67 protein-coding genes and 1 pseudogene (2 of these 68 cut by a window edge) are annotated in these 51,488 nt (G+C 66.8%); 41 read left to right on the top strand and 27 right to left on the bottom strand.

What is annotated here, in order from left to right:
* The 4 genes in view from ASE76_RS18545 to ASE76_RS18540 are tightly spaced (at most 13 nt apart) and all read right to left on the bottom strand, a layout consistent with a single transcriptional unit that may run on beyond the window.
* A protein-coding gene (locus tag ASE76_RS18545; RefSeq protein WP_055843021.1) for a hypothetical protein crosses the window boundary here: on the bottom strand, positions 1-270 show its 5' portion. Its footprint begins 114 nt before the window's first position; only the first 270 of its 384 coding nucleotides appear in the window; its start codon is at positions 268-270; the stop codon falls past the left edge of the window.
* A gap of 13 nt (positions 271-283) precedes the next feature.
* Complete coding sequence (locus tag ASE76_RS20755) at positions 284-433, bottom strand: hypothetical protein (RefSeq protein WP_156362901.1); 150 nt, start codon at positions 431-433, stop codon at positions 284-286.
* Positions 423-578 (bottom strand): hypothetical protein, encoded by a 156-nt coding sequence (locus tag ASE76_RS20750; protein WP_156362899.1) that lies wholly within the window; start codon positions 576-578, stop codon positions 423-425. The genes ASE76_RS20755 and ASE76_RS20750 overlap by 11 nt, the downstream gene beginning before the upstream one ends.
* Positions 575-913 (bottom strand): molybdopterin-guanine dinucleotide biosynthesis protein MobB, encoded by a 339-nt coding sequence (locus ASE76_RS18540; protein WP_055843018.1) that lies wholly within the window; start codon positions 911-913, stop codon positions 575-577. The genes ASE76_RS20750 and ASE76_RS18540 overlap by 4 nt, the downstream gene beginning before the upstream one ends.
* On the opposite strand from ASE76_RS18540, the gene ASE76_RS18535 reads away from it, so the two are divergent.
* A complete protein-coding gene (locus tag ASE76_RS18535; protein ID WP_055843016.1) occupies positions 912-1,226 on the top strand; it encodes a hypothetical protein in 315 nt (104 codons plus the stop codon). The two genes, ASE76_RS18540 and ASE76_RS18535, sit on opposite strands and share 2 nt — an antisense overlap.
* Before the next feature lie 13 nt (positions 1,227-1,239).
* Here the strand turns inward: ASE76_RS18535 and ASE76_RS18530 are convergent, their stop codons facing one another.
* The 4 genes from ASE76_RS18530 to ASE76_RS18515 all read right to left on the bottom strand — a co-directional run bounded on the left by ASE76_RS18530 (position 1,240) and on the right by ASE76_RS18515 (position 2,924).
* The gene (locus ASE76_RS18530; protein ID WP_055843014.1) at positions 1,240-1,608 is read right to left on the bottom strand and encodes a hypothetical protein; all 369 of its coding nucleotides are present in this window, start codon (positions 1,606-1,608) and stop codon (positions 1,240-1,242) included.
* Positions 1,605-1,907, bottom strand: a complete 303-nt coding sequence (locus tag ASE76_RS18525) for a hypothetical protein (RefSeq protein WP_055843012.1) — start codon at positions 1,905-1,907, stop codon at positions 1,605-1,607. Before ASE76_RS18525 ends, ASE76_RS18530 begins: the two co-directional genes overlap by 4 nt.
* Before the next feature lie 8 nt (positions 1,908-1,915).
* Positions 1,916-2,113 carry a hypothetical protein gene (locus tag ASE76_RS18520; protein WP_055843011.1) on the bottom strand — a complete coding sequence of 66 codons (198 nt, stop codon included), beginning with the start codon at positions 2,111-2,113 and terminating at the stop codon, positions 1,916-1,918.
* A gap of 94 nt (positions 2,114-2,207) precedes the next feature.
* Positions 2,208-2,924 carry a S24 family peptidase gene (locus ASE76_RS18515; RefSeq protein WP_082448723.1) on the bottom strand — a complete coding sequence of 239 codons (717 nt, stop codon included), beginning with the start codon at positions 2,922-2,924 and terminating at the stop codon, positions 2,208-2,210.
* Positions 2,925-3,488: 564 nt separating this feature from the next.
* Here ASE76_RS18515 and ASE76_RS18510 point away from each other — a divergent pair.
* The 5 genes from ASE76_RS18510 (at position 3,489) to ASE76_RS18490 (ending at position 7,973) form a co-directional block, all read left to right on the top strand.
* Entirely contained in the window at positions 3,489-3,974 is a 486-nt protein-coding gene (locus ASE76_RS18510) for a phage regulatory CII family protein (RefSeq protein WP_082448731.1), read from the top strand.
* The gene (locus ASE76_RS18505; RefSeq protein WP_055843005.1) at positions 3,971-4,213 is read left to right on the top strand and encodes a hypothetical protein; all 243 of its coding nucleotides are present in this window, start codon (positions 3,971-3,973) and stop codon (positions 4,211-4,213) included. The genes ASE76_RS18510 and ASE76_RS18505 overlap by 4 nt, the downstream gene beginning before the upstream one ends.
* A 111-nt stretch (positions 4,214-4,324) precedes the next feature.
* Positions 4,325-6,895: a VapE domain-containing protein gene (locus ASE76_RS18500; protein WP_168389274.1), complete on the top strand. Its 2,571-nt coding sequence runs from the start codon at positions 4,325-4,327 to the stop codon at positions 6,893-6,895.
* A gap of 351 nt (positions 6,896-7,246) precedes the next feature.
* Complete coding sequence (locus ASE76_RS18495; RefSeq protein WP_156362897.1) at positions 7,247-7,555, top strand: hypothetical protein; 309 nt, start codon at positions 7,247-7,249, stop codon at positions 7,553-7,555.
* Positions 7,542-7,973 carry an antiterminator Q family protein gene (locus ASE76_RS18490; RefSeq protein ID WP_055842999.1) on the top strand — a complete coding sequence of 144 codons (432 nt, stop codon included), beginning with the start codon at positions 7,542-7,544 and terminating at the stop codon, positions 7,971-7,973. Before ASE76_RS18495 ends, ASE76_RS18490 begins: the two co-directional genes overlap by 14 nt.
* Here ASE76_RS18490 and ASE76_RS21340 read toward each other — a convergent pair.
* Complete coding sequence (locus ASE76_RS21340; protein ID WP_255357295.1) at positions 7,970-8,251, bottom strand: IPTL-CTERM sorting domain-containing protein; 282 nt, start codon at positions 8,249-8,251, stop codon at positions 7,970-7,972. The two genes, ASE76_RS18490 and ASE76_RS21340, sit on opposite strands and share 4 nt — an antisense overlap.
* 502 nt (positions 8,252-8,753) lie before the next feature.
* On the opposite strand from ASE76_RS21340, the gene ASE76_RS18485 reads away from it, so the two are divergent.
* From ASE76_RS18485 to ASE76_RS18365, 29 genes and pseudogenes are all read left to right on the top strand, one after another.
* Positions 8,754-9,164: an HNH endonuclease signature motif containing protein gene (locus tag ASE76_RS18485; RefSeq protein WP_055842997.1), complete on the top strand. Its 411-nt coding sequence runs from the start codon at positions 8,754-8,756 to the stop codon at positions 9,162-9,164.
* A gap of 148 nt (positions 9,165-9,312) precedes the next feature.
* Positions 9,313-9,834, top strand: a complete 522-nt coding sequence (locus ASE76_RS18480) for a phage terminase small subunit P27 family (RefSeq protein WP_082448719.1) — start codon at positions 9,313-9,315, stop codon at positions 9,832-9,834.
* Positions 9,835-9,837: 3 nt separating this feature from the next.
* Positions 9,838-11,523 (top strand): terminase large subunit, encoded by a 1,686-nt coding sequence (locus tag ASE76_RS18475; RefSeq protein WP_055842994.1) that lies wholly within the window; start codon positions 9,838-9,840, stop codon positions 11,521-11,523.
* Positions 11,520-12,755 carry a phage portal protein gene (locus ASE76_RS18470; RefSeq protein ID WP_055842992.1) on the top strand — a complete coding sequence of 412 codons (1,236 nt, stop codon included), beginning with the start codon at positions 11,520-11,522 and terminating at the stop codon, positions 12,753-12,755. Before ASE76_RS18475 ends, ASE76_RS18470 begins: the two co-directional genes overlap by 4 nt.
* Positions 12,755-13,390, top strand: coding sequence for an HK97 family phage prohead protease (locus tag ASE76_RS18465; protein WP_082448718.1), 636 nt, complete (start codon positions 12,755-12,757; stop codon positions 13,388-13,390). Before ASE76_RS18470 ends, ASE76_RS18465 begins: the two co-directional genes overlap by 1 nt.
* 4 nt (positions 13,391-13,394) lie before the next feature.
* Positions 13,395-14,789, top strand: a complete 1,395-nt coding sequence (locus ASE76_RS18460; RefSeq protein ID WP_055842987.1) for a phage major capsid protein — start codon at positions 13,395-13,397, stop codon at positions 14,787-14,789.
* A 65-nt stretch (positions 14,790-14,854) separates the two neighbouring features.
* Complete coding sequence (locus ASE76_RS18455; RefSeq protein WP_156362895.1) at positions 14,855-15,301, top strand: hypothetical protein; 447 nt, start codon at positions 14,855-14,857, stop codon at positions 15,299-15,301.
* 2 nt (positions 15,302-15,303) lie between these two features.
* The gene (locus ASE76_RS18450) at positions 15,304-15,618 is read left to right on the top strand and encodes a hypothetical protein (RefSeq protein ID WP_055842983.1); all 315 of its coding nucleotides are present in this window, start codon (positions 15,304-15,306) and stop codon (positions 15,616-15,618) included.
* A gap of 1 nt (position 15,619) precedes the next feature.
* Complete coding sequence (locus tag ASE76_RS18445) at positions 15,620-15,970, top strand: phage head closure protein (RefSeq protein WP_055842982.1); 351 nt, start codon at positions 15,620-15,622, stop codon at positions 15,968-15,970.
* Positions 15,963-16,451, top strand: coding sequence for an HK97-gp10 family putative phage morphogenesis protein (locus ASE76_RS18440; protein ID WP_156362893.1), 489 nt, complete (start codon positions 15,963-15,965; stop codon positions 16,449-16,451). Before ASE76_RS18445 ends, ASE76_RS18440 begins: the two co-directional genes overlap by 8 nt.
* A complete protein-coding gene (locus ASE76_RS18435; RefSeq protein WP_055842978.1) occupies positions 16,448-16,816 on the top strand; it encodes a hypothetical protein in 369 nt (122 codons plus the stop codon). Before ASE76_RS18440 ends, ASE76_RS18435 begins: the two co-directional genes overlap by 4 nt.
* 26 nt (positions 16,817-16,842) lie before the next feature.
* Positions 16,843-17,097, top strand: a complete 255-nt coding sequence (locus ASE76_RS20745) for a hypothetical protein (protein WP_156362891.1) — start codon at positions 16,843-16,845, stop codon at positions 17,095-17,097.
* Positions 17,098-17,214: 117 nt separating this feature from the next.
* Complete coding sequence (locus tag ASE76_RS18430) at positions 17,215-18,141, top strand: hypothetical protein (protein ID WP_236698523.1); 927 nt, start codon at positions 17,215-17,217, stop codon at positions 18,139-18,141.
* A 106-nt stretch (positions 18,142-18,247) separates the two neighbouring features.
* Positions 18,248-18,571, top strand: coding sequence for a hypothetical protein (locus ASE76_RS18425; RefSeq protein WP_055842974.1), 324 nt, complete (start codon positions 18,248-18,250; stop codon positions 18,569-18,571).
* Between the two features lie 80 nt (positions 18,572-18,651).
* Positions 18,652-18,917, top strand: a pseudogene (locus ASE76_RS21485) (DUF1799 domain-containing protein); the annotation flags it as partial.
* 12 nt (positions 18,918-18,929) lie between these two features.
* A complete protein-coding gene (locus ASE76_RS21480) occupies positions 18,930-19,130 on the top strand; it encodes a DUF1799 domain-containing protein (RefSeq protein WP_156362887.1) in 201 nt (66 codons plus the stop codon).
* A gap of 3 nt (positions 19,131-19,133) precedes the next feature.
* Positions 19,134-24,221 (top strand): phage tail tape measure protein, encoded by a 5,088-nt coding sequence (locus tag ASE76_RS18420; RefSeq protein WP_055842972.1) that lies wholly within the window; start codon positions 19,134-19,136, stop codon positions 24,219-24,221.
* Positions 24,218-25,162: a hypothetical protein gene (locus ASE76_RS18415; protein WP_055842970.1), complete on the top strand. Its 945-nt coding sequence runs from the start codon at positions 24,218-24,220 to the stop codon at positions 25,160-25,162. The genes ASE76_RS18420 and ASE76_RS18415 overlap by 4 nt, the downstream gene beginning before the upstream one ends.
* 99 nt (positions 25,163-25,261) lie before the next feature.
* Entirely contained in the window at positions 25,262-25,942 is a 681-nt protein-coding gene (locus ASE76_RS18410; RefSeq protein WP_055842968.1) for a hypothetical protein, read from the top strand.
* Positions 25,942-26,769, top strand: a complete 828-nt coding sequence (locus ASE76_RS20740) for a glycine-rich domain-containing protein (protein WP_156362885.1) — start codon at positions 25,942-25,944, stop codon at positions 26,767-26,769. Before ASE76_RS18410 ends, ASE76_RS20740 begins: the two co-directional genes overlap by 1 nt.
* Before the next feature lie 2 nt (positions 26,770-26,771).
* Entirely contained in the window at positions 26,772-27,314 is a 543-nt protein-coding gene (locus tag ASE76_RS18405) for a hypothetical protein (RefSeq protein WP_055842967.1), read from the top strand.
* A gap of 449 nt (positions 27,315-27,763) precedes the next feature.
* The gene (locus ASE76_RS18400) at positions 27,764-28,180 is read left to right on the top strand and encodes a structural protein P5 (protein ID WP_055842964.1); all 417 of its coding nucleotides are present in this window, start codon (positions 27,764-27,766) and stop codon (positions 28,178-28,180) included.
* Positions 28,181-28,185: 5 nt separating this feature from the next.
* Complete coding sequence (locus ASE76_RS18395) at positions 28,186-28,566, top strand: hypothetical protein (RefSeq protein WP_156362881.1); 381 nt, start codon at positions 28,186-28,188, stop codon at positions 28,564-28,566.
* An 86-nt stretch (positions 28,567-28,652) separates the two neighbouring features.
* Positions 28,653-29,063, top strand: a complete 411-nt coding sequence (locus ASE76_RS18390; RefSeq protein ID WP_082448715.1) for a hypothetical protein — start codon at positions 28,653-28,655, stop codon at positions 29,061-29,063.
* Entirely contained in the window at positions 29,060-29,326 is a 267-nt protein-coding gene (locus ASE76_RS18385) for a hypothetical protein (RefSeq protein WP_156362879.1), read from the top strand. The genes ASE76_RS18390 and ASE76_RS18385 overlap by 4 nt, the downstream gene beginning before the upstream one ends.
* Positions 29,323-30,174 carry a hypothetical protein gene (locus tag ASE76_RS18380; protein ID WP_156362877.1) on the top strand — a complete coding sequence of 284 codons (852 nt, stop codon included), beginning with the start codon at positions 29,323-29,325 and terminating at the stop codon, positions 30,172-30,174. Before ASE76_RS18385 ends, ASE76_RS18380 begins: the two co-directional genes overlap by 4 nt.
* Complete coding sequence (locus ASE76_RS18375; RefSeq protein ID WP_055842954.1) at positions 30,171-30,515, top strand: hypothetical protein; 345 nt, start codon at positions 30,171-30,173, stop codon at positions 30,513-30,515. Before ASE76_RS18380 ends, ASE76_RS18375 begins: the two co-directional genes overlap by 4 nt.
* Entirely contained in the window at positions 30,512-30,808 is a 297-nt protein-coding gene (locus ASE76_RS18370; RefSeq protein WP_055842952.1) for a hypothetical protein, read from the top strand. The genes ASE76_RS18375 and ASE76_RS18370 overlap by 4 nt, the downstream gene beginning before the upstream one ends.
* Before the next feature lie 151 nt (positions 30,809-30,959).
* A complete protein-coding gene (locus tag ASE76_RS18365; protein ID WP_055842950.1) occupies positions 30,960-31,751 on the top strand; it encodes a DNA adenine methylase in 792 nt (263 codons plus the stop codon).
* Positions 31,752-31,780: 29 nt separating this feature from the next.
* Here ASE76_RS18365 and ASE76_RS20220 read toward each other — a convergent pair whose 3' ends face one another.
* The 5 genes from ASE76_RS20220 to ASE76_RS21335 all read right to left on the bottom strand — a co-directional run bounded on the left by ASE76_RS20220 (position 31,781) and on the right by ASE76_RS21335 (position 34,974).
* Complete coding sequence (locus ASE76_RS20220; protein WP_168389272.1) at positions 31,781-32,641, bottom strand: DUF4238 domain-containing protein; 861 nt, start codon at positions 32,639-32,641, stop codon at positions 31,781-31,783.
* A 3-nt stretch (positions 32,642-32,644) separates the two neighbouring features.
* Positions 32,645-33,073, bottom strand: coding sequence for a type II toxin-antitoxin system HicB family antitoxin (locus ASE76_RS18360; RefSeq protein ID WP_055842948.1), 429 nt, complete (start codon positions 33,071-33,073; stop codon positions 32,645-32,647).
* Between the two features lie 84 nt (positions 33,074-33,157).
* Positions 33,158-33,346, bottom strand: coding sequence for a type II toxin-antitoxin system HicA family toxin (locus tag ASE76_RS18355; protein WP_369793420.1), 189 nt, complete (start codon positions 33,344-33,346; stop codon positions 33,158-33,160).
* Positions 33,347-33,748: 402 nt separating this feature from the next.
* Positions 33,749-34,363, bottom strand: coding sequence for an IPTL-CTERM sorting domain-containing protein (locus ASE76_RS20215; RefSeq protein WP_082448713.1), 615 nt, complete (start codon positions 34,361-34,363; stop codon positions 33,749-33,751).
* Between the two features lie 14 nt (positions 34,364-34,377).
* Positions 34,378-34,974: an IPTL-CTERM sorting domain-containing protein gene (locus tag ASE76_RS21335; protein ID WP_255357294.1), complete on the bottom strand. Its 597-nt coding sequence runs from the start codon at positions 34,972-34,974 to the stop codon at positions 34,378-34,380.
* A 155-nt stretch (positions 34,975-35,129) separates the two neighbouring features.
* Here ASE76_RS21335 and ASE76_RS18350 point away from each other — a divergent pair, with 155 nt between their 5' ends.
* Positions 35,130-35,411, top strand: coding sequence for a hypothetical protein (locus ASE76_RS18350; protein ID WP_055842946.1), 282 nt, complete (start codon positions 35,130-35,132; stop codon positions 35,409-35,411).
* 81 nt (positions 35,412-35,492) lie between these two features.
* Here ASE76_RS18350 and ASE76_RS18345 read toward each other — a convergent pair whose 3' ends face one another.
* Positions 35,493-35,720: a hypothetical protein gene (locus ASE76_RS18345; protein WP_055842944.1), complete on the bottom strand. Its 228-nt coding sequence runs from the start codon at positions 35,718-35,720 to the stop codon at positions 35,493-35,495.
* A 50-nt stretch (positions 35,721-35,770) separates the two neighbouring features.
* Positions 35,771-36,184, bottom strand: a complete 414-nt coding sequence (locus ASE76_RS20730) for a hypothetical protein (RefSeq protein WP_156362875.1) — start codon at positions 36,182-36,184, stop codon at positions 35,771-35,773.
* 474 nt (positions 36,185-36,658) lie between these two features.
* Between ASE76_RS20730 and ASE76_RS18340 the strand changes: the two genes are divergently transcribed.
* On the top strand, positions 36,659-37,357 hold the full coding sequence (locus ASE76_RS18340) for a hypothetical protein (RefSeq protein WP_236698522.1): 699 nt from the start codon (positions 36,659-36,661) through the stop codon (positions 37,355-37,357).
* 45 nt (positions 37,358-37,402) lie between these two features.
* Here the strand turns inward: ASE76_RS18340 and ASE76_RS18335 are convergent, their stop codons facing one another.
* The 3 genes from ASE76_RS18335 to ASE76_RS18325 are packed head-to-tail and all read right to left on the bottom strand — an operon-like array spanning position 37,403 to position 39,967.
* Positions 37,403-38,059 (bottom strand): methionine ABC transporter permease, encoded by a 657-nt coding sequence (locus ASE76_RS18335; RefSeq protein WP_055842942.1) that lies wholly within the window; start codon positions 38,057-38,059, stop codon positions 37,403-37,405.
* Positions 38,040-39,140: a methionine ABC transporter ATP-binding protein gene (locus tag ASE76_RS18330; protein ID WP_055842941.1), complete on the bottom strand. Its 1,101-nt coding sequence runs from the start codon at positions 39,138-39,140 to the stop codon at positions 38,040-38,042. Before ASE76_RS18330 ends, ASE76_RS18335 begins: the two co-directional genes overlap by 20 nt.
* A complete protein-coding gene (locus ASE76_RS18325; protein ID WP_055842939.1) occupies positions 39,140-39,967 on the bottom strand; it encodes a MetQ/NlpA family ABC transporter substrate-binding protein in 828 nt (275 codons plus the stop codon). The genes ASE76_RS18330 and ASE76_RS18325 overlap by 1 nt, the downstream gene beginning before the upstream one ends.
* Positions 39,968-40,119: 152 nt before the next feature.
* Here ASE76_RS18325 and ASE76_RS18320 point away from each other — a divergent pair, with 152 nt between their 5' ends.
* Entirely contained in the window at positions 40,120-40,482 is a 363-nt protein-coding gene (locus ASE76_RS18320; RefSeq protein ID WP_055842936.1) for a FlxA-like family protein, read from the top strand.
* Positions 40,483-40,723: 241 nt separating this feature from the next.
* On the opposite strand, the gene ASE76_RS18315 is transcribed toward ASE76_RS18320, so the two are convergent.
* From ASE76_RS18315 to ASE76_RS18295, 5 genes are all read right to left on the bottom strand, one after another.
* Complete coding sequence (locus ASE76_RS18315; protein WP_055842934.1) at positions 40,724-41,077, bottom strand: hypothetical protein; 354 nt, start codon at positions 41,075-41,077, stop codon at positions 40,724-40,726.
* An 89-nt stretch (positions 41,078-41,166) separates the two neighbouring features.
* Positions 41,167-41,616: a helix-turn-helix domain-containing protein gene (locus tag ASE76_RS18310; RefSeq protein WP_156362873.1), complete on the bottom strand. Its 450-nt coding sequence runs from the start codon at positions 41,614-41,616 to the stop codon at positions 41,167-41,169.
* A gap of 194 nt (positions 41,617-41,810) precedes the next feature.
* Positions 41,811-42,959, bottom strand: coding sequence for a mechanosensitive ion channel family protein (locus ASE76_RS18305; protein WP_055843106.1), 1,149 nt, complete (start codon positions 42,957-42,959; stop codon positions 41,811-41,813).
* A 93-nt stretch (positions 42,960-43,052) separates the two neighbouring features.
* Positions 43,053-45,314, bottom strand: coding sequence for an FUSC family membrane protein (locus ASE76_RS18300; protein ID WP_055842930.1), 2,262 nt, complete (start codon positions 45,312-45,314; stop codon positions 43,053-43,055).
* A 16-nt stretch (positions 45,315-45,330) separates the two neighbouring features.
* Positions 45,331-46,350, bottom strand: coding sequence for an inositol monophosphatase family protein (locus ASE76_RS18295; protein WP_055842928.1), 1,020 nt, complete (start codon positions 46,348-46,350; stop codon positions 45,331-45,333).
* A 158-nt stretch (positions 46,351-46,508) separates the two neighbouring features.
* Between ASE76_RS18295 and ASE76_RS18290 the strand changes: the two genes are divergently transcribed.
* Both ASE76_RS18290 and cysE read left to right on the top strand, forming a co-directional pair.
* On the top strand, positions 46,509-47,255 hold the full coding sequence (locus tag ASE76_RS18290; protein ID WP_055842925.1) for an RNA methyltransferase: 747 nt from the start codon (positions 46,509-46,511) through the stop codon (positions 47,253-47,255).
* Between the two features lie 33 nt (positions 47,256-47,288).
* Entirely contained in the window at positions 47,289-48,065 is a 777-nt protein-coding gene (cysE, locus tag ASE76_RS18285; RefSeq protein WP_055842922.1) for a serine O-acetyltransferase, read from the top strand.
* 69 nt (positions 48,066-48,134) lie between these two features.
* Here cysE and mog read toward each other — a convergent pair whose 3' ends face one another.
* Together mog and yjgA are read right to left on the bottom strand one after the other, a co-directional pair.
* Complete coding sequence (gene mog, locus ASE76_RS18280) at positions 48,135-48,752, bottom strand: molybdopterin adenylyltransferase (protein WP_055842919.1); 618 nt, start codon at positions 48,750-48,752, stop codon at positions 48,135-48,137.
* Entirely contained in the window at positions 48,745-49,404 is a 660-nt protein-coding gene (gene yjgA, locus ASE76_RS18275) for a ribosome biogenesis factor YjgA (RefSeq protein WP_055842917.1), read from the bottom strand. Before yjgA ends, mog begins: the two co-directional genes overlap by 8 nt.
* Before the next feature lie 145 nt (positions 49,405-49,549).
* On the opposite strand from yjgA, the gene pmbA reads away from it, so the two are divergent.
* The gene (gene pmbA / locus ASE76_RS18270) at positions 49,550-50,923 is read left to right on the top strand and encodes a metalloprotease PmbA (RefSeq protein WP_055842914.1); all 1,374 of its coding nucleotides are present in this window, start codon (positions 49,550-49,552) and stop codon (positions 50,921-50,923) included.
* 30 nt (positions 50,924-50,953) lie between these two features.
* On the opposite strand, the gene ASE76_RS18265 is transcribed toward pmbA, so the two are convergent.
* Positions 50,954-51,488, bottom strand: partial view of a 3-hydroxyacyl-CoA dehydrogenase gene (locus ASE76_RS18265; protein WP_055842911.1) — the 3' portion only. It continues 224 nt past the right edge of the window; 535 of the gene's 759 nt are visible here — the last part of the coding sequence; its start codon lies beyond the right edge, outside the window — the gene reads right to left on this strand; the stop codon is at positions 50,954-50,956.

The raw sequence follows: 51,488 nt of genomic DNA, 5'->3' as shown, positions 1-51,488 counted from the left end.
ATCGGCCGCCGCCCGGTGGGTGAGGGGAAACACCTCCTCGACGTGCACCGTGTGTCCGCCAGGGCCCTCGTACAGCAGGTCGACCGACACCACGGCTGCCGTCTTGTGGTCGGGGCCGGTGCCCTGGATCTGCACCTTGGCGTCGGCGATCACGCGGCCGCGCAGCACGACGACTGCCGCCGTCATGTCTGGAAGGTTGGCCGGGTCCATGCCGAACAGATCCGGCTCGGGGGTGTGTGCAGACGTCTGCACGAGGGGGGTCGCAGGCATGGGTGGCCTCCGGTCAGTAGGGAAGGGGGGCGGCCATGCTCACCACCACCCCGCACACCAGAATGGCGACGACCAGCAGGTAGGCGATGGCGTGCACGGCCAGGCGCCGGCGGGGGCGGTGGGGGCCGTCGAGCTCGACGTAGGGGCGGGTGTCAATGCGCATGGCGCTCTCCAGCCCGCCGCAGCGGCGTGACCTGGGCTGCCCAGGCCCCCGGGTGCAGCCGGTCGGCATCCAGCGCGGCCTGGGCCTGGCTGGAGGCGATGGCGATGTACTGCAGGCCCGCCACGGTTATGCGGTAGGCGTTCATGCGGGCACCCTGCCCATCCGCTGCAGGATCATCTGCACGGCATGCGGCACCAGCGCCACGGAGTCGTAGTGCGTAGGGCCTGCGGGAATGCGCAAGTCGCTGCGCTGGCTATCCGGCGCGATGGTGTCCGGGGAGCTGTGCTCGATCAGCACTGCGTCCTGGCCGGCATGCATGGCCCGAACGTGCTCCGCGCTGCACCGGTGGAAATGGTGATGCTGCTCCTCTTCCAGCACCACCGTGCGCAGGCCTTGCCCTGCCAACTGCTGGACGATTTGAAGGCACAACGTAGACTTGCCGCATCCCTGTGGCCCGACGATATGGACGATTTGAACCATGGCTGAGCTCTCCTACATCGACAAGATGGAACTGCCGTACACGCTGCTGCTGGACCCGGTGAAGCGCCGCGCAGCGGCGTACAACGGGCGGCACATGCGCATCACGGAGACGGCCAGCGAGCAGCTGGTGGCATACGGGTTGGCCAACACGGTCAAGCGCGTGGCATACGACCCGGACATCCGCCGCTTAGCACCCGACAGGCACCCGGTGCCGGCCTGGGCCACGCCGGAGGTGCTGGCGCGTGCGGAATTGCTGTGGATCAGGACTGGCGGGCTGACGGACGCGGAGTGGCTGGCCATCCCAGACCGCTGATGGTGAGCGCGGCTCATGGACGCACCTCGAACAGCGTGCCGAAGTCGTCGGGGCGCATAGGGCGACGGCGGGTCGTCCATTCCTTGCCTTGCTGGTCGGTCGCTGCCTCGGCCACCAGCCAACAGCCGGCGCAGGAACCGTCGTGGTACAGAAACATGTCGATCTCGCGCGACTTGTCGTCTGACTCCATGGCGATGTAGCTATCGCTGGCTCGGACCATCTTCAACGGCCCGCCCGGCAGCACGATGGCATTCGCCGGCACCCGCTCCAGATGCGCCAGCAGCTCCGCGTGCATTTCGTTGGAGACCTTGACGGCCTCCTTACGGCCCTGCTCGACCAAGGCGGCGACCTGGGCCGCTGTGAAGGTGACAGCGCGCGTCATGGCCGCTCTCCCGCAGCGGTCAGGGCGTTTTGCGCGTCGATGACTAAGCGCGCAAGCGTCCCGCCTCCCACCCATCCCGCCTGGAGATCGAGGTCGGCCACATGGCGGGCCAGGTCGAGAAGCTGGCTGGCCGCAGACGCGGCGCGCTTCTTGTCGATCAGATAGCGCAGGTTGGCCAACTGGTCATCTACGCCGGGCTGGCTGGTGTCGCCCTCGAAGCCGAGCATGAAGCCCTCGGCGCGTCGGAGGATCTCCAGTTCGGTGTCCGCGCTATCGGCGGTGTGTGCAGACGTCTGCATCACGTGCCTCAGGCCTCGATGCGCTCGATGGAGTGCACGGGCAGGCCACTTTCCTTGTGCGCGGCAACCATGGCCGACGCGCCGTCAGTGGACTTGAGGTTGATCGATTCCAGACCGCCGACAGCGGCCAGGGTCTCGATGTTTTCCGGCAGGACGCCGGCGGGGATCAGGTGTGCGCGATAGGTGCGCGTTTGGCTAGACAACATTGCTTCTCCACCACGCCATAAGTGGCGCGTGGTGCAATGTTAAGCCGGCTAACTAAGTAGCGTCAAGTGCACTAACAGAATAAAGATTAGAGCGCTAAAGCCCCCCGTGTCCTGCTCTCTCTCGGACGCGCCCGATCACGGCGATCTGCTCTTGGACCAGTGCTGCGGGCAGCTCCTCATCCTGGGGCCGGTGGTCGGGGTTGTCGCTATGCAAAATCAAGCCGCCATCAAGGCGCTTGTAAACGCGCTTCATCTTGAGTTCGTCCCCGTAGCGAATCGCATACACACGGCCATCAATGATCTCGGTCTCGCCCATGTCGACCAGGGCCCTGTCGCCGTCGAACAAGGTAGGCGACATGCTGTTCCCCTTCACCTCGAATCGGCGGACCCTCGATGGATTCATGCCCTGCCCTGAGAACCAGGACAGGCGATAGGCAGCTGGCGGGGCGTCGTCTTGCACATCGTCCTCGATAAAGAATTGACCATCGCCAGCTGAGAAGCGGACTTTTGACTGGGGGATCAGCACCATCCCGTCAGGCAGCTCACCGTCTTCGTCAAAGGCTACGACAGCTTCGCCGCCCATCTCAGGCGACGCGGCGCGCGCAGGAGGTTGCCCTGTCGACCACCATGCGGCTCTATAGCCGGTCGCGGCTTCCAGATGGGCTGCGGTATCGGCCTTCAAGGTCTTCACGGCGCCACTGGCCCATTGGCTTGCGGCGCTGCTGGAAACGCGCGCTGCACGCGCAATGGCTGCCATGGACAGGTTCTGTTCCTGCATCACCTTGGCGATGCGATCTTTAAGCGTACTCATTAAGTGTATTTAATCACTTAGCGTAGTTAGTGCACTTGTCGAACGACATTAAGCCGGCTAACATGGCGCCATGGATAAAAAAGTCGCTATTGGTTTGCTTGGTGGTAGCGCTACAGCCGCTGCCGATTCCGTTGGCATTTCCCCGTCCGCGGTGTCTCTTTGGCCTGAGGTTCTTCCTCGCCGAATTGAAGACCGAGTGGTCGCGGCATGGGCGCGGAAGCAATACCCGGCGCAGCTGGCAGACGCGCTGCAACAAGTGCCGCTCACCGCCAAGGCGACAGCTCATGGCTAAGCCGGCAGAACCAATCGCGTGGCGCGCACCAGGATGTGCGGGCAGACACCCTTTCCCCCGCACTGCCGTCATATCCGGCGCACCTGTTTGAGATCTCGGTCCTCCTCCGTGGGCGTCGTGCGGGCAGGCACGGCGTTTTGGGTGCGCAGGGGCAGTGCGGGCTTTCTTTTCGGCAGTTTCTTTTTTCATCGGACCTCTTCCTCTTCTGACTGCAGTGTCGTTTGCAGGGTTGGGCAGGTCCATAACAACAGCGCCTGGGGGCAGTGATGGTGATGAGCGTTCTGGACGCCGCGTACAACGTTGGCGAGGACTACAAAGATGGCGGCACGGCCGGCCTGGCGCGGCGTATGGACCGCAACCCGACGACGTTGTCGCACGAGCTGCGCCGCACAGGCACCGCCAAGCTGGGCCTGCAGGACGCGGTCAAGATGACCGTGATGTCGGGCGACCTGCGCATCCTGCATGCGTTCGCCGGCAAGTGCGGCCAGATGTGCGTGCCGCTGCCGGAGGGGGCCGACATGGACGCCGACGACTGCATGCGCCGGCTAAGCGCCGCCAACTCCGCGTTCGGCAGGGTGGCGGCCGAGACCTGCGACGCCCTGGCAGACGGCACCATCACCGCGAACGAGGCGGCCCGGTACCGCCGGGGCATGGGTGAGCTGGTCACTGCCATGCATGCGCTCGACGCGGCGCTACATGCCCGCCAGGTGGCCAGCTCGGCCGCCGCCGGCTTTCCCGAGATCGGCGGTGCCGCATGAGGCCGGCCGGTGAAGTGCGCCAGGCGCTGCTGCAGGCAGCGGGCAGGCTGGCCACCGAGGAGCGCGCGCCTACCTTGGCCGAGTTGGCGGCAGAGGCAACGGTCGGCTACGAGGCCGCCATGAATACCGTGAAGAACATGGTGCGCGCCGGCGTGCTGCGGATCGCCCGCCAGCGCCCGGTCGATTACCGCAACCGGCCCGTGGCCGAGTACGTGCCGGCGGCATTCGCAGGGGCATGACCATCGCAACGCATCAAGCACCGGCGCTGCGGCCGGTATGCGCGGCTGTGCCCGCCAGGAGGCAACATGGCAGATAGTCGGCCTCCACTTCCACCCTTGGACTTCCGGGCCTTGGCCGAGGCCCTCTTGCCTCATGCCGAGACGCTGGTGCCCCAGTGGCTGCCCGGCGGCAAGACAACGGCCGGCGAGTACCGGGTCAGCAGCATCTGGCGGTCAGAGAACACGCCCAGCCTCAGCGTAAGGGTGTCCGGCGTCAATGCAGGCAAGTGGGCGGACTTCGGCGGAGACCAGAAGGGCAATGACCTGGTCAGCCTGTACGCGGCCATCCACGGCCTGGACAACGGCAAGGCGGCGCTGGAGCTCGCCCGGCAGCATGGCTTGGAATCGGTCGCCGGCGTGAAGAGCACGCCAGGCCCGGCCAGCGCGCCCCGCCCGCCGCCTGCACCCCTGCCGCCCGCACCGCCCTCGGCCACCCAGCACGACGGCGAGAAGTGGAACGTGATCACGCCGGTGCCGGCCCACGCGCCCGAACCCACCTTCTGGCACTTCTCCCGCAAAGAGACGCCGGCGCACATCGCTGCGTACCGGCGCGACGGCGACCTGTTCGGCTACGTGGTGCGCTTCATCAAGAGCGACGGCGGTAAAGAGACGCTGCCCCACACCTGGTGCACCAGCTCGCGTGACAACGGGAGCAAGTGGCATTGGAAGGTATGGGACGAGCCGCGGCCGCTGTACCTGCCCGGTGGTACGTCGCCCGGCACGCGCACGGTCGTCCTGGTCGAGGGCGAGGTCAAGGCCGACGTGCTGCAGGCCCTGCTCGATGCCGGCGCACCAGGCGTCTACGCGGTGGTCAGCTGGTCGGGCGGCTGCAAGGCCTGGAAGAAAGCCGAATGGTCCTGGCTGACAGGCTGCACCGTGCTGCTCTGGCCCGACTGCGACGGAAAGCGCGAGAAGCTGACCAAGGCAGAGGAGGCTGCCTGCCTGGATACGGAAGCGCTGGCGGTGGCCCGCGCTGCCAAGCCGCTGCTGCCCGCCGAGAAGCAGGGCGGCATGGCCGCGATGCTGGGCATCGGCGCAGTGCTGCGCGACACGCATGCCTGCAACGTGCAGCTGCTCCCGATCCCGCAGCCGCTCGAGGTGCCGGACGGCTGGGACTGCCGCGACGCGATAGAGACAGACGGCTGGGACTTCGACCGCGTGCTGCAGCTCTTCGCCGGCGCACGCGCGCTGCTGGGCACGGTCGCCGCGGCAGTACCGCCGCTGGCCGCCTCGTCTAAAAAAATCGAGGGTCCCGCTACCGCTGCAGACGGTGATGTCGCCGGCGACGAGCGCATGCCCTGGTGGCTGGCGCCGTACTGGGACGATAAGAAATCACGGTGGCACACCTCGCGCAAGCTGGTGATCACGGCCTTGACGCACGACATAGCGCTCGACGGCGTGCTGGGCTTGAACCAGCTGAGCAACAACATCGAGGCCCGCCGCCCCTGGCCCTGGCTGCACGGCAAGGCCGGCCCCATCACCAGCATCGTCGACCTGAAGCTGGGCGAGTACCTGAGCAAGACCTATGGGCTGCCCAGCATCCCGCGCGTGGCCCTGTCTGAGGCGATCGAGACGGTCGCGCACCGCAACCACTTCCACCCGGTGCAGGAGTATCTGCAGCGGCTGGCGCACGACGGGCGCACGCGTATCGATGACTGGCTGGTCTACGTCCTGGGCGAGACGCCGGACTCACTCGCGGCGCCGGTGCGTGAGTACCTGTCGCTGGTCGGCCGCTACCTGCTGCTTGGCATGGTCAAGCGGGTCATGGAGCCGGGCTGTAAGTTCGACTACTGCCCGGTGCTGGAAGGCCCGGGCGGCCTGGGCAAGAGCACGTTCGTGGAGACGCTGGCCGGCTCGGCGTTCTTTAGCGACACGCCATTCGATCCTGGCCGCGGCAAAGAGGGCCAGGAACAGGTGCAGGGCCTGTGGGTCTACGAGATCGCCGAGCTGGCCCACTTCGGCAAGGCTGAGATCGGGCTGATCAAGGCCTTCATCACCACCAAGGTCGACCGCTACCGGCCGAGCTACGGCCGCACGGTCGAGGCCTTCGAGCGGCAGTGCGTGCTGATGGGCACGACGAACGAGAAGACTTACCTGCGCGACCGCACCGGCAACCGCCGCTTCTGGCCGATCCCGGTGCGCAACCGCCTGAACATTCCGTGGTTGATCGAGCGCCGCGACCAGCTCTTCGCCGAGGCCTACGCGCTGTATGAGGCAGGTGAGGCGTACACGCCCACCCACCAGGACGAGCTGCGGCTCTTCGTGCCCATGCAGGAAAGCCGGCTGGTCGAGACGGCCGTGCTGAGCGAGATCCAGCACCTGCTAACCCGGCCGCCCGCGGGCACGCCGGAGACGATGACCGCCAAGGTCAACCAGCTCACCGAGTTCATCACGATCGCCCAGCTGGTGGCCGCACTCGGCACCGACGCCGCCAAGAGCAATGCGGGCCTGGAGTCCCAGGTGCGCAGCTGGATGGACCAGGAAGGCTGGCCGCGTGCCAAGCGCCAGATCCACGGCGTGCGGGCTTGGGGCTACGAGCGCCCGAAGGACTGGCCGCCGCAGGATGCGGCCGACCAGGTCGAGAAGATGGCCGGCACGCTGCCGGCCGCAGACACAGAGGAAGCCGACGATGCACCGTTCTGACCGCCAGGTCACGGTGCAGCAAACGCGCCGTGCTGCAGACACCGCCAGACGCAAGATTGGCAGCGGTGTGCCCGAAGGGCTGGAGGGTGCGCTGCGCCCCCATTGCGGCGCGGTAGCGGGGAAGTCAGCCCATGCGCCTATGACCTGAGTGTCCAAGTGTCCACCGTGTCCACGGCTCGCCATAGAGCTCTAAGGACACCTCTTCTCCCCAGTTTCTGGGGTTGAAGCTGCTGCATTGCCCATCGCGGTTCTAACCAAGGCGGGCGTGCACACACAGCGGCGGGTGCAAGCGCGCTCGCGCTCGCGAACACACCTTCTCCCGTTATCTCTCTCTTAGAAAGGATGGACAGCATGGACACCAGGACACCAGCAATCGACGTCGCAGCAGCCATAAACGACATCCGGTCCAACATGCCCGAGACCTACCAGGCCATCAAGGCGAAGGCCGACCAGATCGGATCAGAGGCCTATGCCCTGGTACGGCGTGGCATCAAGGGCGAACCCAATTGCTTCTACGCGATGGAAGGTGGCCGCGTGGTCGGCCATCCGTTCAACCTGCCAGGCCTGCCCGGCAACATCGCATCGCTGGTGCTGCAGTTCGGGTGCCGGCACATGGTGTGGTGGCGGCTGCCGAAGGAGGTTGCCGATGGCGCGCATTGAGTGGGTCAAGTCGAGGCTCGACAACTGGGCGTTGTGGTGCGACCGTAACCGGTGCGGCGCGCTGGGCTTCGCATCGCAGGCAGCATTCCTGCACGAGTCGGTGGACGAGTCGTCGCGCGAATCGCGGATACCGGTGGACGAGATCGACGCGGGAATTACGGATCAGGCGGTGTCGTCGCTGAAGCTGAGCCATCCACACGTGCATAGGACGTTGCGGCACATGTATGTCGAAGGGATTGGGGCTATCGAGACAGCTCGACGGATTGGCCGGGCTCGCTCAACAGTGCTGAATCACCTGGAGCAAGCCGACCGATTGCTGTCTGTTTGGTTCATCGAGCGGAAGGCGCGCAATGAGCAAATGGTGCGTGACCGCGAGTCTGGCAGCGCTGGCAGCGTTGAGTCTCTAAGGTTCGATTAGCTCTGGCGTCGGCGCAGGTGCCTGAATCCGAACATTGCCATCAACGACGCTAGGGCCATCAAGCCGTATTCGCCGAGAGTGGGAATTGATGTCGCTGTTACAGCAGGCGCTGGGGCTACCGCGAGCACTCGGACAGTGATCGTATCTCCGGATGGCAGGCTCAAATTCCGCGTGAATCCGGCCGTCAACCCAAGACTAGCCAATGTTGCCGCTGCGAACCTCGACTGGTTCGTAAGAGCCGCGCCGGATACGTAAGCCGCGGGCAGATTCAAGCCCATTCCCTGAATGATGATGGAAGGTCCGGTACTGGAGGTTGCTGGTGTGAACGCGCCGCTTGACAGCCCGTTAAATGCTGGACTGAGAGCGTTAGGGCTTGCCATTCCGGTGTTGCCCCCACCGACACACACAAGGTTTGATCCGATGAGCCCACCAGCGGCACCGCAAAAATTGTTTTGAATGTTGAAAGCTATCCCGGTTGTGTCCAACGTGCCAGAGCCGGTTGCAACTACGTCCGCACCATCCGGTGCAATCGTGATGGTGTACGCGGCCTGAGCTGTACATGCCATCGCACCCAAAAGCAGCCCAACCAACTCCTTCTTCATCATCTTCTTACCTTTGAATCAAATAGATGCAGATCAATATACAGGAGGGGAGCACTCGAAGTAGTTTTACACCTTGGACGAAAGTGGTACATTGCAGGCAAGGTGGTTCCAACGTATGTTTACGTGAGCTCCCGCCAATTTCACAGGCCCGCGCATCGCAAGATTCGCGGGTTTTTTCATGCCCTACGCTGCACCACGGCCCTGTAATCACCCGGGCTGCGGTGCCTTAGTGCGCGACGGCAGCAGTCGCTGCGATGCACACAAGCGGGTCGAGCGCCAAGAGTCGGATGCGAAGCGCGGCAGCTCGCATGAGCGTGGATACACCGCCGCCTGGCAACGCGCCCGGGCTGGCTTCCTCGCAAAGCACCCCCTCTGCACGCGCTGCAATGCTGCCGACCAAGTTGAACCCGCCACGGTGGTCGACCACATCAAGCCTCACCGCCTGAAAGACGCGATGGACAGCGGCAACGAAGCCGCCATCGCAGCCGCCCGCGCGCTCTTCTGGGCACGCGACAACTGGCAAGGCCTCTGCAAGCGACACCACGACATCAAGACCGCGTCCGAAGACGGCGGTTTCGGTCGTCGCTGACCCTTCGACCCGCCCGCGCCGCCGAGGGGAGGGGGAGTCAAAAAAGTTTGAGACCTCAGCCGCTCTAGACCGTCTGCTTCATCTTTTGCGCGCGGCCGGGAAATCGGGGAGGGGGGGTACCCCCGGACACCTCAAGGGAGAAAACCACATGGGACGTAAAGCACTGCCGGCCAACGTGCATCTGCTGCGGGGCAATCCGAGCAAGCTGCCGAGCGGCGATCTGGAAAGCGCGACCATTCGCGTGCCGGTCCAGCTGCCGCCATGCCCCCAGCACCTGGGCACCGAGGCGCGCGCCGAGTGGAAACGCATCGGCCCGCACCTGGTCACCGCCGGCCTGGTCACCGAGATGGACCGCGCCGCGCTGGCCGCCTACTGCCAGGCCTGGGGCGAATGGACCGTGCTGGAGCGCCGGGTGAAGGACATGATGGTCAAGAGCGGCGCCGACGCCCTGGTCGACGTGACGCCCAGTGGCTACAAGCAGGTCGCCGCGATGGCCCAGGCCCGCGACCGGGCGCTGGACCGCATGCTGCGCTTCGCCAAGGAGTTCGGCTTGACGCCGGCGTCCCGCATCCAGTCGACGGCCGGCCAGCAGATGGCGCTGCCGGGCGTGCCCGACGATCCCATGGAAGGCTTCCTGCAGGCCAGCGGCACCCTGCCGCACGGCGGCTGATCGATGGGCGCCGCCGACCAGGTGGCGCTCGACCCCGTCACCGACTATGCGCTGCGCGTGGGCACGGGCGAGATCGTCGCCGGCCCATGGGTTCGCCTCGCTGCCAAGCGCCACCTGGCCGACCTGAAGGAAGGCCCGGCGCGCGGCCTGGTGTGGAAGCCGGAGAAGGCCGACCACGCCATCACCTTCATCCAGTGCCTGCGCCACTACCAAGGCGCGACGGCCGGCCGCCGGTTCCTGCTGTCGGCCTGGCAGAAGTTCATCATCGGATCGTGCTTCGGCTGGTACATGCAGGACGGCCAGCGGCGCTTTCGCATTGCCTACATCGAGATCGGCAAGGGCAACGGCAAGACGCCCCTGGCCGCCGCCGTCGCGCTGTACGCCCTGGTGGCCGATGGCGAGGCCGGCGCGGAGGTCTACTCGGCTGCCACCTCGCGCGACCAAGCGGGCATCTGCTTCAACGACGCCAAGCAGTTCGTGCTGAGCTGCGGCCCGCTGGCTAACCGGCTGCAGGTCGGCATTAGCAACATCACGTACCTGGCGACCAGCAGCTTCTTCCGGGTGGTGTCCGCCGAGGGCCGGGGCCTGGACGGCAAGCGGCCGCACGTCGTGATCGTGGACGAGCTGCACGAGCATCCGACCGCGACGGTGGTGGAGAAGATGCGCGCCGGCACCAAGGGCCGCACCCGGGCGCTGATCTTCGAGATCACCAACAGCGGGTACGACCAGACGACGGTGTGCTTCGAGCACCACGACTACAGCATCAAGGTGCTGCAGGGCGTGATCGAGAACGATGCGTGGTTCGGCTACGTGGCCGCGCTGGACAAGGGGGACGACCCGTTCGAGGACAAGGCCTGCCACATCAAGGCCAACCCCAACCTGGGCGTGTCGCTCACCCTGCAGTACCTGGACGAGCAGGTACGCGAGGCGCGCGACTTGCCCAGCAAGCGCAACCTGGTGCTGCGGCTCAACTTCTGCCGATGGACGGAAGCGTCCGAAGGCTGGGTGGATCTGGACCACTGGGATCTGTGCAGCGACCCCGTGCAGACGTCTGCACTGCGGGGCCGCAAGGCATGGGGCGGGCTTGACCTGGCATCGGTCAGCGACTTCACCGCGCTGGCCTGGACCTTCCCGCCGGAGACCGAGGGCGGCAAGTGGCAGGTGCTGCTGCGCCTCTACCTGCCCGAGGCGGCCGTAGAGAAGATGCGCAAGAAGGGCCGGCTGCCGATCGACCAGTGGATTCGGGAGGGGCTTGTGACGGTCACTCCGGGCAACGTCACCGACTACGGCTTCGTGCGGCGCGATGTCCAGGCCGACCGGGAAACGTTCGATGTGCAGGAGATCGCCTTCGACCGCTTCAACTCCTCGCAGCTGGTGACCGACCTGCAGGACGACGGCGCGCTGATGGTGGGATTCGGCCAGGGCTACGGAAGCATGAGCGGCCCGTGCAAGGAGCTCGAGCGCATGTACATGAGCCACCGCCTGGCGCACGGCGGCAACAAGGTGCTGCGCTGGATGGCCAGCAACACCGTGGCCACGCGCGACGCGGCCGAGAACATCAAGTTCGACCGGGCGCGCTCCACCGAAAAGATCGACGGCATGGTCGCCATCGCGATGGCGATCGGTCGCGCGACCGCCGGCAAGACCGAAAAGACCAACTCCTTCTGGGAAAGCTTCGCCGACACATGAACGTAATCCGATCCCTGGCGCGGTTCGTGGCGAAAGGCCTCGACCTTTCGCTGACGTCCCCCCAGGGGTGGGCGTTCCAAGACGGCTCGCCGACCTGGGCCAACGTCAAGATCGACGCCGACACGCAGCTCAAGATCTCCGCCGCCTACAGCGCGATCCGGCTGATCTCGGAGACGGTCGGCATCATCCCGCTGCACCTTTACCGGCGCACCGCGAAGGGCCGGGTCAAGGCGACGGACGATCCGCGGTACACCCTGGTGCACGACCAGCCCAACGAATACATGACGGCGGTGGAGTGGAAGGAAGCCATGGCGGTCAGCCTGTGCACCCTGGGCCAGGCCTACAACTACACCACCCGCATGGAGTCCACCCGGCGGATCATCAGCATCCAGCCGGTGCACAAGAGCCGGGTCAGGCCGGAGATCTCGCAGGCCGGGGACATCGACTACTGGCTGACGAAGCGCAACGGTGTACAGGAGAAGCTCAAGCGCGCGCAAATCTGTCCGATTCGCGGCTTCGGTGGCGTCGGAGACCTGGAGGGCTATGCGCCGCACAAGCTGCACGGCAACAGCATGGCGCTGACGGTGGCGGTCGAGAAGTACGGCGCCGAGTTCTTCGGCAGCGGCGCGCGGCCCACCGGCATCCTGACCACCAAGTCTGACTTCTCCGAGAAAAGCCGGGACAGCATCCGGGAGAGCTTCGCCAAGTACATGCGGGAGTCTTGGCTGAAGGGCGAGCTGCCGGTGCTGGACGCCGACACCGAATACAAGCCGATCACCACGCCCAACGACGAAGCCCAGTTCATCGAGACCCGCAAGCTGCAGATCGCCGAGATCGCGCGGATCTACCGGGTGCCGCTGCACATGCTGATGGAGATGGACAAGGCCAGCTACGCCAACACCGAGCAGGCCAACAAGCACTTCCTCGACTACACGCTGATGCCGTACCTCACGCGCATCGAGCAGGCCCTCAACAGCTGCCTGCTCGATGGCGCCGAACGCCGTGAGTTGTATTTCCAATTTGACGTGCGCGGCTTGCTGCGCGGCGACAGCACCCAGCGGGCCGCTTACTACGTCGCCCTACGCAACGCCGGCGCGATCACGCAGAACGAGATCCGGGAGCTGGAAGAGATGGCAACCGTTGACGGTGCAGACGATCTGCTGGTGCCGCTCAACATGGCGCCCAGCGATCTGCTGCGCTCCCTGCTGGAAGAAAAGAAAGGAGCTGTCTGATGGACCGCATCGTTGCCCCCATAGAAATCAAGTCCGCCGACAAGGATGGCAGCTTCACCGGCTACGCGGCCGTGTTCGGCAATGTCGACCTTGGCAACGACGTGATCCTGCCGGGCGCCTTCAAGTCGGCCAAGACCACGCGCGACGGCCAGCTGCGGATCGCCATCGGCCACCGCCTGGACCTGCTGGCCGGCAAGGCCACCTTCAAGCAGGACGACCGCGGCCTGCGCGTCGCGGGCCAGCTGAGCCTCGGCGTCAGCTACGTACGCGACAACTACGAGCTGATGAAGGACGGCGTGCTGGACGGCCTGTCGGTGGGATTCAACATCCTGCCGGACGGTGCCAGCTACGAGGAGCGCGACGACGGTTACGTGCGGGTCATCAAGTCCGCCGAGCTGTGGGAGTTTTCCATCGTCCCCTTCGGCATGAATCCCGAGGCCCTTGTCGACATCGTCAAGGCCGCCTCCATCAGAGATTTCGAGGCCCAGCTGCGGACCCTCGGATACAGCCAGACCGAGGCCAAGGCCCTCGCGTCTGGTGGTTTCAAGTCGCTGCCCCAACGGGATGTTGTGGCAGACAGCGGGATGCTGGCAGACGCCCTCAAGAGCCTTACCACCAACTTCAACTGGAACTGATTCCATGCATTCTCAAATTCGCAAGAACCTGACCTATGGCCTGCTGGCTGTGGTCGCCCTCCTGGCCGTCGCTGCACTCCTCGGCCATCCGATCATTCCGTCCGATGCTCTCGCAGGCCTCGGCATGGTGCCGATGGCCATGTCCGGCGAGATCTCGCTGCCCGAGCAGCTCAAAAAGCTGGACGAGGTCGGCAAAGCCGCGAAGGAAGCGGTCGAGCAGGTCAAGAAATCGCACGGCGAGCTCGACGGCCGGGTCGCCAAGCTGCAGGAAGAAATGAAGGAAGGCAAGGCCGACACCGTCACCAAGACCGCTTTCCAGGATGCCGTGGCCAAGGTCGACAAAGCAGAGAAGGCACTCGACAAGCTGAACCTGGAAGTGACCGAGCTGGCGCAGAAGGCGGCCAACGTCCTGGGCACCCACCAGCAACGCAAGTCGCTGGGCTACCAGGCGGCCGAGGCTGAAGGCGCAAAGAACTACAAGGGCGGTAACGTCGAGCTGGTGACCATCTCCGGCCCGGCTTTCCGCAAGGCCGCAGTGACCAGCGGCGCCACCAGCGCCGGCGTGCTGATCGAGGCGTACCGGGTTCCCGGCATCATCACGGACCCGGATGACATCCTGACCATCCGCGACGTGCTGCAGTCGGTCAGCATCTCGACCAACGCCATCGAGTGGGTGCGCGAGAAGCTGTACACCAACAACGCGGGTCCGCAAAATGGTGAGGGCACGGCCAAGCGCGAATCGGGCCTGACCTTCGAGAAGAAGACCAGCCCGGTCGAGACCATCGCCCACTGGATTCCAGCGTCGCGCCAAGTGCTGTCCGATGTGCCCCAGCTGGCCGGCATCATCGACACCCGCCTGCGAACGGGCCTGAAGCTGAAGGAAGACGAGGCGCTGCTCTTCGGCGACGGAACCAACGGCAACCTGCTGGGCTTGGTGCCGCAGGCAACGGCGTATGTGGCGGCTGGGCTGCAAGAAAAGCTCACTGCGCAAGGTGGAGGAACTGCTACCAAGATCGACCACCTGCGCTGGGCGTTCCTGCAGGTCGCCAAGGCCAAGTACCCCGCCACGTTCGCGGTGCTGAGCCTGGACGACTGGGCGCTGATCCAGATGATGAAGACGACCGACGGCGCCTACATCTTCGGCACGCCGACCGACGGCGCTGCGCCGCGAATCTGGGGCAAGCGCGTGGTCGAGAGCTACGGACTCGACGCCGGCGATTTCCTGGTCGGCTCCAGCCTGGCCGCCACCATCTACGACCGCGAGGAAGTGACGGTGCGGGTCGCAGAGCAGCACGCCGACTTCTTCATCAAGAACATGGTGGCGATCCTCTGCGAAGAACGCCTGGGCCTCACCGTCGAGCGTCCGCAGGCCATGGTCTCCGGCACCTTCGCCGTCTGACCTTTCCCGCAACCCGAAGGCCCGCACGGCTCACGCCCTGCGGGCCTTCCCATTTGGAGAACGACATGAAAGTCGCCAAGACATTCGTGCGCCTCGGCCACCGGTACAAGCCCGGCGACGACGTGCCAGCGGACCTGGACAAGGAAACGCAGACCCACTATCTGCGCCTGGGCATGATCGCCGAGGGTGCTGCCGAGGTGGCCGAGCGCCGGCAGCGAAACAAGGCAGGCACGGCCGCTGCTGCGAAGCAGCTGACTCAGCAGCGGACGGCGGGCACCTCCATCGGCCCGGGTGGCCCTGCCATTACCACCGCCAATGTGCTGAAGCCGACCGAAACCAAGCCGGCCGGCCCAGACGAAACGCAGGCCGGCACCGGTAGCCCTCCCGGATCGGCTACGGACCCGGCGCCTGGCACGGCCGGCACTGGAACCGGTGCCGACGAGCAGAAGGACGCAGGCAAAGACGCTGCAACCCCCAGTCTGCCGCTCGGCGATCTGGAAGCCGCGAAGTAGCCATGCAGGTCAAGCCCACGCCCGACGAGGCCCAGCGGCGCCTGCGCATCGACGGCGCGCTGGTCGATGACCTGGTGGCCGCCATCGACCAGGCCTATGCCGAAGCGGTGATGGTCCTGGACGGCTACCTCTACGAGGACCTGGCCGCCGTGGTCCTGGCCGGAGACGAACGCGGCATCGTGGTGACGGCCGACATCATCGCCGCGCAGCTGCTGCTGGCCGACGTGCTGGTCGGTGCCAACGACCAGGCCGCGAAGGACAGCAAGCGGGCGACAGCGCTCACGATCCTGCGCCGCCACCGCAACCGGGGATGCTGAGATGGATTCCCAGCAACGCAACCGGTTGATCGACCTCGAACTGCACGCCGTGACCAAGGATGCCGCCGGTGGCCTGGTCAAGGGCTGGACGGTGTTTGCCACCGGTGTCTATGCAGCGGTGCGCCACTTTAGCGGCCAGGAGAAGGCGGCGACCAGCGTCGGCGGCGAAACCGCCCAGGCGCGCACCGAGTTCGACATCAACTACCGGCCCGGCGTCACCGAGGCAATGCGGGTGCGCTACGCCGGCAAGGTCTACAACGTCCGCCAGGTCAACGACTGGATGGAGCGCCACGATCGCCTGGTACTCACCTGCGACACCGGCATCACCTACACGGGAGACACCCATGGCTGAATCGGTCGTTTTGGGCATCGGCGAGATGCGCGCCAAATTCGCCCAGCTCAACGCCGCGCAGATGCAGGCCCGCATCGGCCGGCGCATGGTGAGCGCTGCCGGCCGCATCGTGAAGAACGAGGCACGCGCTGTGGCGTCTTCGCTTGGCCTGCGGCGCACCGGCGCGCTGATTAAGAACATCGTGATCAAGCGCGAAGGCCGGGCACCGGACGGCACGGTCCAGTACAACCTGGGCGTGCGACACGGCCGCAGCCTCACCCGCAAGCAGAAGGCCAACAGCATGCTGGCGGTCAACCGCAAGGGCAGGGTTGTCACCCGCTACGCCGACGATCCCTTCTACTGGTCGTTCCTGGAATTCACCACCAAGCGGCGGCAGGGCACGCCCTTCCTGTCGCGTGCCCTGGCGAACAAGCGGGCCGCTGCGGTGGATGCGATGACCGACGCACTCGACAAGGAACTGCGAAAGGTCAGCAGCCCATGAAAAGCGTCCACGAGCTGGTGCGGGAGGCGCTGGAGCCTGTCCTGCCCAACACCTGGGCGATCGAGCTGCCGCCCGCCCCGGTGTTCCCGGCCCTGGTGTTCGACATCGACACCGAGCCGGAGCCCGGCTGGTGCGCAGGCGGCGGCTACGACCAGCAGGTGGTCAACATCGTGGCGCTGGCCCCCACGCTGATGGGCGCCCTTGCGCTGATCCCCACCGGCGCTGGTGGCCCCGTTCGCACTGCGATGGGGTCGCTGGGCACCCCCTTCATGTTCGAGGAAGAGAGCGGGGATGCCGACTACGAGCCCAACCCCGAGCTGTTCGCCCGTTTCCTGATCGTTCGTCTCCGCACCCCGCGGCACTGATCCCACCCCCTCTCGAAAGGAAAACCATGCCCAAGCCTGATACCGCAGGAGGCGCAGCCCTGCCCGCCGTCCTGACCGCGCCCCTGCCCGTCACCCTCGTGCAGACGTCTGCACACCCGGCTGCTACGCCGGCCGCGCCCGCCAGGCCCGTGGCCGAGCCGATCCACCCGCCGGACGATTTCACCGGCATCGGCGGCCGCTACAGCCGCGACCCCAACACCGGCGCACGCACCCGCATGCCCGATCCCGCTGCCGACGCAGCAAGCGCCACCCAGGAGTAATACCCATGGCCAAGTCGATGAAAAAGATGCTCCTGCTGGTCAAGCGGGAAGTCNCATGCCCGATCCCGCTGCCGACGCAGCAAGCGCCACCCAGGAGTAATACCCATGGCCAAGTCGATGAAAAAGATGCTCCTGCTGGTCAAGCGGGAAGTCACCCCAGGCGTGGACCCGATCCCCACCGCCGGCGCGAATGCGATCCTGGTACGGGCCTTCACGCCCGAGCTGGTGACCGCGGAATTCGTGCAGCGCAACCTGCTGCGTCCCTACAAGGGCAACAGCGGCAGCATGGCGGTCGGCGTACACCGCCGCTTCCAGTTCGAGATCGAGCTGGCCGGCAGCGGCACCGCCGGCACCGCGCCGGCCTGGGGCGACATCCTGCAGGCCTGCGGTTTCTCCGAGACCGTCACCGCCGGGCAGAGCGTGCAGTACCTGCCAGTCAGCGAGGGCGAGCCCACGCTCACCATGTACGGCTACCTCGACGGCCTGCTGTTCAAGCTGGGCAACGCCAAGGGCACCGTGAGCTTCCAGACCGATGCGAAGACCATCCCGGTGATGAAGTTCGACTTCATCGGCACCTACAGCGACGGCACCGACGCGGTGCAGCCGGTCAACAGCACGGTCGACTACAGCAAGTTCAAGCAGCCACAGACGGTCGGCAAGATCAACACCCCCGGCTTCACCATCTTCGGCGTGACGGCGTGCATGCAGGCGTTCGGCTTCGACGTGGCGAACCTGCTGGCCTGGCGCGAGCTGGTGAATTGCGCCGGCCCGCGCAGCCCCGATCGACAGCCCAAGGGCACCGCGATGATCGAGCTGACCACCATGGCGCAGAAGAACTGGGGCCGGACGATCGTCGAGAGCACGGTCGGCGCGGCCCAGCTGATCCACGGGACAGTGGCCGGCAACATCGTGCAGGTCGACCTGCCGCAGATCCAGATCACCAGCGCCGCGCTGCAGGACCAGGAAGGCATCGCGATGCTCAACCTGGGCTTCGACATCAACCCGAACACGGGTGACGACGAGATCGCGCTCACCGTGAAGTGACCCCCGCCGCCGGCCCGCCCGGCGGCTTCCACCCCCGTTCCCTCCCTGGCCCGCCGGCATGTCGCCCGCGGGTCTTTCTTCGTTCCTTTCCCCTTGCGAGACCCACATGGCTTTCAACCTCACCCCCACCGAAACCTTCAAAGAAACCGTCACCGTCAACGTCAAGCAGGCCAACGGCGCCTGGAAGCAGGACAGCTACATCGCCGAGTTCAAGCGTGCCACCGAGGAGGAGCGCAAAGGGCTGGCGTCGCTGTCGGACGTCGACTTGGTGCGCGACCGCCTGGTGGGCTGGTCGATGAAGGACGAGCAGAAGAACGACGTGCCGTTTACCCCCGAAAACCTCGACGCCCTTTGCAGCTTCACCGCCGCCGTGCGCGAGACGGCTGTGACCTTCTGGCAAGCCAACCTGGGCGCCAAGCAAAAAAACTGATCGGGGCGGCACGGCACTGGGCCGGCGTGCGGGATGGCCCGCCGCCGGCCCTCTCCGTTGACGCCTCGATCGTGGAAGGCATGCGGGCCATGGGCGCCAGCGAAGAAGACATCGAGGCGGTCGAAGCCCAGGTGCAGCCCGAGGACGACAGCCACGAGCACTTCGGGCTCTACGCCGAGAACGTCCAGACCTTCGAGCGCTTCCACGCGCTGCGCACCCAGTGGGCCCATGCCGGCATGGCGGGTAACCGGGTCGGCTTCGACTACGCCCGGGTCATCGCCTGGATGCAGTTCGCCGTCCCCAAGAAAGAGCGCCTGCAGCTCTTCGCCGACCTGCAGGTGATGGANATCCGCCAAGGCTGCACGCGCTGCGCACTCAGTGGACCTATGCCGGTATGGCTGGGCAGCGGGTCGGCTTCGACTACGCCCGGGTCATCGCCTGGATGCAGTTCGCCGTCCCCAAGAAAGAGCGCCTGCAGCTCTTCGCCGACCTGCAGGTGATGGAGTCCGCGGTGCTGACCGCCGACGCCGAGCTGATGAAGAACAAAAAGGAAACCTGACCCATGGCTGCACTCGGCTCCCTCGTCGTCCAGCTCGGGCTGAACTACGCCCAATTCACGGGCGGTGCCGATGCCGCGGAGCAGCGCGCCCTGCAGATGGCCAAGCGCATGCAGGACTCGATGGATCGGGTCAAGGCATCGGCCGGTGCCGCGGCTGGCGCGCTCCTGGGCGCCGTCACCGCCGGCGCCGTGATCCAGGGCTTCCGTCAGACCATCGACGAGCTGGACCGCGTGTCCGACGCTGCCGACAAGATCGGCGTCTCGGCGCAGAACCTCGCCGAGCTGGGCTACGCCGCCAAGATGAGCGGCACCGACGCCGAGTCCCTTGAATCGTCCATGGGCAAACTCAGCGTCAAGGTGGCCGAGGCGGTCGGCGGCGGCAAGGAAGCCGTCAAGACCTTCGACAGCCTGGGCATCAAGCTGAAGGACGCCGAGGGCAAGGTACGTTCCAGCGAAGACGTGTTCGGCGACCTGGCCGACTTCTTCCAGGTGCTGCCCGACGGCGTCACCAAGACCGCGCTGGCCGTCGACATCTTCGGCAAGAGCGGCAAGGAAATGGTGCCCATGCTCAGCAAGGGCAGGGACGGCATCGCCGAGCTGCGCGAGGAATTCGTGCGCCTGTCGGGCGGCAGCCAGGAGGCTGCGCGCGCGCTGGCGGGCGAACTGAACGACCAGCTCGACAAGCTGGCGGTCGTCTCGCAGGGCGCCTATGCCCAGGTGGCGACGCAGCTGCTGCCTGCGATCAACGACGTGGCAGGGGAATTCACGGGCGCCGGACGTGAGGCGTCCACCATGAGCGGCGAACTGACCGCCGCCGGCGCAGCGGGGGCGGCGCTGGCTACCTTCTTCGAGGCGATGGTGGTGCTGGGCGCCAACGTCGTCTACGTCTTCAAGGGCATCGGCCGCGAGATCGGCGGCGTGGCGGCGCAGATGTCCGCCTTCGACATCGGGTTCGCCGAGCTGCTCAATCCTGCCGCCATGGCGGCCAAGCTCGCGACAGGGCTGGCAGGCAGCGCCGGCGCCCAGGCGGCCAACATCCGAAAGGAAATGCTGGCCGACGCCGAGCAGGCACGCGCAGATCTCGATGCGTTCGAGAAGCGGATCTTGAACGCCCGGCAGAACGCCGCCGCGCCCAAGCCCGCAGAGGACGATGGCGAAGCCAAGCGCATGGCTAACCGCGCCGCCGCGGCCGCCGCCGAAGAAAAGGCCCGCAAGGCCCTGGCCGCCACCGGCGCCGCCGCGGCGAAGACCGAGTCCGAGTACGCCAAGCTGATGACCCGCATCGGCGAGCGCATCCAGCTGGCCGAGATCGAGCTGAAGGCCGGCCGCACCCTGACCGAGCAGGAGAAGTTCGCCGCGAAGGTCGCCTCCGACATGGACGGCGCCAAGAAGTCGCTGACCGCGGCCGAGCGCGCCCACATCGCCGCACTGCTGGCCCGGTCCGAAACCGCCCAGCTCGCGCTCGACATCGACCGCAGCCTGATCAAGTCCGCTCAGGATCTGGCGACGGCTCGGCAAACCCAGCGCGCAGCCGACGACCAGGCCGCCGCCGAGTTCATCCAGTCGCAGCAAGCGGCCGCCAGCGCCGCCCTGGCAAGCGTCGCCGACCGCACCCGTGCGATCGAGGACGAGATGCGCGCCGTGGCCCTGTCGGCCGATGGCCACATCACCCTGGCTTACGCCGTCGAGCAGGTGGCCATCGCGCGCCTGAAAGAAAAGCAGGCCGGGTTCTACGAGAACAGCGAGGGCTGGGAGAACCTGCAGCGTGAGATCGAGCAGCGCACCAAGCTGCTGGCCCTGATGGGTAAGCGCGACGCCCAGGCCGAGGTGGTCGAGCAGGCCAAGGAAGCCCGCGGCGAGTGGACCAAGTTCACCGACTCGGTGTACCAGGGCCTCACCGACAGCCTGTTTCGCAGCTTCGAGGCCGGCAAGGGATTCTTCAGCACCTTCTGGTCGGGCATCAAGAACACCTTCAAGACCAGCGTGCTGAAGCTGCTGGTGCAGGGTGTGATGTCCGGCGTTACCGGAATAGCCAGCTCGGCTGCGACCGCGGCGGGGCTGGTAAGCGCGCCGGCCGGCGGTGCCGGTGGTGTGCTCGGCGGCGCGAATCTCGCGTCGAGCGCCTTCAGCCTGATCTCCGGCGCCGGCAGCGCGCTGGCTTCGGGCGTGTCGTCTGGCCTCACCGGCTTCTTCGCAGGCGAGGGCGGCGCGATCATCGCCAACGGCATCAGCAGCGCAGTCGGCGCGAGCACCATCGGCGGCGCGTCCTTCAGCATCGGCAGCGTCATCGGCGCAGCTGCGCCCTATGCGCTGGCCGCGGTGGTGGCCCTGAACGCCCTGGGTGTCTTCCGGTCCGAGAAAAAGACGGACGTCGGCTTCAAGGGCACGCTGGGCGCCGAGTCCGACGTGTCCGGCTTCACCACCATCCGCAAGGGCGGCACCTTGTTCTCGGGCCCGTCCTACCGGGACGAGCAGTCCGCGCTGCCGGCCGCCACGAAGCTGGCGATCGACCAGTCGGTCGGCTCGATGTTCACGAGCGTCAAGGGCTTCTCCGACGTGCTGGGGCTCAACTCCAAAGCGATCGACGGCTTCACTAAGGACATCTTCATCAGCACCCAGGGGCTGACGGACGCGCAGATCCAGGAGAAGCTGGCCGCCACGTTCAAGAGCCTGGGCGACGACTTGGCCAACCTGGTGGCGGGCGGCATCCTGTCCGGTGCGAAGGCCGGCTCCGAAGCCGCGGCTGCAGCGATCCAGGAGGATGCAGCCGGTGCATTGCCGGTGGCCTACGCTGGCGTGGGCGATCCTGCTGCTGATGGTCAGACCGTTTCGGCGGCCTCGGCGCTGGACCCGTTCCGCCGCGCCGGTGAGTCGGCGATCGACACGCTGGGCCGGCTGGCCAACAGCCTATCGGGTGCCAACGCAATCTTCGACTCCCTCGGGCAGACCGCCCTGAAGGCGTCGCTGGCGGGCGGTGCTGCCGCTTCGGCCCTGGTCGACCTCTTCGGCGGCATGGACAAGTTCGGCGCCGCCGCGGGCAGCTTCCTGCAGGAGTTCTACACCCCGGCCGAGCGCGCGGCGATCACCACCCGTCAACTCACCACGGAGTTCGACAAGCTCGGCCTGACGCTGCCGAAGTCGCGCGATGCCTACCGCGAGATGGTCGAGCTGTACCAGACGAAGCTCGACACCGAAGAGGGCCGCAAGATGTATGCGGCGCTGCTGCAGCTGGGTCCTGTGTTCGCCTCGATCACCGAAGCGGCCGCTGATTCGTCCACCGCAGCCCAGACCGCGACCGCCGCCCGGCAGCAAGAGATCCAGATCATGGAGCTGCAGGGCGACGCCGCGGGTGCGCTGGCGGCCCGCCGGGCGGACGAGCTGGCCGCGATGGACCCGCTGCTGCGAGAAAAGCAGAAGTACATCCACAGCCTGCAGGACGAGGCGACGGCCGCAGCGGCGGCGACGGCCCGTGCGACGGCCTCGCGCGACCAGGACATCCAGATCCTAGAGCTGCAGGGTAATGCTGCTGGTGCGCTGGCCGCGCGGCGCGAGGATGAGCTGGCGGCGATGGACCCGCTTCTGCGAGAAAAGCAGCGGTACATCTACAGCCTGCAGGACGAGGCGGCCGCGACGGCTGCAGCGTCGGCGGCGAAGGCCGAGGCCGACGCCCGGGCGAAGGAGATCGGCGACACGCAGTTCGACTACGAGCAACGGCTGCTGCGCGCCCAGGGCCGGGACCGGGAAGCACTCGACCGTGACCGTGCGAAGGAATACGCCCGCCTGGTAGCGCTGAACCCCGCGCTGGCCGTCCTGGCCAACAACCTGTGGCTGGCAGAGGACGCGGCCACCGCCGCAGCGGCTGCGGCCGAGGCGGAAGCCAAGGCCAAGGCCGACCGCGACAAGGCTATCGATGACGCCTATGCCGCCGTGCAGCGCGCCGTCGACGCCCGCAAGTCGGTGCTCAGCGAGATGCAGTCGGTGCAGCAGGCTGCGGTGTCCGGCCTCGGGTCGATCGCCAAGACCCTGAAGTCGAGCATCGGCTCGCTGCTGGGCGAAGTGACCAGCGTCACTGCCATCACGGCAGCGAACGGCATGGCCTACATCCGGCGGGCGCTGGTCAGCGGTGTCAGCAGCGACGAGGAGCTGCAGGCCGCCATCGCCGGCGTGCGGGCCAACATGGGCGAGGACCGGTACGCGACCCGCGAGGAGTTCGACCGCGACCGCCTGGTGTTGGCCGGCCAGCTGTCCGAGCTGGAAGAGGTCAACGGCGTCCAGCTCACCACCGCCGAAAAGCAGCTGAAGACCACGCAGGACGAGCTGAAGCGCCTGGACGACATGCTGCGCGAGTCGAAGACGCTGGTGGACACCATGAAGGGCGTCGACACCTCGGTGCTGAGCGTGGCCGAGGCGATCGACCGGCTGCACAAGGCGATGTTCCCGGCGAAGCCTGCGGGGACGGCGACCGGTGCCGGCAGCTCTGCCCCGGGTGGTGCGGTGGTCGGTGCAGGCCCAAGCGGCGGTGCTGCCAACAGCGGGTCCTATCTCGGCCGCCAGGCCAACGGCAGCTATGTCTTCAGCGACGGCTACATCTCCCGTGACATCACGGGAGCCGATGCTGCACGGCTCGACGGCGCCGCCGGCATCGTGGCGCAGTTCTCCGGCACCGGCAACGTCAAGGGCTATTACGAGGCGATGCGGGATGCCGGCTTCTCGCTGCGCGACATCGCGGCGCGGGACGGCTACTACTACGGCGACGTGCTGGCGGCTGCAGCGGGTGCAGGCGTGCCGGCATTCGAGGCGGGCGGTATGCACTCCGGCGGTCTGCGGATCGTGGGTGAGCGGGGCTGGGAGCTGGAGGCCTCGGGCCAAAGCCGGATCTGGAACCAGCAGCAGCTGGCGGCAGCGTTCGGCGGCGGCGGGGCGGCGGCGAATGACCAGATCGTGGTCGAACTGCGGCTGCTGAGTGCCAAGGTGGAAGCGCTGCAGAAAGCGGCCGACACCACGGCCGACAACACACGCGACACCGTGAAGTCGATTCGCAACGTCACGGGTGATGACGGCAAGTCCGTATTGATGAAGGCAGCAGCATGATCGTCACCACCCCCATCCCCATCACCGACGCGATCCTGACCAGCAGCACGGTGCAGGAGCCCGACGCGGGGGAAACCCTGTGGGTGTCGACCAGCGCCTATGCGATCGACGACGTGCGGCTTCGCCCGAACCACCGGAAGTACCGGTGCGTGAAGGCGATCCCGGCCAACACCGTCACGCCGCCCGAGAACGATGCGTTCCTGGCCGGTGAGACGGTGACGGCGGCCAAGAGCTGGCAGGACATCGGCGCGACCAACCGGCGCGCCATGTTCGAGCTGGAGCGCAACACCGTCACCACCTCGGCCGGGACGATGACCGTCGTGCTTACGCCTGGGCAGCGGGTAGGCAGCCTCTTTCTCGGCGGCATGCAGGCCACGAAGGTCACGGTTGTGGTGACCCTGGCCGGACAGGAGATCTACCGGCGGGCGGTGAGCCGCATAGCGCGGCGCACCACCAGCTGGAAGACCTACTTCTTCGGCAAGTTCATCGTACTGCCGTCCCTGCTGCTGGCCGACCTGCCGCCGTCGACCGGCGCCGTGATCACCGTCACCCTGGAGAACAGCTTCGGCTCACCGGTGAAGTGCGCGGCGCTGGTCATCGGCAATGGCGAATTCATCGGCAACGTGCAGAAGAAGGCCAAGAGCGACGCGCTGAACTTCAGCAATACCACCCGGGACTTCGCCGGCAACGTGACGTTCGTGCCCCGTCGCACGGTGCCGCGGACCGACCAGGTGCTGGAGCTGCCGAAGGGCTTGGTCAACACGGTCCGCGATCTGCGCACCGCCCTGAACGCGAAGGTCGCCGTCTGGAGCGGCCTGGACGACTTCAGCGACGACGGCTACTTCGAGTCGCTCCTGATCCTGGGCTTCTACCGGCAATTCTCGATCGATCTCGACCAGCAGAAGGAAGCGCTGGTCACCCTTGAACTGGAGGAAATCTAATGGCCATCACCCCCGTGCCGGATCTGCCCGTCCTCGGCTCCGCGCCGTCGACCACGGACATGGCCAATNGCTGGTCACCCTTGAACTGGAGGAAATCTAATGGCCATCACCCCCGTGCCGGATCTGCCCGTCCTCGGCTCCGCGCCGTCGACCACGGACATGGCCAATTTCGACACCCGGTCCGACGCCTTCCTGCCACAGCTGAAACCCTGGGGCGACGTGCTGAAGGCGATCGGCGACGCGACGAAGGCCAATGCCCAGTCGGCCAACACCGATGCCGGCATCGCACAGGCTGCGCGCGCCGGCGCCGAGGCGGCTGCAGCCCAGGCCGCTGCCGGCTCCGGCTCCACGAAGTGGGCCGCCGGCAACTACAACGACGGCACCACTGTCTGGTCGCCGGTCGACTACATGGGCTATCGGAAGAAGGGCACCGGGGCCAGCGCCACGGACCCCAGCGCGGACGCTGCCGGCTGGGCACCGCTCACGCCGAAGGTCGCGCCCACCGCCGTGATGGCGGCCGCATTCAATGCGGTAGCCGGCGGCTGGTATCCGGTCGACACCTCGGCAGGCGGGTTCGTGATCCCTTTCCCGGCGTCGCCGTCGAACGGCTCACAGATCACGCTCTACGACGCGACCCGCACCTGGGGCGCAAACCCCGTCGTCGTGAATCCGCAGGGCAAAAAGGTCGGCGGCCTGGCTGAAAACTACACCTGCAATTCGAAGGGTCGCACGCTGACCTTCACCTATATCGCCGCCCTCGGCGACTGGAGCATCCAATAATGGGATCGTCTAACGACCTCTTCGCTTCCGGCGGCAAGCTGGTAATCGAGATCATCACCGCGTCGAAGCTCTGGACGCCACCGCAGGCGCTGCTCGACAAGGGGGGCGTGGTCAACGTCGAGATAGTCGGCGGCGGCGGCGCTGGCGGCGGCGGTGCGTACCACGGCTACTCGGGTGCCTCAGCCTACGGCGGATCGGGCGCTGGAGGGTGGCGCGTCAATCGCCTAACGGTCGTATCTGCAGCGGTAAACGCAGTTGTGGGTTCAGGCGGCATCGGCGGCGCTCCTGCAACTTCTAACGCAGTGAACACCCCTGCTCAGGCTTCCCCAGGCGCTCCAGGCGGAACAAGTTCGTTTAACGGCATCACTGCTCCGGGCGGCGGTGGCGGTGGCGGCGCCTTTGCGAACGGCTCAAGTGGTTCGCCTTCTTCGCAAGCAGGCAGCGGTGCCGGCGGCGGGACGCATGGAGCAGTTGGGGCCAACGGCTCCTACTACGGGCAGCCTGCCGGCGGCGCAGCGTACGGCGGCTACATCGGTGGCTACGCCTCGGCTGGGACGAGTGCGCCACAACGCTCAGGCTCTGGCGCAGGTGCTGGCGGACCAGCCTTCGGCCCTACCGACCCTACTAACGTTTTCAACCTCGGCATGGGGGGTCCTGGGGTGAATGGCTACGGCGTCGGTGCGCCCAGCAGTCAATTTGCATCTGCTTTCGGATTGCCCACTGCAAACACCGGCAATGGCGGCGGCGGCGGTTACGTCAGCGGCGGCAATGGCGTCAAAGGCTGGGATGGCGCCAGCGGAATCATCATTCTTTCGTACACGGTCTGACCATGAAATACGCACTCATAAATGACGGCTTTGTAGTCAATACGGTCGAGGTGGAAAACAGCGAAGACGGCCGCACCTTCCTCGAAGCAATGGCTGAGGACTTCGAGCACGTCGAAGCGCTGGACACGCCGCACGAGCAGGGGCTCGGCGTCGGCATTGGGTGGGGCTGGGCGGACAGCGCCTTCGTTGCCCCAGCCGCGGCCGAGCCGGCACCGGTGATGCGGCCCACGGTTTACACCAAGACCGACTTCCGCAAGCTGCTGACCGACGGCGAGAACGTCTTGGTCGACAACTTCAACTTTGCGGAGTTCGTGGCCGAGACGCCGGCGATCAAGAACCTGACGGTCGCGCAGCGCGCCGGCGTGCGCTCGGCGATCGCCCGCTACAAGGACGCGATCGACATCGACCGGACTGACCCGACGACGGTCGAGTTCATCGGTGCGCTCGGTGCGCTCGGGCTGCTCGACGGGCCGGAGCGCTCGGGTGAGATCTTGACGGGCGAATTTCCAATGGATGCTTCCCCGGGGTTAACCCCAGTGGCTTAAATCGCTTTCAAGAGTGGCTTGCATTTTCGCAAGGTTTTGTCTGACACAAGACTTTTTGCCCGGGCCAAAAAGTTATCTCATGACTACCCGCCGCCACCGTTTCTCTGTCATTCAGCAAATGACCTCTGAGGAGGGTCGCCGACAGGCATCTGCAGAGGAATGGCTTTGGGCACAAGACTTAGTTGCTAGAGGCAGGATCACTGCGGACGACGCCGAGCAAATAGTTGCATGGGCGCGGTTCTTTCAAGCGGATGCGGCCACCCTTTCAGAAGCTATGAATGCGGTGGGCGGAAGTCCGCGTGACATTGGCTCGTACCTCGCTAAAAAGCGACAGCATTAGTTTTCAGCACCACTCATAAGGGCCGGCCGCCACCGCATGGCGCCGGCCCTTATTTGTTCCCCGCCACCAGCCCGCATTCGCGGGCTTTTTTACGCCTGTACGGAGTCCTATGACGACCATTCCCCGCGGCATCCGCAACCACAACCCGGGCAATATCGACCGCACCACCGAGCGCTGGCAGGGCATGGCGTCCGATCAGTCGAGCGACCCGCGCTTCGTGGTCTTCACCGATCCGAAGTGGGGCCTGCGCGCCTTGGCCAAGGTCCTGCTCAGCTACCAGCGCAAATACAACCTGCGCACGCCGGCGGCCATCATCGGCCGCTGGGCACCGCCGGTGGAGAACGACACCGGCGCCTACGCCCGCCAGGTCGCCAAGGCCCTGGGCGTGCAGCCCGCCGACCGGATCGACCTGCAGGACGCCCGCACGCTGGAGCGCATCCTGCCGGCCATCGTCGCCCACGAGAACGGCCAGCAGCCGTACCCCGAAGCCCTGATCCGCCAGGCAGTCGCCCTGGCGCTGGAGTGAGCGCCGTGGATGTGCCGGAACTCAACGGCCTGCCCGGCGGCCCCATGGGCGCGATCGGCATGGCGATCGGCGCCATCGGCGGCGGCTTCATCTTCCTGCGGCAGTACCTCTCTCGGGGTGCTGCCGACCGGGCTGATGACGCCGGCCGGGTGTCGGCGATCAATGTCTACAAGGAACTGCTGGAGGCCGAGCGCGCCGCGCGCCTCACGGCCGACAAACGGGCCGACGACTTCGCCCGCGAGCGAAACGAGGCGATCACCATGCTCGGCAAGCTGCAGGGCCAGATCGAGGCCATGCAGCGCCAGCTCGAGCACGCCACCACCGAGATTGCGGGCCTGGAAAACCGCGTGCGCGAACTGACGGAGCAAGTCCATGCAAAAACCTGATTACCGCAAATGGCGGGAGATGGGCGAAGCCTGTTTCATCCTCGCCACCCTGCTGTCCAGNGTGCGCGAACTGACGGAGCAAGTCCATGCAAAAACCTGATTACCGCAAATGGCGGGAGATGGGCGAAGCCTGTTTCATCCTCGCCACCCTGCTGTCCAGCGGCGCCGGCCTCGGTTACTGGGCCGGCACCGAGCGCATGCGCGGAATGCTGATCGAGGACCGGCAGGACCACCTCGAAGAGCTGCAGCGCCTGCAGGACACCAACCGCATGGCCCTGCAGGCCATCAGCGGCCGGCTGGCCCAGGCAGCGGGTTCCACCGCTGAGGCCGCCGGGGTGGCTGCCACCGCAGCCGAGACAGCCCAGGCCGCGGCGCAAACGGCCAGCAAGGCGGCCAAGGCTGCCGGCGTGCCGGCCGCAGCGATCGAACTGGACCGCAAGGCGATCAACAGTGCGATCGGAAAGGCCAACGCCCGGATCGGGGAGGGCGCCCGATGAAACGCGCGTTCCTCGCTTTGACCGCCTCGATGCTGCTGACCAGCTGCGCGACCGCTCCGCCAGCGGAGCCGCAGGCGGACATTACCGCCCAGGCCTGCCAGGCCGCATCGGCCGACGTGGGCCGGCTGGTGGAGATCCACGAGCTGCAGCGCGCCTGCCCGCTGCTTCCCACCCTGCGCGCCGGCGCCACCTCGCTCGAGCGCCGAGCCCACACCGAAACCATCGTGCGCATGTACGAAAAATGCGCGAGGAGCGGATCATGAGCTGGTACGTCATCGCAGCCGCGGCGATCGCGGCGCTGCTCGCCATCTGGGTGTTGCCGCCCGTGGTTCTCCTCTGGTGCCTGCCGGTGCCCATCGCCCACAAGGCAAAGGCCACCGCCAGCATGCTCGGCGCCTGGCTGCGGGGCGGCTGGGTCAAGGTCTTCGGCCTGTCGGCGTTCCTGGTGATGCCGCACCTGGTGCGAGGCCTGCCGCGCACGGCGGAGGGGCTGGCCCGCTGGGACAGCATCTACGGCAATAACTGGGGGATCAACGGCGACCAGCGGCCGTGGTGCACCTATGCCGACCTCACCCTGGGCCGGGTGTCGCCCGACCAGGTCGAGCTGGGCTACGACCTGACCGGCCTCGATCCCATGAGCCAAGCCGAGGGCATCCCGCTGCTGGTGCCCGTCGACCAGCAGACGCCGACCTACTACAGCGACGAGCCGGCCCGCAGCGAGTCGGCCCGGCGCACCTGGCTCGGATCACGCAACCGATGCACCAACTTGGCGATCCGCATGGGTGTGCCGTGGCCCACCGGTGTAAAGCAGGCCTGGGGCGACATCTGGTGCGACAAGTCCCGCCCGGGCTGGGCGCTCTTCGAGCAGGACGGCCGCTACCACCTCGTCGCGGCCCTGCCTCTGCCCTGGGGCCGCGTGTTGCCGGTGAACTGGGGCTACGCCCTCAACCTGACCCGCGATCGCTCCATGGCCCGCTGCACTGCCGAGTTGAAGCCGTTCGGGTTGTCGAAGCAGGTGGAGGGGCCGCCGGTCGGCAAACGATTCTTCGCCCTGCCGGCCTCTAAGCAGGCAGAGATCGAGGCCATCGTGCAGCACGGGCGGTCGGCATGAGTCCGCTCGCCTTCCTGCTGGCTGCCAGCATCGCCCTCAATGCCCTGCTGGGTTGGGCCTGGATCGATGCCCGCGACGCCCGCACCGTGGCCGAGCAGCAGCGCGACCAGGCGCGGGCCGATGCGACGGCCGCCAGCGATGCAGTCGAGGCCCTGGACGACCTGGCCAAGAAACGCGCGGCCGCAGCCAAGCCGGTGCAGGCCGCCGCCCGCGCCGCGGCCGTGGCGGCCCACCAGCGCGCCAGGCGGGAGATCTCTACGCCGGCGGCCGTCGCCGGCAACGACTACGCCAGTGCGCAGGCCCGCCTGCAGCGCTGGGAGGAACGGAGGACCTCGCCATGAGCCAAGAAACAGAAGTTTCGATATTCCGAAAATCCGAAATTATTGGCTGTGTGCTGATCGTGGCGGCCGCGCTGGCCGGCTGCGGGACGGCCCGCACGGTGCAGGTGAAGGTGCCGGTGCCGCTCGAGTGCCGTGTGCAGACGCCTGCACGGCCGGCGATGCCGCTCGATGCGCTGCGGCCGCCCTACGACGTCGACACCTGGGTGGCGCACGCGATCGCCGAGGTCGACGTGCGCGAAGCCTACGAAAAGGAGCTGGCCGCCGCCCTCGGCGAATGCACCAACCCCATCTGAAAAAGAAGCAAGGCGACCGATAGGGTGCTACTAACACCCAACCGGTCACCGGTCACACAGAACACGCCTGTGAGCCCAGCCAAGGCCCTGCCCACCTGTACAGGCGGGGCGATTGTAAACGCCGGTTACACCCGGCTATCTGGAACCTCTCATGGCAATGCCCATCATCCCGTGGCTCGGCGGCAAGCGCCGTCTGGCCGACATCATCATCCCGCGCTTCCCAGCGCATACCTGCTACGTCGAGGTCTTCGCCGGCGGCGCCGCTCTGTACCTCATGCGGCCGCCGGCGGAGGTCGAGGTCATCAACGACGTCAACGGCGAGCTGGTGAACCTGTACCGCGTGGTGCAGCGACACCTTGAAGAATTCGTGCGCCAGTTCAAGTGGGCACTGAGCAGCCGCCAGGTGTTCAAGTGGGCGCAAGAGACGCGGCCCGAGACGCTGACCGACATCGAGCGCGCCGCGCGCTTCTACTACCTGCAGCACCAAGCGTTCGGCGGCAAGGTCAACGGTCAGACCTGGGGCACCGCCACCACGGCGCCGGCGCCGACCGTCAACCTGCTGCGGCTGGAGGAGCAGCTGAGCGCCGCCCACATGCGCCTGCACGGCGCCTACATCGAGCAGCTCGACTGGGCGGAGTGCATCCGCCGATACGACCGGCCGCACACGCTGTTCTATCTCGACCCGCCGTACTGGCAGACCGAGGGCTACGGCGTGCCATTCGCGTGGGATCAGTACGTCGCCATGGCGCAGCTGATGCGCAGCATGAAGGGCAAGGCGATACTGAGCATCAACGACCATCCCGAGATCCGCGAGTGCTTTGCTGGATTGCACTTCGAGGTGGCTCCGATCAAGTACACCGTGGGCGGAGGCGCGGGTGTAGATCGAAACGAGCTGTTGATTTCGAGTTGGGATGTGCTTTCCCAGCCAGCTGGACTATTTTAATTGCGCCACAATTAGCGGCCTTTGCGCCGCTATTGCTCCTGTTTCAAAAGGCCGTGCACTGGATCTCGAGGCTCAAAATTATTTAGGATTAGCTGATCATGTTTTCGGCTGCGTGCAACAATCATACGGCGCGAGCTTTGCACTGCCCCCAGATTAAGGCCGTGCAGTAGAACATCTTTATCTTGGGATAGTATTTGCTTAAATAGATCACCTTTATAGCTAAAGAAGTATTTATTTGGACCAATGGGTAAGCCCATAATGTAGGCGTTCGAATCAACCACCTTGTAAATTAAAGGATGGTCTCCAATCAAAACTTCGTCATCGAAGTTCATAACTACCCATGTGGAATTTTTTAAAAGGCTATGTGCCCGCGGGGATTTGATCAGCTGGGGCATGATCTGTACACCCAGATCGTCATATGAATGATTTGGAATTGTTTTGGCGAATTCGATGTGCTGTTGAGGCGTCATGCCCAAACTCGCTAATTCTTCCGCGTCAGGAAAGTCAAGATTTCGCTCCAGAATGTGGCGGCCCCTTGCGCGTGACAGAGCGACCATTCGAGGCGATCTGTACAACTGGGCGAATAAAAACCGTTGCCACGCCAGCGCGAAGCGCGAATCTTGAATTGACGGTAACCCATCATTTTCAATTTGTTCGAGGGCTAGCGACGCGTCATTGTCCAGGGGGGAAAGGAATTCTGACTCTATATAAGTGTCTTTATTCTGAGTATCACCGACTGAGTACAGATGCATATCCCAAGCGCAGCTGCGCACGGAACTTGGCTCGATCAAAATACTTTCGTGCGGCTTTGAGTATCGCCAGACCTTCTTATCCACCTCCCAACGGCTGAGCAAGAATCCCGGCACGTAGTGCTGCTTGGCATGCTTCATCATTTATTCGATCAGACTAAGCTGCAGCCGCTTGCCGAGGGCTTGGAACGCATCGGCTAAGGTGTCGATTTTTGTAGCGTGTTTAGGGTCCAGCAGCCGAGTCACTTCTTGTGGCCGAATCCCCATTTTTCGAGCTAGATCGGCTGGGCGCTCTTTTTGCGCAACGACCAGATTTAGTAGCTCGACTTTTGCAGCGGCGGACAATGGCAGGCTCACCAAGATTTCCCCGGATTGGGCCGGGCTGGGCTCCGGCACCAAGCGCCGATCCTCGAAATAAAAATCCATCGCGGTCAGCAGCGCATCGGCGGCCATGGACTGCGCTTCCTCCATGGTGTCGCCCTGGGTGATTGCCTCGGGAATATCCCGGAAGGTCACCACGTAGCCCCCATCGGGATCAGGCTCGAATCGAGCGGGAAAGGTTTGCCGGTTCATTAGTAGCTCCTGCGCAGCCCATGCTGCGGATGTGGGAGTGGGTGAAGTGCAGAAACACCAGAGCAGGCCCTTTAGGGCCCCTCCTTATTTGATGTTCAACTGCTTCAGGATTGCGCGTCTTGTGCCTTCCTTCAGCTCTTTCGACGGGTGCCTGGGCAGGGTGCTTATCTTGTCGTTCAGGTAGAGCCTCCAGTGGTTCGTACCGTTCTCGACTCGGACTCCCTGCGACTCAAGCCACCGCTTGAATTCGCTGATCTTCACTTTCCTCCCCATTGTTGCGATGGATGAATTATAAACAAAAAAGCGTATTGCACAAGCAATTTTGTTTATTCATTCGTTCGCTAAAACGGTGCGTTTGAGCGAACCACGGTCACGGGACCTGGCCCTGCATAGACCAGCGCCAGCGTGTCCTTAACGCGTACCTGGTAGAGCGCGCCGCTCTCGCGCACTACGTAGGAATCCGCTACCAGCGGCAGGATGTTCGTGGTGCTCCACCGGAAGCGGTGATGCCGCTGCATCGACGTCGGCGGCTAGAGCCTGTGTAGCACGGTAGGCTGGTCGTCGTGCGAAAAACGCGTCGTGGTGCCCACGAGGGTCAAGCTCTTAACCGCCTGCTTGTAGGAGCCCGTTATGGGCCAGGCCGTCGTGCAGGCGAGCGACTGGCGCCCGTGAGCGTCAGCCCTGGCGCTTTCGCTTCATTGCTACGAATCCGACCATCGCAATCAGCGAAGCCAACGCCATCAGGCCGTATTCGCTCAGGGTTGGAATCGACGTTACTGCTGCCGCTGGCGCGACCGGTGGAGCTACCACACGAATCACGATGGTGTCTCCAGAAGGAAGGGCAAGCGTTCTCGTGAAACCGATGGTCAGTCCCACTCCAGCCAATGTCTGGCCCACAAACGTCGACGAGCTCGATAATGAGGCGCCAGAAACATAAGGGCCATTCAAGTAGAGGTCGTTGCCCTCCACAAAAATTGGGGAACCGGTACTGGTATTTGCGATCCCGTTTCCGAAGCCCCTCAACGCGGGCGCTAGACCCCTAAATTGCCGGTCTGCTCTTCCAGTGCCTGTGCAAAGCAGGTCCCCGCGTATGCCGCCGTTATTTCCGAAGCACCCTATTTCTGGGATAACGTTGAAAACCGCGCCAGTGGTATCGAGGGAACCACTTCCCGTCATGACTACGTCTGGGCCAACTTGGGCGATGTTGACCGTGTAGGTGGCGAATGCGCTTGAGCCGATGAGCAGCGTGGCCGCAGCAACGGCGACACGTGCAAGTTTGATGATCTGCATTCTGGGTTCCAAAATTAGATCGGACGCCGGCGACGTGCGGAGCGGATCCCCAGCCCGGCAAGAAGTGTGGACATGAGAATTACGCCCCACTCGGATAGGGTGGGGATGCTCGCGACATTCGGAGCTGCAGGTGGAGGTGGAGGTGGTGAGGCTGAGACGATCAGAGTGAAGGTATCGGCAGTTGCGCCCGTTCCCCAGGTCCACACGTATGTGCCCACAGCCGCGCCGAGGCTTGCCAATGTGCTGTTGTTCCATGTGGCAGTCGAGGTGCCGACGGCAGTGCCTGACTGGTAGCCGATTGGAGTAGCCACGAGACCGCCAACGACGATCAGTGCAGGCCCGCTTGTTGCGTCGGCATCTCTGTTCGGTCCGGCACCGAAATTTGGCGGCGCGGTCGCACCGCCATATGCATCTACGGCCACAAACACATTTGGTGTGCCGCCTATTCCGATAGCCGAACCAGCAGGATTAATTCTTGCAATCGTGCCCGCTTGATTGCGGAAGCTCAGCCCGGCTTTATTGAACGAGCCAGACCCTGAGGCAACGACGTTTGCTCCCTGCGGATATAGGTAAGCCACGTAGGCTGCCTGCGCGGCTCCGCCTACAGACATAGCAACGACGAGAGCGCAGCGGGGAAGGATGGTGGGCATGAGGTGTTGAATGTGTATAAATGTTGCAGCACATTATGGGGCTCGACCGTTAGATCGGCCGTTAGACGCTCCCTTGCCGCGCCGACACGGCTCCCTCCAGACCGCTACAGTGGGGAATGACCAACGTCGTTCAGTTCCCCGGCCGCCCGGTCGCCAGCCCGCACGAGGAGGTCGCAGCCCTGGCGCTGCAGCCCCTCGACCAAGTGCGTCAGACTCTGCAGCGCTCCCTCGGTTGGGAAGACCCCACGCTGTTCATCCGCATCTGCTGCACAAGCGCTGCGACGCTGCTGGCTCCCGAGTACACCGAGCAGCACTCGGTAGAGAGTGGCTGGTCTGGGCTGGATGAGGCCCGTGCCCGCGGCCATGCACTGCTGCGGCTGGTCGTCGAGATGGGCTGACGCAGTACCGGCGCGAGGCGGTCTACGAACATCCCCAAGCAGAGGCCCAATCGCATAACGCTGTAGACCAGGGTGGCTTCCTTAGAAAGGCGCGTTGGAGCGGACTACCGTTACCGGGCCTGGTCCGGCGTACACCAGCGCCAGCGTTTCCTTCACGCGAACCTGCCACAGGGCGCCGCTCTCGCGCACGACGTACGCATCCGGGGCCAGAGGCAGGATGTTAGTGGTGCTCCACTGGAAGCGGTGGTGGCGCTGCATCGATGTCGGCGGCTCAGGCGTGTGCAGCAGGGTAGGGTGGTTGTCTTGCATGCAGGCCTAAAGGTGGATTGCGCAGGCAATGCGGCGTGGATCACAGGTCCTCACCCGGGGGCGCGCCGGCGTTCCATGCGGCGCCGCCTGACATCGTCTTTGCGTCCCACGGATTTCACCAGCGCGCGCAGATCGTCTTCGGTGATGCTTACCGCCCACATCTGCGCTGTGATCGAAGGTGGGCCACCAACGTGAATGTCCTGGCCCCTGATCAACATGCCTCCCTCAATTCGCACGACCGTGGCAAAGCTCAAGGTTGCGCGTTCCTGCTGCTTGTAAACCGGGTCGACCAGAATCGCATGTGTTTCCGGCTGGCCCCACGGCCGGGGTCGGTTGAACGCCAGCCACCCATGCATCGGCGGGCGTGCCAACACCTCATCGACCGGGAGTCGAGCGCCTTTCGTTCGGAGAGGGTAGATGTAGCAAAGCACTGTAAAAGCATACAGTGGTTGGTGCAGAATCACGCCCAATCTGATCGGCTTTACCTTCCGAGGCCGCCGCATTCCCAGTGTCTACCCGCAGACAACACGGCGTAGTTTCTGGCGTAGCTTTTTGCAGTGGGCCTATTTTCTCACTGGGAGAAACGCCCCGCCATCATCGGGGTGTGGTCCAGCGCGCGGAAGGCGGCGCTGGTCATGTCGATGGCGGGGGTGCTGTTCTCTGCTGGTTCCATGGCTTCGCTGACGTGCTGGCGTATCGGGTGGCATCGGGCGCCGTCGCTGCGGTGGCCGCTCGCAGGATGCGTGCGACAGGCGAGCACCGAGGCGGACCCGGAAACGGGGCAGCATAAGACACCCGGGCAGGGCGGGCATCGCCGCCGGGCCATGCAGAGGCACAGTGCAGACCGACCCGCCGCTGCACCGGCGGGCGGCCGACCCGCTCGAACCTAAAATCGGCGATGCGTTGCTCGCGCTTAGAACAGGGCGCGAATGATGACCATGGACCAAGACAAGACCATCGACGCGGCCCCCCCCGCGCCCGCCGACACGGCGAACGACCCCGCCGCCGACGCACACGACACGCAAAAACGTACGCCGCTGCTGCAGGGCACCGCTGCATCCCTGCCCGACGACGCGATGCTGACCGCCGACATCGCCGCGCTCTACCTGCGTATCACGCCCGCCGATTTCGTCGACACCCAGCGGCAGCGCCGGCCCGAAGGCCGGACCCACTCGGGCCGTGCGGACAAGGGCGGCAAGGCCGCGCCGGCGCAGAACACCTTCCGGCTCGGCACGCTGCGTGAGCAGGAGAAAAAGCAGCCCGCGCCGACCGGCCTGGAGGCGGCGACGAAGTCGGGCCTGCTGGGGTGGGCGTCGGCCAAGCTGCCGTTCTTCGCCGAGCTGGAGCCGCGGGTCAAACGCGGCCGCCGGGTGCTGATCGGCAACGCCTGGGACACGACGAACCCCGAGCGCGAGGCGTGGATCGGCGCGCTGGTGAAGGGGCGCATCCGCGTGACCTGGATCACCAGCTCCGAGGCCGCGGCCAGCCTGTGGAGCGATGCGGCCACCCACCGCGCGTTCGCGGCCCGAGGCCTGGCGCTGCTGGGCACCGAAATCCAGGTCATCGAGGCATCGGTGGTCGCGAGCGAGCGGCTTGCGGCAGATACGCCGTCGGCGGCCGGTCCCGCAGAGGCGTGAACTGCACGGTCGACAGGCAGGCCTTGTGCGCGGCCGCCACGCCACTCAGTGCCGATGGTCGAAGCGCCGCGCCAGGGCTTCGCCGGCGAGCTGGATGACCGACACCAACGCCACGAGGATCACGATCACCTCGAACACCACGCGCGTCTCGTAGCGCTCGTATCCGTAGCGGATCGCCAGGTCGCCCAGCCCGCCCGCGCCCACGGCGCCCGCCATGGCCGAAGCATTGACCATCGCGATCACGCTGACGGTCATTCCACCGACGATGCCGGGCAGCGCTTCGGGCAGAAGCACGTGGCGCACGATGTGCCAGCGCCGGCAGCCCATGGCCCGTGCGGCCTCCACCAGACCCGGGTCCACCTCCTTCAGGCTGACCTGGGCGATGCGCGCATAGAACGGGACCAGGTTGGCCGACAGCGGCACGACGGCGGCCCAGGTCCCGAGGGTGGTGCCGACGAGGGCCCGCGTCACCGGCAGCAGCGCCACCAGCAGGATGATGAACGGGATCGCCCGCAACATGTTCACCACGACCGACAGCCCCCGGTGGAGCCGCGGCCGCGGATAGATGCTGCGCGACGCGGTGACCGTCAGCACCACCGCGATCAGCAGCCCGCAGCCGATGGCGATGACCGACGACACCGACACCATGAGCAGCGTCTGCAGCAGCGCGTCGAAATAACGTTCAAGCGGTGGCGTGGACATAGCCCAGGATCTCGATGCGGTCGGCCGCGAGCGCGTCGCGCAGGCAGTCGGTGGTGGGAAGCCTGGCCGCCGGCAGGCCCAGCAGCAGCCGGCCCTGGGCATGGCCGCGGATACGGTCGAGCCCGCCGTGCAGCAGCGTGGCGCCAGGGCCGAGCCGCGCCAGCGCCTCCAGTGGCAGGCCCTGCGGCCGTGCGTCGCCGGCGAAGCTGACGCCCAGCACCGCCTGCGCCGCACCGCCGTCCACGGGGGGCGCTGGCCGCAGAACGGCGGCCAGGTCGGGCGGCAGGTCGTGCTGCAGCGGGCGCAGCATCGCGCGGGTGGCGTCGGCCCGCGGCGCACCGAAGACGCGCCAGACCTCGCCGATTTCCTGCACCCGGCCGCCGTCGAGTACCAGCACACGGTCGCACACCTCGCGAATCACCGCCATGTCGTGGGTGATCAGCACGATGGTCAGGCCCATCGTGCGGTTGATGTCGGCCAGCAGCGCCAGGATCGACTGGGTGGTTTCGGGATCGAGGGCCGATGTCGCCTCGTCGCAGAGCAGCACCTGCGGGTCGTGCACCAGCGCACGGGCGATGCCCACCCGCTGCTTCTGACCGCCGGAGAGCTGGGCCGGATAGGCGTCTGCCTTGTCGGCCAGGCCCACCAGGTCCAGCAGTTCGTCGACCCGCGCGCGAATGTAGGCGGGCCGCACGCCGGCCACCCGCAGCGGCAGGCCGATGTTCTCGCGCACCGTCTTGGCCGACAGCAGGTTGAAGTGCTGGAAGATCATGCCGATGCGCCGCCGCAGCGCGACCAGGCCGTCTTCGTCGAGTGTGGCGACGTCGGTGCCGTCCACCGTCACCCGGCCGCCGCTCGGCAACTCAAGCGCATTGACGGTGCGCAGCAGCGTCGATTTGCCGGCGCCGCTGCGGCCGATGATGCCGAAGACCTCGCCCCGCGCGACTGTGAAGCTCACCTCGTGCAACGCATCCACCGGGGTGCCGGTGGTGCGGTGGGCAGGGTAGCGCTTCCCGACCCGGTCGAAGACGATCCAAGGGGTGCCGGCCGGGGCCGGCACCGGCGGTTGCACCGCCGCCATCAGAACACCGGCACGACCGAGCCCTGGTACTTCGAGAGGATGAACCTGCGCACTTCTTCCGACTGGTAGGAAGCCACCAGCGTCTTGACCCACGGCGCGTCCTTGTCCTTCTCGCGCACGGCGATGATGTTGACGTACGGGTTGTGGTCCTTCTTTTCCACCGCCAGGCCGTCGCGGGTGGCGACGAGTCCGGCCTGGTAGGCGAAGGTGTTGACGATGGCCGAGGCATCCACATCGTCGAGCGAGCGGGCCAGCACCACCGATGCGGCCTCGACGAACTGCACCTTTTTCCTGTAGCCGGTGATGTCGGCCAGCGTGGCGGTGCCATTGAACGGGTCGAATCCTTCGCGCAGCGTCAGCACCCCCTGGTCGCGCAGGATGACGAGGGCCCGGGTCTGGTTGCTCGGGTCGGTGGGAATCCCCAGCCTTGCATTGGCGGGAAGGTCGTCCCAGCGCTTGTATTTCTTCGAATAAAAGGCAATGGGCGAGATGTAGGTCGTGCCAACGTTCGCCAGCCTGTAGCCGCGCTGCGCGATCTGGTCGCGCAGGAACGGAATGTGCTGGAACGAGTTGGCTTCCAGGTCGCCGTTGTTGAGCGCCTCGTTGGGGCTGGCGCTTCCGGTGATGACGACCGGCTTGACGGCAAGGCCGTTGCGCTTGGCGACCTGGATCACGACCTCCCAGATTTCCTCGTCCACGCCTCCCCGCACGCCGACGCGCAGGGTTTGGGGGGCAGCTGCCGACTGGGCGAACGCCGGGCGCGTGCCGAGCGTTGTACCGGCGGCCAGGGCCAAGCCGATGGAGCGGAGAAGTTCGCGTTTGTGCATGGTATTTTGCTCGGGCCGACGTAGCCGTTTGGATGAAGCGGCGCCAGTGTAGGAACGGACATGGCCGCACCCAATGAAGGTTTTCGTGTTTGTTAATGCGGCGTCTGCACGGCCGACCCTCAAGTTCTTGCGCCGTCTGTCGAGATACCGGAATGAACGTCACATCCGCCAGCGCCGCACCCGTCGGCTCCGCCTCTTCCGGTTCCGGCGGCGGCGACATCGTCCGACTGCAGAAGCGGGTGCAGGAGCTGACCAACGAGCTCAAGGCCGTCGCGAGCAGCGACATGGAGGCCAAGGCGAAGATCGCCAAGTCGAAGCTGCTGCAGGCGATGATCCAGATGCTGCAGCAGCAGATCGCGTCGATCCAGCAGCAGGCGCAGCAGGCCCAAGCCCTGCAGCAGCAGAAGGCCGCGGATGCGGCGCAGAAGACAGCACCCGCGGCCAACGCGGCCGGTGCCCCCACGGCGCGCAAACCCGCGGGTTCGCTCGGCGGCATGGTCGACACCTACGCCTGAGATTTCCGTGCGCGCATTGCGTGGCGGATCGGGCCGCCGGGCCGAAACCCTGAGCGGCCGCCAAGCGGGAATCGCCCCGAAAGTTGTCCCGCCAATCGGGGACTACTTTGTGGATAAGCCCCCGGACAACCTGAAAAATCGGCGCCGGCTGGGGCTTTCAGCGCGATGCCTCTTTGTTGGGCAGCGGAGGAAACGGCCGTCGGCGATTGCGTCCGGCGGTATCGCAAACGCCGTGAACGGGTCACAGCGCCAGGTTTCGCGACTGCGCCAATGCGGCACGGGCCAGGCGCTCGATGGTCGATAAGCCGGCAGACGGGATGGCGTCCTGCCCGCACAGCGCGACGATCTCCTGCAGCGTCTCGCACAGCCGGCGGTTGCGCGACTGCTCCTGCTGCCACAGCGTTTCGGCCCGCAGCGCGCGGTAGAGCTGCAGCAGGACCTGGTCGGACCCGTGGCCGCAGCCGCTGGCGCCGCCGATGCGTTTGCGTTCCAGCGCGCAGCGCAGGTCGAGGATGAGCCGGTCGATCTGCTCGGCCGGTCGTGGCGATGTCGGTGTCGGTGTAGGGTGAAGCCGATCCGGTTCTGTGCTGTGCATGCGGGCCCCACTTGCTGTGTTGGGACCCGATTATCACGTTATGTGTTAACTAGCTCAAACACGTAATGTGTTATAGGCCCGACCGCCGGTCAGTTGGTGCGGGGCTTGCCGCCTTGCGCGCCACGCCCCGCCTGTTCTGGGGGCCGGCGGTGCTTGTAGGTCAGGAATTCCAGGTGGCTGATGGCCTCCTTGACGCCTTCCCGCGGCAGGCCTTGCAGCAGTTCGGTCGCATGCTCCAGATCGGGCAGCAGACCCAGTGGCTTGGGCGATTCGACGCGCAACCGGGAACCGTTCGGCGATTGCTGGTCGCCGCCCTCCACCCAGGGCACCGCGCCGTCCGGCCCATTGAGCAGCCACTCGACCGTGACAGACAGTTCGCGGCTGATCTCCGAGAGCCGGAACCCGCCACGGCCGGTTGCGCGCGCTTCCAGGTTGCCGATGGCCGACTGGTGGGCGAAGCCGACGCGCAGCGCCAGATCGCCCTGGCTCATGCCACGGGCCTCCCTGGCCTGTCGAATCCGCTCACCCACTGTTTTCATAGGGGTGGATTCAACACGTTTTGTGTCAACACGTGGTGTTGACAATGAACATGCAAGGTGTTAGATCGCAAACTTCGCTGACGAGCGGTGCAACACGGCGAGATGCAGGTGGGCTTGCAGGCCGCATCCACCACGGTGCGCCCGGCCTGCAACCGGCTGCACTCTCCCGGTCGCCGGCGCTCGCCACCTGCGAATCACGCCTGGGGCACGCTGGCCGTCGCGGCCAGTCCAGCCTCGGCCGCGCTGCCGGCCATCTGGCCGGCCAGGCCGGCGGGCGTGGCCTGCGACAGCGGCATCGGCTCGCCTTCGTGGTGCTGGATGCGCACCGTGGGCAGGAAGCGCGGGTATTCGCGCTGCATGAAGTCGATCATCAGTTCGCGCACCTTGCAGCGCAGGTCGAAGGCCTTGCCCGACGACTGCGCGGTGACCAGCACCCGCAACTGCATCGTGCGCTCGGTGGTGTCGGTCACCTGCAGGTTGAAGAAGCGGCCGTCGAACTCGGGCAGGGTGGGCACCAGCCGTTCCAGCTCTGCGCGCAGCGGCGCGATCGGCATGCCGAAGTCGACGCTGAAGAACACCGAGCCGAGCAGTTCCGAGCCGGTGCGGGTCCAGTTCTGGAACGGATTCTCGATGAACCACTGCAGCGGGATGATCAGCCGCCGGTCGTCCCAGATCTTCAGCACGACGTAGGTGCCGGTGATCTCCTCGACCCGGCCCCATTCGCCCTGCACGATCAGCACGTCGTCGATCCGGATCGGCTGCGCCAGCGCGATCTGCAGGCCGGCGATCAGGTTGCTGAAGACCGGCTTGGCGGCGAGACCCGCCACGATGCCGATCACGCCGGCCGAGGCGAGCAGGCTGGCCCCGACCTGCCGCGCGCCGGGAAAGGTCATCAGCATCATCGCCAGGCCCGCCACCAGCGCCACCAGCGTGGCGGTGCGGGCCAGCACCCGGGCCTGCGTCATGATGCGCCGGGCCTGCAGGTTGTCGTCGACGTCGTAGGGGTGCTGCGCCACGATGCCGTCGGCCAGGCCGTTGATCGCGTCGATCGCCAGCCAGGTGAAAGCGCCGATCAACAGCAGGCCGTTGAGGTGGCGCACCGTGTCGATCATCGGCATCTCGTTGGTGGCGGCCTGCCAGACCAGCTGCAGCGCCGCCAGCACCAGCACCAGGCGGGCCGAACGGTGGCAGGTGCGGATGGTGGTGTGCACCACCGGCATGAACTGGGTGGCGCGCAGCAGCACCAGCCCGCCGATGCGGTGCACCACCAGGGCGCCCAGTAGGGCCAGCAGCGCGGCGATGCCGGTGGCGACCCAGGGGGAGAACTGCGACAAATGCGACATGTCGAACATCCGATTCCTTCACGAAGAATTGATCTGCCAATGAAAAAGCGGCCCGCGGGCCGCTTGCTTCTGCGACGGAGCGTGCGGTGCCGCTCAGGCCGCGGCGCGCAAGGCCACCAGCCGCATGCGCTGGGCCGTGGTTTCGGCCAGCGCCAGCCGCTCCAGCAGCCAGGGCGTCAGGTCGGGCGCCAGCGGGTCCGGCGGGCGCAGGGAACCCTTGGGCAGCAGCGTGGGCGCGGCATCGTCCGCGCCGGTTTCCGCCGGTGCCGGGCTCTGCGCGCCGTTGTCTCTCTTTGTCGTGGGGGTGCGTGCGCCGGCGGCGGCGATGGCGGCTTCCGACAGCGACAGGGCCTGGTCGATCGTCTCCGCCGCACGGGCCAGAGCCGGGCCGACCACCGCCATGTCGAGCTGGCCCCGCCGCAACTGCAGCGCCGATTTCACCGCGGTCAGCCGGGCCAGCATGCGGTAGCTGAGCGCCTGCAGTGTTTCGAGAGGTTCGAGCGGCGGCCGCACCGAGGCAGGCTCGGCCAGCGTGCGGGCGGTGGCCTGGACCAACGCTGAGAGGCTGTCGTAGGCCTCGCGGCGGGCCAGGCGCCAGTCGATGTCGGGGCTCTGGGTGTCGCCGGGCACCAGGGCCAGCCGCACGTGGCGCGCCTGGGCTACCAGCGTGCGGCGCACCAGGCCGGGCAGCTGGTTGCGCTCCCACACCGGCAGCACGTAGCTGAAGAGCCAGGCGATCACCGCGCCCAGCACCGTGTCGGCCAGCCGCTCGACCAGGGCGAAGTTGGTGTGGCTGTTGGCGACCAGCAGGTGCGCCTGCAGCAGGCCGGTGGTGGTCGCGGCGATCGAGGTGATCAGGTAGCGCCGGATCGCGAAGGCGTGGGCGATGGCCGTGGCCAGCGCCACCGTCGCCAGGATGGCCGCCGGCGCGGGGTCGGTGCCCAGCACCGCCATCACCACGCCGCAGCCGAGCAGGGTGCCCATGATCCGCGCGTTGCGCCGCTCCAGCGTCTGGGCCAGGTTGGTCCGCAGCACGACGATGATCGTCACCAGGATCCAGTAGCCGTGCGTCGTCCACGGCAGGTGCAGCGACACCAGGTAGCCGGTGCCCACCGCGGCGGCCACCCGCAGCGCGTGCCGCAGCGTGGGCGCATACCAGCCCGACTGCGACTGCAGCGGCTTCCACGACCAGACGGTCGGGCTGATGAAGAGCTGCCAGTTCTCGCGCACCGAGGCGATCTCGGGCGCCAGGTCGCCGCGCTGCAGGGCGAACATCCGCTCGACCTCGTCGCCGATGGCGGCCACCCGCTCGGTCACGTGGCGCACGATGCGGGCCTCGGGCGCCGCATCCTCGGCGGTGTCGGGCAGGAGGGTGGAGTAGAGCCGGCCGAGCGCGATCCGCAGCTCGTGCGCGCCGCGGGCCACCCGGCCCAGCAGCATGTCGGTGGCCAGGGTCTCGACCTGCTCGGCATAGCCCATCAGCGCGTCGTACACATGGGGCAGGGCGGCCGCATCGCCCTTGCGGCGGGCGAGGGATTCGAGGTCGAGCTCGCAGGCGATCAGGTGGTCGCGCGCCTCCAGCAGCGCCAGCAGGATCGCCGCGCTCTGGGCGCGGGGACGGGAGGAGGGCGATTCCAGCACCACGTCGCGCACGCCCTGCAGGCTGTCGGCCAGCGCCGCCTGGCTGCGCAGCATGTCGGCCAGCAGGGTTTCGTCGTCGGCGTTCTCGCCGAAGCGCTGGGCCTGGGTGCGCAGCGCGCCGGCGAAGGCCAGCAGCGCCTCGGCCAGCAGTTGCTTGCGGTAGCGGCGGTTGAGCACCGCGCCCATCGCCACGCCGTAGACCAGGTAGAGCCCGGCACCCGCGGCGTACCAGCCGGCCCGCTCCAGCGCGTCGAGCGCGCCGCTGGGCGGCGGCGTGGCCATGGCGAACAGCATCGAGAAGGCCATGCCGATGGCGATCGGCCCACCGCGCTTGCCCCAGGCCACGCCCATGAACGAGACGAAGCTGCCGAAGACCAGCACCAGGCCCTGCTGCACCGGGTCGTGGTGCGAGAGCTGCATCGCCAGGAAAAGCGGCAGGCCCAGCGCCGGGGCGGGCGCCATCTGCTGGAACTTGTGGTGCTTCTGCGCCGGCAGGTCGGGCAGCGTGGCCACCAGCGCGCCGACGCCCGCGGCCGAAGCCGCGGCCAGGCCGTCGAGAAAATAGATCGCCAGCGCGATGGTGATGAGCCCCACGCCGACGGCCATGCCGTTGGCCACGTTGCTGCCCAGCGCCGCCCACAGGAACTCGCGCGCATGCCGCTGCAGCCGGACAGCGGCCCGCACGGGAGCCGAATGAACGGCGCGGCGGTTCATGGCAGTGGGCGCGGTGTCAGAGGTCGGTGCCGGGGGCCTTGCGGATGCGGGTCAGGCGGCGCGAGACGGGTGCCGCCGCAGCCTCGTCGGCCGCGGCTTCCGCTGCGGGCGCGGTGTCGGCATCGGCCGCCGCGGGGACCGCGTCGCCCAGCTCGGGCGCCACGTCGTAGGGCGTGCCGGGCTTGCGCGAGGCGACGCCGCGCGCCGCATCCTGCTTGGCCGCCACGCTGGCGAACTTCGAGTACTTGCCCACCACCGACACCAGTTGCGCATAGATGCGCGGGTTGGCGGCCAGGCATTCGCGCTGCTCCAGGAAGTCGGATTCGCCGCTGAAGTTGCCGACCAGGCCACCGGCCTCCTGCACCAGCAGCGATCCGGCGGCCACGTCCCAGGGCGACAGGCCGGTCTCGAAGAAGCCGTCGCTGAAGCCCGCGGCCACGTAGGCCAGGTCGAGCGCGGCGGCGCCCGGGCGGCGGATGCCGGCGGTGCGCTGCATCACGTCGCCCATCACCTGCAGGTACTGCTGCAGGTTGTCGCCGGGGCGGAACGGAAAGCCGGTGGCGATCAGGCATTCCTGCAGCCGGGTGCGCTTGGAGACGCGGATGCGCCGCTCGTTCACATAGGCGCCGCGGCCCTTGGTGGCGGTGAAGAGGTCGTTGCGGGTCGGGTCGTACACCACGGCCTGCTCGATCTTGCCGCGTACCGACAGGGCGATGCTGACGCAGTAGACCGGGAAGCCGTGGATGAAGTTGGTGGTGCCGTCGAGCGGATCGATGATCCAGACGAACTCGGAATCCTTGGCGCCGTGCGCGTTGCCGCTTTCCTCCGCCAGGATGCCGTGTCCGGGATAGGCGGTGAGCAGCGTCTCGATGATCGACTGCTCGCTCGCCTGGTCCACCTCGGTCACGAAGTCGTTCACCTGCTTCTGCGAGATCCGCACCGACTCGATGTCGAGCGCGGCGCGGTTGATGATGGCGCCGGCGGCGCGGGCGGCCTTGATGGCCACGTTGAGCATGGGATGCAGGTTGGACGACATTGGATTGTGATGAGGAGCGGCGGGCAGGGCGCACCCGGCGATGCAGGCGGCGAAAGGTGCGATTTTACCCGTCTGCCCGCCGTGAAGCACCGCTGCGGCCGGGCGGGCCTGCCGATCGCCACGACAATGACGCCCTTTGTGTCCCGCCACCGCCCGCCATGCGCACCCGCTTCATCCTGATCAACACCAGCCATGCCGGCAACGTCGGCGCCGCCGCCCGCGCCATGAAGACGATGGGTTTCGACGACCTGGTGCTGGTCGCGCCGCGCTGGGACAACGTGCTGCGCCGCGAGGAAACCATCCAGCGGGCGAGCGGCGCGCTGGACGTGCTGCGCAACGCCCGCATCGTCGCCACGCTCGACGAGGCGATCGACGGCATGACCCACCTCTGCGCCACTGCGATGGTGCCGCGCGACTTCGGCCCGCCCACCAGCACGCCGCGCGAGCACCTGCCGCAATTGGCCGCCGGGGCCGGGGCGTCGGGCGAGCAGGGTGTCGGCTTTTTGTTCGGCTCCGAACGCTTCGGCATGCAGAACGAGGACGTCTACCGCTGCCACGTCGCGCTGCGGATCCCGACGAATCCGCAGTTCGGCTCGCTCAACCTGGGCGCGGCGATCCAGGTGGTGGCCTACGAATGGCGGCTGGCGCTGGGCGGCTTCGGCGATGCGGACACCGCGCCGCCGCCCGAGGGCCCGCGCCGCGCCGACACGCAGCAGGTGGCCGGCATGCTCGACCACTGGGAGCGCGCGCTGGTCGACGTGGGTTTCCTCGATCCGGCAGCGCCCAAGAAGCTGATGCCGCGGCTGCAGCAGCTGTTCCACCGCGCGCAGCTCACCGACGAGGAAATCCACATCCTGCGCGGTGTCGCCAAGGCGATGTCGGCGGCCGGCGGCCCGAGTCGATAGACTGCAACGCCCATAAGAATCCCACCCGAAGTCATGTTCCAGCGCCTGCGCTCCGATATCCAGTGCATCCTCGACCGCGACCCTGCTGCGCGCAGTGCGTGGGAGGTGATGACCTGTTATCCGGGCCTGCACGCGCTGGTGCTGCACCGGCTGGCGCACGGCTGCTGGACGCGGGGCTTCAAGTGGCTCGGCCGGTTTGTCTCGAACATCGCGCGCTGGCTGACCGGCATCGAGATCCACCCCGGCGCGGTCGTCGGCGAGCGGGTCTTCTTCGACCATGCGATGGGCGTGGTGGTCGGCGAGACGGCCGAGATCGGCGACGGCTGCACCATCTACCAGGGCGTCACGCTGGGCGGCACCTCGCTCTACAAGGGCGCCAAGCGGCATCCGACGCTGGGGCGCGACGTGGTGGTGAGCGCCGGCGCCAAGGTGCTGGGCGGCTTCACCGTGGGCGACGGCGCCAAGATCGGCAGCAACGCGGTGGTGCTGAAGCCGGTGCCGGCCGGCGCCACGGCCGTCGGCATCCCGGCGCGCATCCTGCCGCAGAAGGATGCCGCCGGGCCCGGTGCCGCGCCTGCCGCGCGCACCTTCTCGGCCTACGGCGTGACGCTCGAAGACGACCCGGTCGGCCAGACGCTCAAGGGCCTGATCGGCACCGCGTCGACCCAGGAGCACCAGATCACGCTGCTGTGGCAGGCGATCGAGGCGCTGTCGGAGCGGGGCGGCCGGCGCGGCGACTGCGTGCCCGACGGTGCGGCGCGCTGCGAGAACTTCGAGGCCGAGAAGCTGAACGCGCTGGTCGGCAAGTAACGGCAGCCGTTTGCTATCGTATCGATAGCTGGAGGCCGGCGCCGATCGCCGGCTCCGGCTACTTTTCTTTCAAGAACCGCCGCCGGTGCCGGCTGGGGGCCGCAGGGCCGATCTGGGCCGGAACGCCTTGCACACCGCGTCGTCGGTTTCCAGGTACGGCCCGCCGACCAGGTCGATGCAGTAGGGCACGGCGGCGAAGATGCCCGGCACGGCGACGCTGCCGTCGGCGTTGCGCAGGCCCTCCAGCGTCTCGGCGATCGCCTTCGGCTGGCCCGGCAGGTTGAGGATCAGGCTCTTGTCGCGGACCACGCCCACCTGGCGCGACAGGATCGCGGTCGGCACGAAGCGCAGGCCGATCTGGCGCATCTGCTCGCCGAAGCCGGGCATCTCGCGGTGGGCGATGGCCAGCGTCGCGTCGGGCGTCACGTCGCGCGGCGCCGGGCCGGTGCCGCCGGTGGTCAGCACCAGGGCGCAGCCGGCATCGACCAACTCGACCAGCGTGGCGCTGATGGTGGCCTGCTCGTCGGGGATCAGGCGCGACTCGAAGGTGACGGGGTTGCGCAGCGCGCGCCGCAGCCACGCCTGCAGGGCGGGCAGGCCCTGGTCCTGGTAGACGCCGGCGCTGGCCCGGTCGCTGACCGAGACGATGCCGATGCGGACCGGGTCGAAGCGGGCGGCGTCACTCATCCGCATCGTCCTCCGCGCCCTCTGCGGCCGTGGGCTCGGCGGCGGCGGCGGTCAGTTGCGTGCGCACCAGCTGGAAGATCTCGCGGTAGGCGCGGCCGTGGCGCGGGGCCAGGCCCGGCTTCTCGGGCACCGCGTCCTTGCGGGCCTGCCGCACCAGTGCGCGCAGCTGCTGGATGTCGGTCTGCGGCCAAGCCTCGATCCAGCGCTGCACCGCCTCGTCGTTGTCGACCAGGTCGCCGCGCCACTGCTCGGCCTGGTGCAGCGCCAGCGTCTCGCGGGCCGAGCCGTGCTGCTGCTCGGCCAGGGCGGCGCGGGCGGCCTCGCGGGTCGGCTCGTCCAGCCGGCGCATCAGCTTGCCGATGTACTGCATCTGCCGCCGCTTGCCTTCGAAGTTGGTGATGCGGCGGGCCTCGGCCAGCGCGTCGAACAGTTTCTCGGGCAGGTGGATGCGGGCGACGAGGTCGGCGCGCAGCGTCACCAGCGCCTCGCCCAGGTCCTGCAGCTCGTCGCTTTCCTTCTTCATGTCGGTGCGGCTGGCGGTGTGGTTCTCGTCGGTGCCTTTCAACTCGTGCTTGAGCTGGATGTCGAGTTCGCTGCCTTCGGCAACGAAGTGGCCCTGGACGAAATAGCCTTTTTTGGGTTTGCGTGACATGTCGGGAAGGCGGGCGACTGCGGTGGGCAGGCGGTGCGCAGAAATGGAAACAGGGGAGGGCCCGCCGGCGGAAGGCCCTCTGCCGCGGGCGGCAGGAGCGGGCCGCAGCGGCTGGCGAGGGGGCGCAAGTATCATAGCCCTCGCCATGAAGACCCCATCCCCCCACAGAGCCGACAGCGGCTTCAGCTACAGCCGCCCGTTCTTCGAAGACCTCGTCGATGCGGCCCTCTCCCACGCCAAGAAGATCGGCGCGACCGATGCGGGTGCCGAGGCGTCCGAGGGCTGCGGCCTGAGCGTCAGCGTCCGCAAGGGCGAGCTCGAGAACGTCGAGCGCAACCGCGACAAGTCCTTGGGCGTGACCGTCTACCTGGGCCAGCGCCGGGGCAACGCCAGCACCTCCGATTTCTCCAGGGCCGCGATCGAGCAGACGGTGCAGGCCGCCTACGACATCGCCCGCTTCACCGCGGAAGACCCGGTCGCGGGCCTGCCCGACGAGGCCGACATCGCCACCGAGCACCGCGACCTGGGCCTGTTCCATCCCTGGGCCGTCACCAGCGAAGAGGCGGCCGAGCTCGCCAAGGCCTGCGAGCGCGCCGCGCTGCGCACCGACCGCCGCATCACCAACAGCGAAGGCGCGGGCGTGTCGGCCCAGCAGTCGCATTTCTTCAGCGCCCACACCCGGGGCTTCCGCGGCGGCTACGCCAGCTCGCGGCACAGCATGTCGGTCGCACCGATCGCCGGCCGCGGCGACGACATGCAGCGCGACAGCTGGTACAGCTCGATGCGCAACGCCGCCGACCTGGCCAGCCCCGAGGCCGTCGGCCGCTACGCCGCCGAGCGCGCGCTGGCGCGGCTGAAGGCCCGCAAGATCCCGACGGTCGAGTGCCCGGTGCTGTTCGAGTCGCCGCTGGCGGCCGGACTGCTGGGCGCCTTCACCCAGGCGGTGAGCGGCGGCGCGCTCTACCGCAAGAGCAGCTTCCTCCTCGACTCGTTGGGCAAGCAGGTCTTCCCCGACCACATCGACATCCACGAAGACCCGTTCGTCGTCGGCGGCAAGGGCAGTTCGCCCTTCGACGACGAAGGCGTGCGCACCCAGGCCCGCACCGTGGTCGACGCGGGCACGGTACAGGGCTATTTCCTCGGCACCTACTCGGCCCGCAAGCTCGGCATGAAGACCACCGGCAACGCCGGCGGCTCGCACAACCTGGTGCTCACCTCGCGCCGCACCGCCGCGGGCGACGACCTGGCCGCGATGCTGAAGAAGCTGGGCACCGGCCTCTTCGTGGTCGAGCTGATGGGGCAGGGCGTCAACTACGTCACCGGCGACTATTCGCGCGGCGCCAGCGGTTTCTGGGTGGAGAACGGCGAGATCGCGTTCCCGGTGCAGGAGATCACCATCGCCGGCAACATGGGCGAGATGTTCAAGGGCATCGCCGCCATCGGCGCCGACGCATACAACTACGGCGCGAAGACGGTCGGCTCGGTGCTGGTCGACCGGATGAAGGTGGCGGGCAGCTGACCGGCCGCGCCGCCACCCGTGCGCAGGCGGTTACTTCGGTGCCAGGCGGATCGCGCCGTCGAGGCGGATCACCTCGCCGTTGAGCATGTCGTTCTCGACGATGTGCTTGACCAGCTTGGCGTAGTCCTCGGGCGTGCCCAGGCGCGACGGGAAGGGCACGCCGGCGGCCAGCGCGTCCTGCACCTCCTGCGGCATGCCGAAGAGCATCGGCGTGCCGAAGATGCCGGGCGCGATCGTCATGTTGCGGATGCCGTTGCGGGCCAGGTCCCGCGCGATCGGCAGCGTCATGCCGACGATGCCGCCCTTCGACGCCGCGTACGCCGCCTGGCCGATCTGCCCGTCGTAGGCCGCGACCGAGGCGGTGGAGATCAGAACGCCCCGTTCGCCGGTGGGCAGCGGCGCGTTGCGGGACATGGCCTCGGCCGCGAGGCGGATCATGTTGAAGCTGCCGACCAGGTTGACCGTGATCGCCTTGCTGAAGACGGCCAGCGAATGGGCGCCGTTCTTGCCCACCGTCTTCTCGGCCGGCGCGATGCCGGCGCAGTTGACCAGGCCCGCCAGCGTG

It is taken from the genome of Xylophilus sp. Leaf220, from assembly GCF_001421705.1.
In the GTDB taxonomy this organism is placed as follows: domain Bacteria; phylum Pseudomonadota; class Gammaproteobacteria; order Burkholderiales; family Burkholderiaceae_C; genus Xylophilus.
Note: the sequence above shows the minus strand (reverse complement) of the source record. Positions and strands in the feature narration are given on the sequence as shown.

What these genes read in the sequence shown, in the direction of transcription:
- ASE76_RS20755 (WP_156362901.1), bottom strand. Translation starts at nt 433, where the DNA reads ATGCGCATTGACACCCGCCCCTACGTCGAGCTCGACGGCCCCCACCGC.
- ASE76_RS20750 (WP_156362899.1), bottom strand. Translation starts at nt 578, where the DNA reads ATGAACGCCTACCGCATAACCGTGGCGGGCCTGCAGTACATCGCCATC.
- ASE76_RS18535 (WP_055843016.1), top strand. Translation starts at nt 912, where the DNA reads ATGGCTGAGCTCTCCTACATCGACAAGATGGAACTGCCGTACACGCTG.
- ASE76_RS18540 (WP_055843018.1), bottom strand. Translation starts at nt 913, where the DNA reads ATGGTTCAAATCGTCCATATCGTCGGGCCACAGGGATGCGGCAAGTCT.
- ASE76_RS18530 (WP_055843014.1), bottom strand. Translation starts at nt 1,608, where the DNA reads ATGACGCGCGCTGTCACCTTCACAGCGGCCCAGGTCGCCGCCTTGGTC.
- ASE76_RS18525 (WP_055843012.1), bottom strand. Translation starts at nt 1,907, where the DNA reads ATGCAGACGTCTGCACACACCGCCGATAGCGCGGACACCGAACTGGAG.
- ASE76_RS18520 (WP_055843011.1), bottom strand. Translation starts at nt 2,113, where the DNA reads ATGTTGTCTAGCCAAACGCGCACCTATCGCGCACACCTGATCCCCGCC.
- ASE76_RS18515 (WP_082448723.1), bottom strand. Translation starts at nt 2,924, where the DNA reads ATGAGTACGCTTAAAGATCGCATCGCCAAGGTGATGCAGGAACAGAAC.
- ASE76_RS18510 (WP_082448731.1), top strand. Translation starts at nt 3,489, where the DNA reads ATGAGCGTTCTGGACGCCGCGTACAACGTTGGCGAGGACTACAAAGAT.
- ASE76_RS18505 (WP_055843005.1), top strand. Translation starts at nt 3,971, where the DNA reads ATGAGGCCGGCCGGTGAAGTGCGCCAGGCGCTGCTGCAGGCAGCGGGC.
- ASE76_RS18495 (WP_156362897.1), top strand. Translation starts at nt 7,247, where the DNA reads ATGGACACCAGGACACCAGCAATCGACGTCGCAGCAGCCATAAACGAC.
- ASE76_RS18490 (WP_055842999.1), top strand. Translation starts at nt 7,542, where the DNA reads ATGGCGCGCATTGAGTGGGTCAAGTCGAGGCTCGACAACTGGGCGTTG.
- ASE76_RS21340 (WP_255357295.1), bottom strand. Translation starts at nt 8,251, where the DNA reads ATGGGCTTGAATCTGCCCGCGGCTTACGTATCCGGCGCGGCTCTTACG.
- ASE76_RS18485 (WP_055842997.1), top strand. Translation starts at nt 8,754, where the DNA reads ATGCCCTACGCTGCACCACGGCCCTGTAATCACCCGGGCTGCGGTGCC.
- ASE76_RS18480 (WP_082448719.1), top strand. Translation starts at nt 9,313, where the DNA reads ATGGGACGTAAAGCACTGCCGGCCAACGTGCATCTGCTGCGGGGCAAT.
- ASE76_RS18475 (WP_055842994.1), top strand. Translation starts at nt 9,838, where the DNA reads ATGGGCGCCGCCGACCAGGTGGCGCTCGACCCCGTCACCGACTATGCG.
- ASE76_RS18470 (WP_055842992.1), top strand. Translation starts at nt 11,520, where the DNA reads ATGAACGTAATCCGATCCCTGGCGCGGTTCGTGGCGAAAGGCCTCGAC.
- ASE76_RS18465 (WP_082448718.1), top strand. Translation starts at nt 12,755, where the DNA reads ATGGACCGCATCGTTGCCCCCATAGAAATCAAGTCCGCCGACAAGGAT.
- ASE76_RS18460 (WP_055842987.1), top strand. Translation starts at nt 13,395, where the DNA reads ATGCATTCTCAAATTCGCAAGAACCTGACCTATGGCCTGCTGGCTGTG.
- ASE76_RS18455 (WP_156362895.1), top strand. Translation starts at nt 14,855, where the DNA reads ATGAAAGTCGCCAAGACATTCGTGCGCCTCGGCCACCGGTACAAGCCC.
- ASE76_RS18450 (WP_055842983.1), top strand. Translation starts at nt 15,304, where the DNA reads ATGCAGGTCAAGCCCACGCCCGACGAGGCCCAGCGGCGCCTGCGCATC.
- ASE76_RS18445 (WP_055842982.1), top strand. Translation starts at nt 15,620, where the DNA reads ATGGATTCCCAGCAACGCAACCGGTTGATCGACCTCGAACTGCACGCC.
- ASE76_RS18440 (WP_156362893.1), top strand. Translation starts at nt 15,963, where the DNA reads ATGGCTGAATCGGTCGTTTTGGGCATCGGCGAGATGCGCGCCAAATTC.
- ASE76_RS18435 (WP_055842978.1), top strand. Translation starts at nt 16,448, where the DNA reads ATGAAAAGCGTCCACGAGCTGGTGCGGGAGGCGCTGGAGCCTGTCCTG.
- ASE76_RS20745 (WP_156362891.1), top strand. Translation starts at nt 16,843, where the DNA reads ATGCCCAAGCCTGATACCGCAGGAGGCGCAGCCCTGCCCGCCGTCCTG.
- ASE76_RS18430 (WP_236698523.1), top strand. Translation starts at nt 17,215, where the DNA reads ATGAAAAAGATGCTCCTGCTGGTCAAGCGGGAAGTCACCCCAGGCGTG.
- ASE76_RS18425 (WP_055842974.1), top strand. Translation starts at nt 18,248, where the DNA reads ATGGCTTTCAACCTCACCCCCACCGAAACCTTCAAAGAAACCGTCACC.
- ASE76_RS18420 (WP_055842972.1), top strand. Translation starts at nt 19,134, where the DNA reads ATGGCTGCACTCGGCTCCCTCGTCGTCCAGCTCGGGCTGAACTACGCC.
- ASE76_RS18415 (WP_055842970.1), top strand. Translation starts at nt 24,218, where the DNA reads ATGATCGTCACCACCCCCATCCCCATCACCGACGCGATCCTGACCAGC.
- ASE76_RS18410 (WP_055842968.1), top strand. Translation starts at nt 25,262, where the DNA reads ATGGCCATCACCCCCGTGCCGGATCTGCCCGTCCTCGGCTCCGCGCCG.
- ASE76_RS20740 (WP_156362885.1), top strand. Translation starts at nt 25,942, where the DNA reads ATGGGATCGTCTAACGACCTCTTCGCTTCCGGCGGCAAGCTGGTAATC.
- ASE76_RS18405 (WP_055842967.1), top strand. Translation starts at nt 26,772, where the DNA reads ATGAAATACGCACTCATAAATGACGGCTTTGTAGTCAATACGGTCGAG.
- ASE76_RS18400 (WP_055842964.1), top strand. Translation starts at nt 27,764, where the DNA reads ATGACGACCATTCCCCGCGGCATCCGCAACCACAACCCGGGCAATATC.
- ASE76_RS18390 (WP_082448715.1), top strand. Translation starts at nt 28,653, where the DNA reads ATGCAAAAACCTGATTACCGCAAATGGCGGGAGATGGGCGAAGCCTGT.
- ASE76_RS18385 (WP_156362879.1), top strand. Translation starts at nt 29,060, where the DNA reads ATGAAACGCGCGTTCCTCGCTTTGACCGCCTCGATGCTGCTGACCAGC.
- ASE76_RS18380 (WP_156362877.1), top strand. Translation starts at nt 29,323, where the DNA reads ATGAGCTGGTACGTCATCGCAGCCGCGGCGATCGCGGCGCTGCTCGCC.
- ASE76_RS18375 (WP_055842954.1), top strand. Translation starts at nt 30,171, where the DNA reads ATGAGTCCGCTCGCCTTCCTGCTGGCTGCCAGCATCGCCCTCAATGCC.
- ASE76_RS18370 (WP_055842952.1), top strand. Translation starts at nt 30,512, where the DNA reads ATGAGCCAAGAAACAGAAGTTTCGATATTCCGAAAATCCGAAATTATT.
- ASE76_RS18365 (WP_055842950.1), top strand. Translation starts at nt 30,960, where the DNA reads ATGGCAATGCCCATCATCCCGTGGCTCGGCGGCAAGCGCCGTCTGGCC.
- ASE76_RS20220 (WP_168389272.1), bottom strand. Translation starts at nt 32,641, where the DNA reads ATGAAGCATGCCAAGCAGCACTACGTGCCGGGATTCTTGCTCAGCCGT.
- ASE76_RS18360 (WP_055842948.1), bottom strand. Translation starts at nt 33,073, where the DNA reads ATGAACCGGCAAACCTTTCCCGCTCGATTCGAGCCTGATCCCGATGGG.
- ASE76_RS18355 (WP_369793420.1), bottom strand. Translation starts at nt 33,346, where the DNA reads ATGGGGAGGAAAGTGAAGATCAGCGAATTCAAGCGGTGGCTTGAGTCG.
- ASE76_RS20215 (WP_082448713.1), bottom strand. Translation starts at nt 34,363, where the DNA reads ATGCAGATCATCAAACTTGCACGTGTCGCCGTTGCTGCGGCCACGCTG.
- ASE76_RS21335 (WP_255357294.1), bottom strand. Translation starts at nt 34,974, where the DNA reads ATGTCTGTAGGCGGAGCCGCGCAGGCAGCCTACGTGGCTTACCTATAT.
- ASE76_RS18350 (WP_055842946.1), top strand. Translation starts at nt 35,130, where the DNA reads ATGACCAACGTCGTTCAGTTCCCCGGCCGCCCGGTCGCCAGCCCGCAC.
- ASE76_RS18345 (WP_055842944.1), bottom strand. Translation starts at nt 35,720, where the DNA reads ATGCAAGACAACCACCCTACCCTGCTGCACACGCCTGAGCCGCCGACA.
- ASE76_RS18340 (WP_236698522.1), top strand. Translation starts at nt 36,659, where the DNA reads ATGGACCAAGACAAGACCATCGACGCGGCCCCCCCCGCGCCCGCCGAC.
- ASE76_RS18335 (WP_055842942.1), bottom strand. Translation starts at nt 38,059, where the DNA reads ATGTCCACGCCACCGCTTGAACGTTATTTCGACGCGCTGCTGCAGACG.
- ASE76_RS18330 (WP_055842941.1), bottom strand. Translation starts at nt 39,140, where the DNA reads ATGGCGGCGGTGCAACCGCCGGTGCCGGCCCCGGCCGGCACCCCTTGG.
- ASE76_RS18325 (WP_055842939.1), bottom strand. Translation starts at nt 39,967, where the DNA reads ATGCACAAACGCGAACTTCTCCGCTCCATCGGCTTGGCCCTGGCCGCC.
- ASE76_RS18320 (WP_055842936.1), top strand. Translation starts at nt 40,120, where the DNA reads ATGAACGTCACATCCGCCAGCGCCGCACCCGTCGGCTCCGCCTCTTCC.
- ASE76_RS18315 (WP_055842934.1), bottom strand. Translation starts at nt 41,077, where the DNA reads ATGCACAGCACAGAACCGGATCGGCTTCACCCTACACCGACACCGACA.
- ASE76_RS18310 (WP_156362873.1), bottom strand. Translation starts at nt 41,616, where the DNA reads ATGAAAACAGTGGGTGAGCGGATTCGACAGGCCAGGGAGGCCCGTGGC.
- ASE76_RS18305 (WP_055843106.1), bottom strand. Translation starts at nt 42,959, where the DNA reads ATGTCGCATTTGTCGCAGTTCTCCCCCTGGGTCGCCACCGGCATCGCC.
- ASE76_RS18300 (WP_055842930.1), bottom strand. Translation starts at nt 45,314, where the DNA reads ATGAACCGCCGCGCCGTTCATTCGGCTCCCGTGCGGGCCGCTGTCCGG.
- ASE76_RS18295 (WP_055842928.1), bottom strand. Translation starts at nt 46,350, where the DNA reads ATGTCGTCCAACCTGCATCCCATGCTCAACGTGGCCATCAAGGCCGCC.
- ASE76_RS18290 (WP_055842925.1), top strand. Translation starts at nt 46,509, where the DNA reads ATGCGCACCCGCTTCATCCTGATCAACACCAGCCATGCCGGCAACGTC.
- cysE (WP_055842922.1), top strand. Translation starts at nt 47,289, where the DNA reads ATGTTCCAGCGCCTGCGCTCCGATATCCAGTGCATCCTCGACCGCGAC.
- mog (WP_055842919.1), bottom strand. Translation starts at nt 48,752, where the DNA reads ATGAGTGACGCCGCCCGCTTCGACCCGGTCCGCATCGGCATCGTCTCG.
- yjgA (WP_055842917.1), bottom strand. Translation starts at nt 49,404, where the DNA reads ATGTCACGCAAACCCAAAAAAGGCTATTTCGTCCAGGGCCACTTCGTT.
- pmbA (WP_055842914.1), top strand. Translation starts at nt 49,550, where the DNA reads ATGAAGACCCCATCCCCCCACAGAGCCGACAGCGGCTTCAGCTACAGC.